This window comes from Kitasatospora sp. NRRL B-11411, assembly GCF_000721345.1.
GTDB lineage: Bacteria > Actinomycetota > Actinomycetes > Streptomycetales > Streptomycetaceae > Kitasatospora > Kitasatospora cineracea.
Genome location: NZ_JOGH01000028.1, coordinates 1 through 56,730, shown reverse-complemented (window position 1 = coordinate 56,730; position 56,730 = coordinate 1). Strand labels below are relative to the sequence as shown.

General features: G+C 75.5%; 50 protein-coding genes (1 of these 50 only partly in view). 19 read left to right on the top strand and 31 right to left on the bottom strand.

The features are described 5' to 3' along the window. On the top strand, positions 1-2,132 hold the 3' portion of the coding sequence (locus IH44_RS0115925; protein ID WP_030460212.1) for an acyltransferase family protein. 715 nt of this gene lie to the left of the window's left edge; 2,132 of the gene's 2,847 nt are visible here — the last part of the coding sequence; its start codon lies beyond the left edge, outside the window; its stop codon occupies positions 2,130-2,132. A 64-nt stretch (positions 2,133-2,196) separates the two neighbouring features. Here IH44_RS0115925 and IH44_RS0115920 read toward each other — a convergent pair whose 3' ends face one another. From IH44_RS0115920 to IH44_RS0115910, 3 genes are all read right to left on the bottom strand, one after another. Beyond that, positions 2,197-6,747: a hypothetical protein gene (locus IH44_RS0115920; RefSeq protein WP_030460211.1), complete on the bottom strand. Its 4,551-nt coding sequence runs from the start codon at positions 6,745-6,747 to the stop codon at positions 2,197-2,199. Between the two features lie 45 nt (positions 6,748-6,792). After that, complete coding sequence (locus IH44_RS0115915) at positions 6,793-7,671, bottom strand: hypothetical protein (RefSeq protein WP_030460210.1); 879 nt, start codon at positions 7,669-7,671, stop codon at positions 6,793-6,795. Between the two features lie 130 nt (positions 7,672-7,801). Beyond that, positions 7,802-9,328: a hypothetical protein gene (locus tag IH44_RS0115910; RefSeq protein ID WP_030460209.1), complete on the bottom strand. Its 1,527-nt coding sequence runs from the start codon at positions 9,326-9,328 to the stop codon at positions 7,802-7,804. A gap of 154 nt (positions 9,329-9,482) precedes the next feature. Between IH44_RS0115910 and IH44_RS0115905 the strand changes: the two genes are divergently transcribed. Beyond that, entirely contained in the window at positions 9,483-10,082 is a 600-nt protein-coding gene (locus tag IH44_RS0115905) for a hypothetical protein (protein WP_030460208.1), read from the top strand. Positions 10,083-10,210: 128 nt separating this feature from the next. Here the strand turns inward: IH44_RS0115905 and IH44_RS0115900 are convergent, their stop codons facing one another. The 5 genes from IH44_RS0115900 to IH44_RS0115880 all read right to left on the bottom strand — a co-directional run bounded on the left by IH44_RS0115900 (position 10,211) and on the right by IH44_RS0115880 (position 14,778). Next, the gene (locus tag IH44_RS0115900) at positions 10,211-10,657 is read right to left on the bottom strand and encodes an SUKH-4 family immunity protein (protein WP_030460207.1); all 447 of its coding nucleotides are present in this window, start codon (positions 10,655-10,657) and stop codon (positions 10,211-10,213) included. A gap of 43 nt (positions 10,658-10,700) precedes the next feature. Beyond that, positions 10,701-11,426, bottom strand: coding sequence for a hypothetical protein (locus IH44_RS0115895; RefSeq protein ID WP_051816944.1), 726 nt, complete (start codon positions 11,424-11,426; stop codon positions 10,701-10,703). Next, complete coding sequence (locus tag IH44_RS0115890; protein WP_232794957.1) at positions 11,423-11,908, bottom strand: hypothetical protein; 486 nt, start codon at positions 11,906-11,908, stop codon at positions 11,423-11,425. Before IH44_RS0115890 ends, IH44_RS0115895 begins: the two co-directional genes overlap by 4 nt. Beyond that, positions 11,905-12,969: a DUF2804 domain-containing protein gene (locus IH44_RS0115885; RefSeq protein ID WP_030460204.1), complete on the bottom strand. Its 1,065-nt coding sequence runs from the start codon at positions 12,967-12,969 to the stop codon at positions 11,905-11,907. Before IH44_RS0115885 ends, IH44_RS0115890 begins: the two co-directional genes overlap by 4 nt. A 342-nt stretch (positions 12,970-13,311) precedes the next feature. Further along, the gene (locus IH44_RS0115880; protein WP_051816943.1) at positions 13,312-14,778 is read right to left on the bottom strand and encodes an MFS transporter; all 1,467 of its coding nucleotides are present in this window, start codon (positions 14,776-14,778) and stop codon (positions 13,312-13,314) included. 111 nt (positions 14,779-14,889) lie between these two features. Between IH44_RS0115880 and IH44_RS0115875 the strand changes: the two genes are divergently transcribed. The 3 genes from IH44_RS0115875 (at position 14,890) to IH44_RS41070 (ending at position 17,674) form a co-directional block, all read left to right on the top strand. After that, positions 14,890-15,351, top strand: a complete 462-nt coding sequence (locus tag IH44_RS0115875) for a MarR family winged helix-turn-helix transcriptional regulator (protein ID WP_030460202.1) — start codon at positions 14,890-14,892, stop codon at positions 15,349-15,351. Positions 15,352-15,607: 256 nt separating this feature from the next. Next, positions 15,608-16,384, top strand: a complete 777-nt coding sequence (locus IH44_RS0115870; protein ID WP_232794956.1) for a LamB/YcsF family protein — start codon at positions 15,608-15,610, stop codon at positions 16,382-16,384. 291 nt (positions 16,385-16,675) lie between these two features. Continuing rightward, positions 16,676-17,674 carry a hypothetical protein gene (locus IH44_RS41070; protein WP_051816942.1) on the top strand — a complete coding sequence of 333 codons (999 nt, stop codon included), beginning with the start codon at positions 16,676-16,678 and terminating at the stop codon, positions 17,672-17,674. 7 nt (positions 17,675-17,681) lie between these two features. On the opposite strand, the gene IH44_RS0115860 is transcribed toward IH44_RS41070, so the two are convergent. Together IH44_RS0115860 and IH44_RS0115855 are read right to left on the bottom strand one after the other, a co-directional pair. After that, on the bottom strand, positions 17,682-18,353 hold the full coding sequence (locus IH44_RS0115860) for a B3/4 domain-containing protein (RefSeq protein ID WP_030460199.1): 672 nt from the start codon (positions 18,351-18,353) through the stop codon (positions 17,682-17,684). 24 nt (positions 18,354-18,377) lie between these two features. Then, positions 18,378-19,214, bottom strand: a complete 837-nt coding sequence (locus IH44_RS0115855; protein WP_030460198.1) for an EamA family transporter — start codon at positions 19,212-19,214, stop codon at positions 18,378-18,380. Positions 19,215-19,410: 196 nt separating this feature from the next. Here IH44_RS0115855 and IH44_RS0115850 point away from each other — a divergent pair, with 196 nt between their 5' ends. From IH44_RS0115850 to IH44_RS0115840, 3 genes are all read left to right on the top strand, one after another. Next, complete coding sequence (locus IH44_RS0115850) at positions 19,411-20,013, top strand: GNAT family N-acetyltransferase (RefSeq protein WP_030460197.1); 603 nt, start codon at positions 19,411-19,413, stop codon at positions 20,011-20,013. 211 nt (positions 20,014-20,224) lie between these two features. Then, positions 20,225-21,067, top strand: coding sequence for an undecaprenyl-diphosphate phosphatase (locus IH44_RS0115845; protein ID WP_030460196.1), 843 nt, complete (start codon positions 20,225-20,227; stop codon positions 21,065-21,067). Between the two features lie 142 nt (positions 21,068-21,209). After that, entirely contained in the window at positions 21,210-21,659 is a 450-nt protein-coding gene (locus tag IH44_RS0115840) for a VOC family protein (RefSeq protein WP_030460195.1), read from the top strand. A gap of 125 nt (positions 21,660-21,784) precedes the next feature. Here IH44_RS0115840 and IH44_RS0115835 read toward each other — a convergent pair whose 3' ends face one another. Further along, entirely contained in the window at positions 21,785-22,768 is a 984-nt protein-coding gene (locus tag IH44_RS0115835; RefSeq protein ID WP_030460194.1) for a helix-turn-helix transcriptional regulator, read from the bottom strand. 80 nt (positions 22,769-22,848) lie between these two features. Here IH44_RS0115835 and IH44_RS0115830 point away from each other — a divergent pair, with 80 nt between their 5' ends. Further along, positions 22,849-24,072 (top strand): MFS transporter, encoded by a 1,224-nt coding sequence (locus tag IH44_RS0115830; RefSeq protein ID WP_030460193.1) that lies wholly within the window; start codon positions 22,849-22,851, stop codon positions 24,070-24,072. 91 nt (positions 24,073-24,163) lie between these two features. Here IH44_RS0115830 and IH44_RS0115825 read toward each other — a convergent pair whose 3' ends face one another. From IH44_RS0115825 to IH44_RS0115815, 3 genes are all read right to left on the bottom strand, one after another. Then, positions 24,164-24,892: a DUF1775 domain-containing protein gene (locus IH44_RS0115825; protein ID WP_030460192.1), complete on the bottom strand. Its 729-nt coding sequence runs from the start codon at positions 24,890-24,892 to the stop codon at positions 24,164-24,166. Positions 24,893-24,902: 10 nt separating this feature from the next. Continuing rightward, positions 24,903-26,330: a hypothetical protein gene (locus tag IH44_RS0115820; protein WP_030460191.1), complete on the bottom strand. Its 1,428-nt coding sequence runs from the start codon at positions 26,328-26,330 to the stop codon at positions 24,903-24,905. Positions 26,331-26,676: 346 nt separating this feature from the next. Next, the gene (locus tag IH44_RS0115815) at positions 26,677-28,164 is read right to left on the bottom strand and encodes a hypothetical protein (protein ID WP_030460190.1); all 1,488 of its coding nucleotides are present in this window, start codon (positions 28,162-28,164) and stop codon (positions 26,677-26,679) included. A 419-nt stretch (positions 28,165-28,583) separates the two neighbouring features. On the opposite strand from IH44_RS0115815, the gene IH44_RS0115810 reads away from it, so the two are divergent. Beyond that, positions 28,584-29,744, top strand: a complete 1,161-nt coding sequence (locus IH44_RS0115810) for an aminoglycoside phosphotransferase family protein (RefSeq protein WP_051816941.1) — start codon at positions 28,584-28,586, stop codon at positions 29,742-29,744. 44 nt (positions 29,745-29,788) lie between these two features. On the opposite strand, the gene IH44_RS0115805 is transcribed toward IH44_RS0115810, so the two are convergent. The 4 genes from IH44_RS0115805 to IH44_RS0115790 all read right to left on the bottom strand — a co-directional run bounded on the left by IH44_RS0115805 (position 29,789) and on the right by IH44_RS0115790 (position 32,651). Continuing rightward, positions 29,789-30,943: an acyl-CoA dehydrogenase family protein gene (locus IH44_RS0115805; RefSeq protein WP_051816940.1), complete on the bottom strand. Its 1,155-nt coding sequence runs from the start codon at positions 30,941-30,943 to the stop codon at positions 29,789-29,791. A gap of 55 nt (positions 30,944-30,998) precedes the next feature. Next, the gene (locus tag IH44_RS49715; protein ID WP_341869173.1) at positions 30,999-31,079 is read right to left on the bottom strand and encodes a putative leader peptide; all 81 of its coding nucleotides are present in this window, start codon (positions 31,077-31,079) and stop codon (positions 30,999-31,001) included. A 6-nt stretch (positions 31,080-31,085) separates the two neighbouring features. Next, on the bottom strand, positions 31,086-31,580 hold the full coding sequence (locus IH44_RS0115795) for a hypothetical protein (RefSeq protein ID WP_030460187.1): 495 nt from the start codon (positions 31,578-31,580) through the stop codon (positions 31,086-31,088). Positions 31,581-32,402: 822 nt separating this feature from the next. Further along, the gene (locus tag IH44_RS0115790) at positions 32,403-32,651 is read right to left on the bottom strand and encodes a DUF397 domain-containing protein (protein WP_030460186.1); all 249 of its coding nucleotides are present in this window, start codon (positions 32,649-32,651) and stop codon (positions 32,403-32,405) included. Between the two features lie 217 nt (positions 32,652-32,868). Here IH44_RS0115790 and IH44_RS0115785 point away from each other — a divergent pair, with 217 nt between their 5' ends. Both IH44_RS0115785 and IH44_RS0115780 read left to right on the top strand, forming a co-directional pair. Beyond that, positions 32,869-33,411 carry a PTS-dependent dihydroxyacetone kinase phosphotransferase subunit DhaM gene (locus IH44_RS0115785; RefSeq protein ID WP_081966911.1) on the top strand — a complete coding sequence of 181 codons (543 nt, stop codon included), beginning with the start codon at positions 32,869-32,871 and terminating at the stop codon, positions 33,409-33,411. 171 nt (positions 33,412-33,582) lie between these two features. After that, on the top strand, positions 33,583-34,512 hold the full coding sequence (locus IH44_RS0115780) for an NAD-dependent epimerase/dehydratase family protein (RefSeq protein WP_030460184.1): 930 nt from the start codon (positions 33,583-33,585) through the stop codon (positions 34,510-34,512). 42 nt (positions 34,513-34,554) lie between these two features. Here the strand turns inward: IH44_RS0115780 and IH44_RS0115775 are convergent, their stop codons facing one another. From IH44_RS0115775 to IH44_RS0115750, 6 genes are all read right to left on the bottom strand, one after another. Next, positions 34,555-35,034, bottom strand: coding sequence for an NUDIX domain-containing protein (locus IH44_RS0115775; protein ID WP_030460183.1), 480 nt, complete (start codon positions 35,032-35,034; stop codon positions 34,555-34,557). 37 nt (positions 35,035-35,071) lie between these two features. Next, entirely contained in the window at positions 35,072-35,671 is a 600-nt protein-coding gene (locus tag IH44_RS0115770; RefSeq protein WP_030460182.1) for a NeuD/PglB/VioB family sugar acetyltransferase, read from the bottom strand. Positions 35,672-35,721: 50 nt separating this feature from the next. Next, on the bottom strand, positions 35,722-36,405 hold the full coding sequence (locus tag IH44_RS0115765) for a sugar transferase (RefSeq protein WP_030460181.1): 684 nt from the start codon (positions 36,403-36,405) through the stop codon (positions 35,722-35,724). 138 nt (positions 36,406-36,543) lie between these two features. Beyond that, positions 36,544-37,731, bottom strand: coding sequence for a glycosyltransferase (locus tag IH44_RS0115760; RefSeq protein WP_030460180.1), 1,188 nt, complete (start codon positions 37,729-37,731; stop codon positions 36,544-36,546). Then, on the bottom strand, positions 37,724-38,551 hold the full coding sequence (locus tag IH44_RS0115755) for a polysaccharide deacetylase family protein (protein WP_030460179.1): 828 nt from the start codon (positions 38,549-38,551) through the stop codon (positions 37,724-37,726). The genes IH44_RS0115760 and IH44_RS0115755 overlap by 8 nt, the downstream gene beginning before the upstream one ends. A gap of 218 nt (positions 38,552-38,769) precedes the next feature. After that, positions 38,770-39,030: a hypothetical protein gene (locus tag IH44_RS0115750; protein WP_030460178.1), complete on the bottom strand. Its 261-nt coding sequence runs from the start codon at positions 39,028-39,030 to the stop codon at positions 38,770-38,772. Between the two features lie 434 nt (positions 39,031-39,464). Between IH44_RS0115750 and IH44_RS0115745 the strand changes: the two genes are divergently transcribed. Continuing rightward, positions 39,465-40,469 (top strand): polysaccharide deacetylase family protein, encoded by a 1,005-nt coding sequence (locus IH44_RS0115745; protein WP_030460177.1) that lies wholly within the window; start codon positions 39,465-39,467, stop codon positions 40,467-40,469. A 72-nt stretch (positions 40,470-40,541) separates the two neighbouring features. Here the strand turns inward: IH44_RS0115745 and IH44_RS0115740 are convergent, their stop codons facing one another. Then, a complete protein-coding gene (locus IH44_RS0115740) occupies positions 40,542-41,765 on the bottom strand; it encodes an MFS transporter (protein ID WP_030460176.1) in 1,224 nt (407 codons plus the stop codon). A 186-nt stretch (positions 41,766-41,951) separates the two neighbouring features. Here IH44_RS0115740 and IH44_RS0115735 point away from each other — a divergent pair, with 186 nt between their 5' ends. The 6 genes from IH44_RS0115735 (at position 41,952) to IH44_RS0115710 (ending at position 49,881) form a co-directional block, all read left to right on the top strand. Then, positions 41,952-42,713: a glutamate racemase gene (locus IH44_RS0115735; protein WP_030460175.1), complete on the top strand. Its 762-nt coding sequence runs from the start codon at positions 41,952-41,954 to the stop codon at positions 42,711-42,713. 44 nt (positions 42,714-42,757) lie between these two features. Continuing rightward, a complete protein-coding gene (locus IH44_RS42825; RefSeq protein WP_051816939.1) occupies positions 42,758-43,501 on the top strand; it encodes a DUF6193 family natural product biosynthesis protein in 744 nt (247 codons plus the stop codon). A 64-nt stretch (positions 43,502-43,565) separates the two neighbouring features. Further along, a complete protein-coding gene (locus IH44_RS0115725; protein ID WP_030460173.1) occupies positions 43,566-44,750 on the top strand; it encodes a glycosyltransferase in 1,185 nt (394 codons plus the stop codon). 33 nt (positions 44,751-44,783) lie between these two features. After that, positions 44,784-45,524: a cyclopropane-fatty-acyl-phospholipid synthase family protein gene (locus IH44_RS0115720; protein WP_030460172.1), complete on the top strand. Its 741-nt coding sequence runs from the start codon at positions 44,784-44,786 to the stop codon at positions 45,522-45,524. Positions 45,525-45,552: 28 nt separating this feature from the next. Next, entirely contained in the window at positions 45,553-46,110 is a 558-nt protein-coding gene (locus IH44_RS0115715) for a hypothetical protein (RefSeq protein WP_030460171.1), read from the top strand. Between the two features lie 36 nt (positions 46,111-46,146). Continuing rightward, positions 46,147-49,881, top strand: coding sequence for a hypothetical protein (locus IH44_RS0115710; RefSeq protein WP_030460170.1), 3,735 nt, complete (start codon positions 46,147-46,149; stop codon positions 49,879-49,881). A gap of 7 nt (positions 49,882-49,888) precedes the next feature. On the opposite strand, the gene IH44_RS0115705 is transcribed toward IH44_RS0115710, so the two are convergent. The 6 genes from IH44_RS0115705 to IH44_RS42815 all read right to left on the bottom strand — a co-directional run bounded on the left by IH44_RS0115705 (position 49,889) and on the right by IH44_RS42815 (position 56,563). Continuing rightward, entirely contained in the window at positions 49,889-51,088 is a 1,200-nt protein-coding gene (locus IH44_RS0115705) for a glycosyltransferase family 4 protein (RefSeq protein ID WP_030460169.1), read from the bottom strand. Positions 51,089-51,090: 2 nt separating this feature from the next. Beyond that, complete coding sequence (locus IH44_RS0115700) at positions 51,091-52,290, bottom strand: ABC transporter ATP-binding protein (RefSeq protein WP_035955251.1); 1,200 nt, start codon at positions 52,288-52,290, stop codon at positions 51,091-51,093. Continuing rightward, on the bottom strand, positions 52,280-53,179 hold the full coding sequence (locus tag IH44_RS0115695; RefSeq protein WP_030460167.1) for an ABC transporter permease: 900 nt from the start codon (positions 53,177-53,179) through the stop codon (positions 52,280-52,282). The genes IH44_RS0115700 and IH44_RS0115695 overlap by 11 nt, the downstream gene beginning before the upstream one ends. A 326-nt stretch (positions 53,180-53,505) precedes the next feature. After that, entirely contained in the window at positions 53,506-54,255 is a 750-nt protein-coding gene (locus tag IH44_RS0115690; RefSeq protein ID WP_030460166.1) for a thiol:disulfide interchange protein DsbA/DsbL, read from the bottom strand. A 279-nt stretch (positions 54,256-54,534) separates the two neighbouring features. Continuing rightward, positions 54,535-55,257: a hypothetical protein gene (locus tag IH44_RS42820; RefSeq protein ID WP_030460165.1), complete on the bottom strand. Its 723-nt coding sequence runs from the start codon at positions 55,255-55,257 to the stop codon at positions 54,535-54,537. A 238-nt stretch (positions 55,258-55,495) separates the two neighbouring features. Beyond that, positions 55,496-56,563 carry a glycosyltransferase gene (locus IH44_RS42815; RefSeq protein ID WP_051816938.1) on the bottom strand — a complete coding sequence of 356 codons (1,068 nt, stop codon included), beginning with the start codon at positions 56,561-56,563 and terminating at the stop codon, positions 55,496-55,498. Positions 56,564-56,730: the final 167 nt, after the last annotated feature.

The window sequence follows — 56,730 nt, the reverse complement described above, 5'->3', positions numbered from 1 at the left end:
TTGCACGGGAGTTGATGGGCCTCGGCGGCCTGGCCGGGGTGCTCGCCGCGGTGCTGCTGTTCGACGCCCGCACCCCCTACCCCGGCTACGCCGCGCTGCTGCCGACCGCCGCCACCGCCGCGATCGTCCTGGCCGGCTCCGGCGGCACCCACCTGGTCGGGCGGGCGCTGTCGCTCGGCGCGCCGCGCGCGATCGGCCGGCTCTCCTACAACCTGTACCTGTGGCACTGGCCGGTGCTAGTGCTCGCCGAGGCCCACTGGGGCGCCCTGCACTGGGGCGTCAAGGCCGCGCTCACCGCCGCCGCCGCGCTGCCCGCGTACGCCGCGCTGCGCTGGCTGGAGCAGCCACTGCGCCGCAGCGCGGTGCTCGGCGAGATCCCGCGCCGCGGGCTGTCGCTGGGCCTGACCGCGGTGGTCTTCCCGGTGCTGCTGGCGCTGGTCGTCGGCTCCGGCACCATCCGCAACCTGGGCCCGGCCACTCCCCCGGACCCGTCCGGCCTGCCGCCGGGCGCCCGCACCGGCAGCAGCCTGCTGGCCGCCGCGCCGCCCCCGCACGCGCCGACCGTGCCCAACCCCGTCCAGGCCCGGCAGGACTTCCCGCCGGACGGCGCCTGCGAGGTGGACCCGGCCGACACCACCAGCCCGCCGTGCCGCTTCGGCACCGGCGACGACCGGATCGTGCTGCTCGGCGACTCGCACGCCGGCCAGTGGTTCTCCTCGCTGCTCGGCATCGCCGCCCAGCACCGCCTGTCGGTCGAGGAGCTGGTCAAGCAGGGCTGCCCGCTGCCCGAACTCACCGTCACCAACCCGCAGTTGGGACGCACCTACCACGAGTGCGACACCTGGCGGGCGAACGCCCTGACCCGGCTCAAGGACGGCCCGAAGCCCAAGCTGATCGTGGTCTCCACGCTCAACCGCTACACCGCCGACCGGGCCGCCCTGCTGCACGGCTGGGAGCAGACCCTCACCCCGCTGCGGGAACTGGGTGTCCCGATCGTCTACCTGCAGGACACCCCGAACCCCGGCCTGGACGTCCCGGCCTGCGTCTCCGGGCACCCCGACACCACCTCCGCCTGCGACTTCCCGCGCACCGAGGGCCTGTACGCCGACCCGCTGGCCGAGGAGATCGCCGCCGGGAGGTTCCCAGGCGTCAAAACCGTCGAGGTCAACTCGGTGCTCTGCCCGGGCAGTGGGCGCAGCTGCCCGGCCGTCCTGGAGCACGTGCTGCTGTACCGCGACGACTCGCACCTGACCAACGCCGCGGCCGTGGTCCTCACCCCGCGACTGGACCAACTCCTCACCGACGCGGGCGCGTTCGGCACCGGGTGGACCACCCTGCTGCACGACGGGTTCGACGGCCCGGCCGGCGCCAAGCCCGACCCCGCCACCTGGCAGTACGACCTGGGCACCTGCTACCCCGGCTGCCCGGCCGCCCAGTGGGGCACCGGCGAGGTCGAGACCATGACCGACTCCGCCGAGAACGTCCGCCTGGACGGCAAGGGCGCGCTGGAGATCACCCCGACCCGGGACCCGGCCGGCCGCTGGTCCTCCGGGCGGATCGAGTCCAGGCGGGCCGACCTCGCGGCCCCCGCGGGCGGAATCCTGCGGGTGGAGGCCGAGTTGGCGCTCCCCGCCGTCAACGGCAAGGCCGCGGCCGGGTACTGGCCCGCGTTCTGGGCGCTCGGCGGCAAGCTCCGCGACGGGTACACCGGCTGGCCCGGCGTCGGCGAGCTGGACGTGCTCGAATCCGTCGGCGGGCGCGGCGTGTTCGGCACCCTGCACTGCGGCACCACCCCCGGCGGGCCGTGCAAGGAACCGAACGGCCTGGGCTCGGGCGAGCAGCCCTGCGCGGACTGCTGGGGCGCCTTCCACACCTACACCGTCGAGGTCGACCGCTCCACCAGCCCCGAACGGGTCCGCTGGCTGCGCGACGGCCGGGAGTACTTCGAGGTCACCGCCGACCAGGTCGACCCGGCCGCCTGGGACCAGGCCGTCCACCACGGGATCTTCCTGATCCTGAACGTCGCCATCGGCGGCAACCTCCCGGCCGCGTACGGCAGTTCGCCCACGGAGGCGACGGAACCCGGCCACCCGATGAAGGTCGCCTCGGTCACCGTCTCGACGAAGGGCTGACGAACCCGCGGGGCCGCGGTACCGGACGGATCCGTCCGGTACCGCGGCCCCGGCGCGTGTCCGGCTACTCCGGCTTGCGGAACACCCTGGTCGCGGTGATCTCGCCGTGGACGGTCGGCCCGTCCGGGCCCTGCGGGGCCGGGAGGCCGGGGCGCAGGTGCTCCTCGACCGAGATGTACTTGAGGCCGGCCCGCAGGTCGGCGTCGTTGCGCAGCCGGATGACGAGCGGGAACTCGGCGAGTGCGGTGGTGTCGAACAGGCCGGTGGTGTAGATGAGTTGGACGCCGAGCGCGTCGGCCACGGCGCGCTGCAGCTCCAGCAGGTAGGTGGCGTTGGCACGGCCGATCGGGTTGTCCAGGAACAGCGTGCCGGCGTGCCGCAGCTGGGACTGGCCGCGGTCGTTGGCGCGCAGCGCGGCCATCGTGCAGTACAGGGCGATGGCCGCGGTGAGCAGCTGGCCGCCGGAGAAGACGTCCGACATCTGGCCGACCGAGACGCGTTCGGCGCGCAGCACCGCGTCCGGCTTGAGGATCTCGACCGAGACGCCCTTGGGGCCGATCGCGGCGGCGACGCCGCGCAGCAGCAGGGACATGCCGTCGCGGCGCAGGTCGGAGTTCTTCCTGACGGCGGAGCGGGTGGCCTCGTCGATGACCTCGCCGAGGCGTTCGACCAGGACGGCGTGGTCCGGGTCCTCGAAGCGGATCCGGAGGAACTCCTGGCCCGACCACTCGCCGAGGCCCTCGGGGAGCCGGGAGAGGCGCTGGGCGGCGCGCAGGGTGCCGAGCGAGGTCTCGACCAGGCCGCGCAGCCGGTCGACGATGGAGGAGCGGTTGCGCTCCAGCTGGGCGAGTTCGTCGGTGAGGACGCGCAGCCGGGGCGCGAACGCGGCGGCCCAGGCGGCGGCGTGGTCGGGCAGGGCGGCGGCGGGCAGTTCGCGGATCTGCTGCCGGGCGGGGGTGCGGACGGCCTCGTAGCGGGCGGCGTTGGCGTGCCGGACGAGGGCGTCGGCGGCGTCCCGGACGGCGAGTTCGGCGCCGGTGAGTTCGGTGGCGGCGGTGCGCATGGCGCGCCGGGTGTCGGTGACGGCGGAGCGGGCGGCGGCCAGCGAGCCGAGGTAGGCGTCGGCCTCGGGGTCGGTCTCCTCGCCGTTGTCGCGCAGCGCGTCGCGGAGCTGTCCGGCGAGTTCCTCGAAGTCGCCCGCGGCGGCCTGCGCCTGGTCGGACGTCCGTTGCAGGTCGCCGTGTTCGGTGCGGGCGGCCTCGACGCGTTCGCGGCGTTCGGCGAGCAGGGCGGTGGCGGTGCGCAGCAGGGCCTGGGCGTGTTCGGGGTCGGCGGGGAGCAGGTCCTCGGGGAGTTCGGTGTGCGCCTCGCCGCCCGCGGGGGCGGAGCGTTCGGCGTCGCCGCGCAGGCGGCCGACCTCCTCGGAGGCGGCGCCGGAGCGGGCCTCGATCAGGGTGACGAGTTCCTCGGCGCGGGCGGCGGCGGCCTGCCGGGCGGGGCCGTCGGCGCCGTCGGGGCTGGCGAGGAGTTCCTCGGCGCGGGCCTTGACCTTGTTGCTGAGGCGGTCGAGTTCGGCGGCGGAGGCGGTCTCGTCGCTCTCGGCGCGGGCCTGTTCGGCGCGCAGGTCGGCGCCGACGCCGACCTTCTCGTAGAGCTGGGCGGCGGCCCGGTACGCCTCGCGCAGGGCGGGCAGCGAGGCGGGGGCGACGGCGGTGTCGGGTTCGGCACCGGCGCCGACGGCGGCGATCTCGGCGCGTTCGCCGCGCAGGGTGCGGGCGGTGCGGCGGGCGTCGTCGGCGGCGCGCTGGGCGGCGCGGCGGTCCTCGTCGCAGGTGCGGGCGCGTTCGGCGCACTGGGTCTGGCGGCGTTCGCACTCGGCGACGTCGTCGGCGAGTTCGCGCAGCCGGCGGGTCCAGTTGGGGCGTTCGCGCAGCCGGAAGGCGAGTCCTTCGAGGGCGTCGGCGCGGCGGCGGGCGCGCTGGGCGGCGTCCCGGCACTCCTCGTGGCGGGCGGCGGCGGCCTGGTGCTCGGTGTCGGCGTCGGCGCGCTCCGCGCGCAGGGTGGCGAGTTCGGCGGCGGTGGTCTCGGCGTGCAGGGCGGCCGCGGCGGCGTTCTCGGCGAGTTCGGCGAGGGTGCCGGGCGGGCAGCTGGCGTGCCAGGAGGCGAGCCGGGCGGCGAGGGCGCGGTCGCCGCCGAGGCGGGCGGCGAGTTCGCGGATGTGCTCCTCGCGGGCGGTGGCGCGGGTGCGCAGTTCGCGGCGTTCGTCGTCGGCGGCGGTCTCGTTGTGCATGGCCGGGTTCGGCGGCACCAGGAAGTACGCGGGCTCGCCCTCGATCGGGGCGATCAGGGCGGCGGCGGTGCCGACGGCGACGGTGGAGCGGGGCAGCAGGGCGGCGGCGGCGAGCGCTTCGCGGGCCCGGTCGAGCGAGGCGGGGTCGGTGACGACGACGCCGTCGACGAGTTCGGGGCGGGCGGCGAGGATGGCCTCGTGGTCGGCGGGGTCGACGGACTGGGCGAGGTAGCGCCAGCCGGGGAGGGCGGGAATGCCCTGCTCGCCGAGGTGTTCGACGGTGGCGAGGACGTCGGGGCCGGGCGGCAGCAGGCCGCCGTCGCCGAGGGCGGCGAGGATCCGGGAGTCGTCGGCGGCGGCGGTGCGCAGGTCGAACAGGGTGCGTTCGGCGGTGGCCACCGACTGGTCGAGCAGTTCGCGCAGGTCCTCGGCGGAGGCGTCGAGCTGACGGGGCGTCAGGAAGCCTTCGGACTCCTGGGCGCCGTCCTGGTAGGGCGTCAGGGAGAGCAGTTCGGCGAGCCGGGGTTCGGCGGCGAGCTGGGCGGCGGTGCGCTGTTCGGCGGCCAGGGCGCGGTCGGCGGCGGCGCGGGCGTCGCTGGCGCGGGCGGCGGCGAGGTCGGCGCGGGCTTCGGCGGCGGCGGCTTCGCGGGCCCGGGCGGCGGCCTGGTCGGCGGCGGTGCGGGCCCGGTCGAGGGCTTCGGTGGCGGTGGCTCCGGCGTCGGCGGCCTGGAGGGCGGCGCGGGCCGGGTCGGCTTCGGCGCCGGGGTCGTCGATCCAGCCGGCCGCGACGGCGGCGGCGGTCTCCTGCTCGACCTCGCCGAGGCGCTGGCGCAGGTGCTCGGCCTCGGAGCGGGCCTTCTGGGCGGCGGTGGCGGCGGCGGTGGCCTCGGACTGGGCGGCGGCGCCGTCCTCCTGGAGTTCGCCGGCCCGCAGCTCCTCCTGGTCGGCGCGGGTCTCGGCGGAGGCGGCGGCGGCTTCCAGGGCGCGGGCGAGGGCGCCGGCGGCGCGGTCGCGGGCGGCGAGGGCGGGGGCGGCGTCGAGTTCGGCCTCCCGGATGGCGGCGGCGACCCGGGCCGCCCGGTCGGCGGCGGCGCGGTGCCGCAGGACCGCCTCGGCGGCCTGCCAGGCGGCGAACTGGGCGCGGGCGTCGGTGAGTTCGCGGCGCAGCCGGGCGGCGCCCGCGGTGGCCGCCTCCAGGCCCAACGTGGCGTGCCGGTAGGTCAGTTCGGAGACGATCAGCGAGTGCCGGGTGCGGTCGGTCTCGGCGGCGGTGACGGCGCTCGCGGCGGCGGCGACCTCGACGGCCAGGTCGTGGACCCGGTCGCGTTCGACGGCGGAGCGGGCGGCGAGCGACAGCGCGAGCTTGCGGGTGCGGCGTTCGGCGGCGCGGTGGCCCTCGCGGACGGTCTCGCGGGCGGCGGTGGCGTCGACGATGCGCTGCAGCAGGTCGACCGAGCCGGCGGTGAAGTCGCGTTCGGCGGCGAGTTCGGAGCGGCGGCCGAGCTTGGCGGCGAAGCCGTGGACGAGGTCGGCGAGGCCGTCGGTGTCCCGGGTGTCGGTGACGGCGCGCAGCAGCAGGTCGGTGAAGTCGGCGTCGTTGCGGACCGCGAACAGGCCGGCCGCCTCGCCCTCGTCGGCGTTCATCTCGCGCTGGTAGCGGAAGAGTTCGGGGTCGAGGCCGAGGGCGCCGAGGTGTTCGATCCAGCGGTCGTGGATCTCCTCGAAGGTGACGTCGAGGTGCGGCTGGGCCTTGCCGGCCTCGGTGAGGGCGTCGCGGAAGCCCTTCATGGTGCGGCGGCGGCCGCGGGTCTGCTGGTCGCCGGTGAGGGCAGGGCGTTCGGCGACCGGCAGGCCGTCCAGGGTGAGGCCGGGGCCGGGCCGGAAGGAGTACCAGAGTTCGGCGAACTTCCGCGGGTCGGAGGAGACCTGGCGGCCGCGCCACTCGCTGACCTTGCCGACCACGATGAGTTCGCCGGTGACGGTGTGCTGCCACTCCAGGGCGACGTGGCCGCAGTCGTCGGCGAGCAGGAACTTGCGCAGCACGCCGGAGGAGGCGCCGCCCAGGGTGTTGCGGTGGCCGGGCAGCATCACCGAGAAGATCAGCTTGAGCAGCACGGACTTGCCGCCGCCGTTCTCCAGGAACAGCACGCCGGCGGGCGCGGGGCGGCGCTGCGGGCCCTCGGGCTCCTCGCCGAACAGGCCGATCTGCTGCGGCTGCGGCTCGGGGACCGGCTCGCCGACTCCGCGCAGGTCGAGCACCGTGTCGGCGTAGCGGGCACCGGCCGGTCCGATCGAGTACAGGCGGACCCGGTTCAGCTCGTACATGTGCGGTGGTTCTCCTGGAGCGGTTGCGGCGGTGCCGTGGGTGGGTCAGAGGGCGTGGAACGGGAGGCCGGCGTCGGCCACCAGTTCGTCGCTCTCGTCGGGCGGGGCGAGGGTGGGGGTGCCGTCGCTGACCGGGACGACGCCCAGGTCGAGGAGTTCGGCCATCGCGGCGCCGCCGGCCAGGTCGCGGACCTGCAACTGGTAGCGGGCGGTGGTGCGGTAGGTGCCGCCGGAGTCGTCGGAGGTCTTCTGCAGGAAGCCGGAGTCGACCAGGAAGGACACCGCCTTGGAGACGATGCCGGTGGTGGAGCCGGCCAGCCGGCGGGCGTCCTTGGTGGCGCCGGTCGCGGAGCGGCGGGCCCAGACCCGCCAGGCGGCCTCCAGGCCGGGGGCGTCGCTGGCCGGGTCGGTGTTGGCGCCCTCGGCCTCGGCGCGCTCCTCCAGGCGGCGGCAGGCCTGCCGGACGAACGCGTCCACGCCGTTGACGGTGACCCGGCCGAGGTAGCCGTCGTCGGCCAGGTCCTCGGGGCGGGGGAAGGCGAGCGCGGCGACCGCGAGGTGCGCCAGGCCGTGCAGGAAGCGGTCGGTGGACTCGGAGGCGGCGCGCCGCGAGTAGTCGCCCATCCGGACGGCGAACACCGAGTCCTCGGCGGCGGCCACCGCCATCCCGGCCCGGGCGGAGACCTCCAGCACGACCAGGCCCATGCCGGTGGCGACGGCGTCGGCGAGCCGGCCGAACGGCGGGTCCTCCCGGTAGCGGCGCACCAGTTCGCCGTACTCGGCGTCCCGGCCGGGCAGCAGCTTGGCCTGCAGGCCGAAGGAGACCAGCCGGGCGGCCTCGGCGACGTCCGCCGGACTGATCGGCGCGGGGGCGGCGGCCGGTTCGCTCTCGGGCGGTGTCCACGCCTCGCTGGTGGTGGTCATCCGAGGGCTCCTTCGGTGCGGGCGGTACGGGTGGTGCACGTGCTACGAGTGGTGCGGGTGGTGCAGGCGGTATGGGCGGTGCACGTGCTACGAGTGGTGCGGGTGGTGCGAGCAGGAGGGGGGTTGCCGGTCACACGGCGTCCTTGCGGTCGGCGGCCATGCCCACCGCGTCCAGCAGCGCGCTGCCGACGATCAGGTCGGCGCCGCCGAAGCCGGGGTCGTCCAGCCGGGTGCCGTCGTCGACCGCGAACAGCAGCCGCTCCTCGCCCTGCCGGTACGCGGTGCCGACCGGCGGGCTGGCCGCGTGCACGGCCAGCAGGGCGACCAGGTAGGCGAGTTCCTCGCCGTCGCCGTCCCCGCCGGGGCCGGTGCCGCGGGCACGGGCGTCGGCGAGCAGGCCGGAGAGCCGACGGGGGGCGTCGGCGGGCAGGTCGAGCAGGTCGAGGGCGGCCTCCAGCTGGGCCTCGGAGAACCGGCTGTCGTCGGGGGTGGCGACCAGGTCGGGTTCGGGGAGCTCGGCGCCGAGGTGCTCGCGTTCGACGGGCGGGGTGAGCAGCAGGTCGACCAGGTCGGCGACCCGGACCGAGACGGGCGTGCGCAGGCCGGTGGCGCGGGCGAAGAACGCGTCGGTGGGCCGGGTGGCATCGCCGAGCGGCAGGGTGAGCACGGGGGCGAGCAGCTGGCCGTACAGGTCGATGCCGCTGCGGGCGGTGGGCGCGGCGAACGCCTGCCGGTCCTGTTCGGCGCGGAACAGCGGGCCGGCCTCCAGCAGGCGGGTCTGGAGCTGGGTGTGGCGGCGGATGCAATCCTTGACGATGTCGACGAGTTCGGCGGCGCGGCGCTTGTGCTCGCCGTCGGTGCTCTCGTCGCGGGCCTTGCGGATGTTGGTGAGGATCGCGTTCTCGTGCCGGTAGCGGTCGGCGATGTGGTCGAGCGCCTCGTCGATCAGGTCGGGGACGGTCTCCATCCAGTCGACCGCGCGGACGTTGCGCCGGGTGGCCTCCAGGGCGCGGCGCAGCGTCTCGGCGTACTGGACGGTGCGGTAGCGGGCCTGTTCGGCGGCGAGCTGGGCGTCGGCGAGGCGGCCGCGCCGGATCAGCACCTCCAGCTTGACCTCGGCGGCGATCTGGGCGCTGGTCACGTCGGTGTCGAGGGCGCCGACCAGCACGTTGACGGCCTCGTCGGTGGTGCGCAGGTAGACCCCGCCGTCCTGGCCGGGGACCTCCTCGATCAGCTTGAAGTCGTAGTCGCGGCGGGTGTACTCGCCGTCCGGGCCGAAGGTGCCGTAGACGGCGCGGAAGCCGCGGTCGACGCTGCCGACGTTGATCAGCGACTCCAGCACCCAGCGGGCGACCCGCTCGTGCTCGGCGGCGGTGCGCCGCGGGTTCTGGGCGGCGATCCGGGGCAGCAGGCGGGCGAGCACTATGTCCCGGTCGGCGCCGGTGTCGAAGTCCATGTTGAGGGTGACCAGGTCGATCGCGGCGAGGCCGACCTCGGCCATGGCGTACGAGGCGTACTCGCCGGCCAGGTTGACCTTCCGGCTGTCCAGGTCGTGCAGCGGGGCGGTGCACGCCAGCGCCTTGAGCCGGCGGGCGAGTCCCTCGTCGGCGGCCGGGCCGGGGGCGGGCCGGGTGGGCTGGTCTGCGATGGCGGTCACGGTGGACAAGATTAGGGCTTTCCGCGGACAGGTCCGAAAAGCCCCTTTCGGGCGGCCTGTCCCGGCGTGTTGAACACGTTCAAATTCAGGTCTAGAGTCCAAGGCGCGACACCGCGTGCCGTCTCCGGCACCCGCGCCATGAGGGGGGTTCCCCATGTCCGACATCGCCACCGTCCCCGCCGGTTCCACCACCGCCGGCCCGGATTCCGCACCCACCGCCGACACCGCGCTCGTCCGCCGCCGGATCAGGCGCTGGCTCTGGCTGTTCATCACCTGCCTGGTGCTCAGCGGCCTGACCGCCTTCCCGCTCCAGAGCGAGACCTCGCTGCTGGCCCACCTGGTCGACGCCACCGGCCTGGACTCCCTGCTCCCCGCCCTCGACGCCTGGGTCCACCGGGTCCGCGAGGGCGTCGCCGACGGCTACGGCGACCACCCGTTCCTCGCCTACGGCACCGACTGGCTGGCCTTCGCCCACCTGGTGATCGCCGCCGCCTTCTGGGGCCCGCTGCGCGACCCGGTCCGCAACGTCTGGGTGATCCGCTGGGCGATGCTCGCCTGCGGCGGCGTCATCCCGCTCGCCCTGATCTGCGGCCCGCTGCGCGACATCCCGCTGTTCTGGCGATTCATCGACATGTCGTTCGGCGTGCTCGGCGTCGTCCCGCTGCTGATCGTCCACCGCCTGATCCGCACCCTGGAGTGGCAGCAGGCCCTGCGCACCCACCACGACTTCGCCCGCGTCGTCCCCTCCCCCTGACCCACCGGGAGCCGGGAGCCGGGCAGCCGGGCCGGGCATCCGGGCCGGGCCGGATCCCGGCCGGGGCCACCGGCCGGGGAACCGGGCCTCCGGCCCGGAACGGGAGTGCTGAGCCTTCGGGGGGAGGCTCAGCACTCCATGCCGTAGCCCAACTCCTCCGCGGCGATGCACCAGTACGCGTTCTCGTCCGCCACCGCCGCCGGGTCCACCGCCGCGAACCGGGCCAGCAGCGCGTCCGTCAGCTCCTCCGCCGCGGCCAGCGACTCGTCCGGCTCCTCGCCCGCCTCGTACCGCTCGGCCTCCGCCGCCGCCTCCCGGTACAGCTCCAGGAACGCGAGCAGTTGCCCCGGACCGGAGTTCAGCAGCCCGGGCTCGCCCTCCTCCTCCGGCAGCACCATCACCGGCCCGCCGTCGACCCGCACCCCGAGCGCGCTCACCCCCGGATCGACGGCGACCAGGTGGTAACGCGCCCCGTCCACCTCCCACTCCTCGTACGGCGCCCGCCGCCACTCCCCCGGGTAGGGCAGCACGTCGGCACAGGCCAGGGTCAGCGCGTCGAGCTGGGTGTCGTCCATGCGGGGCACGCTACCGCCGGTGGCGGACAGCCCGGCCGGACGGTCAGAACGGCGGCTCCGCGAAGCACCCGCCGCTGGCGGTCCGCTCGTCGTCGCGCCGCTCCCGCTCGGCCCGCAGCCGGGCGTAGCGTTCCTCGGCCGCGCGGTCCTCGACGTTCTCCAGCACGGCGGTGTCCCGGCCCCACGCCCGGAGGTAGTCGAGGGCCCGGTCCCGGCGGAAGCGGTCGGTGGAGGTGGCGAGCAGGCGCTCGGCGTGCCCGGCCAGCTCGAGGCGCAGGTCGGCCAGGTCGGGGTGCTCGGACAGCGGGAGCGCCGCGATCAGGGCGGCCTCCCGGACGTCCTGGTCCGCGTCGGTGAGGAACGGGCGGACGGCGGCGAACAGGTCGGGCCGCAGGGCGCGGAACTCCCGCAGGGGCGGGTGGGGGCCCTGGCCCAGCCATCGCCGCATGGCTGCCACGCGGGCGTCGTCCGCGTCGTACGCCATCGCCTCCAGCCACGTCAGCAACCGCAACCGCAGCCGTGGCGCGTCCGCGAACTCGCCGAGGATCGCGGCCAGGTAGCGGGCCACCGGCGGCGTCGCGCCGTAGATGGTGTTCTGGTGGTCGACCAGGTGGAACACCCGGTCGAGGGCCCGGGCCCGCTCCGCCGGATCGGGGTCCGTCATCCGGGCCAGCAGCGCCGCGTCCAGCCGCTCCGTCGGGTGCGGGACCTCCAGCGACGGCCAGTCCACGGCCGCCAGCAGGGCCCGGTGGTGCGGGAGTTCGGTCATCGCGGGTCTCCGGTCGCGGTCAGTCGCAGGTCGCCGTCCCAGGACTCGCAGCGGACGGTGCCGCCCGGGAAGTCGAGTTCGAGGGCGGTGCGGCCGGTGCCCGGGGTGTGCTCCTCGCGGGCGGCCAGGACGGGGTGGCCCAGGTGCGGGGCGAAGGGGGTGTCGTGCGGGGCGTCGCGGACGTCGAGGCGGCCCCACTCGCCCAGGTCGACGTCGGCGTGCGGCCAGTCCTCGGCGACGATCAGGCACCAGTCGCTGCCGGTGCCGACGAAGGTGCAGCCGCCGCGGTCGTCGCGCAGCCAGACCACCACGGGGTCGGCCGCGCGTTCGCCCTCGTGGCTGTACCAGGACGCGACCACGCCGGTCAGCCGGCGGCCGACCAGCGCGGCGAGGTCGGGGCCGGGGCCGTGCGCGGGGCACATCGCGGGCGTGGCGGGCGCGGCGGGACCGGTGGGCGCGGCGGGACCGGTGGGCGTGGTCACCAGCGCATCCGGACGTCCTCGGCCCAGCCGAGCAGGCCGTCCACCGCGACGCGCAGGCCGTCGTCGGTGCGGATGGTGCCGCGGTAGTGGCCGAAGCACTGGTCGGTGCGGTTGGCGATCAGGCCCGCCTCGGTGCGGGTGCGGCGGTCGTGGAAGGGGTGGAAGGCGAGGTCGACCTGATCGCTGCCGGGGGTGGTGATCCGCCAGGGGGCGAGCGGGTCGGCGGGGTCGTAGTGCCAGGCCAGTTCGGTGCCGATCTTGCTGAGCCGGCCGTCCACGCACAGCGCGTTCTCGGTGCTGCCGGTGCCGACCGTCCACTGCCCGCCGAACTGCAGGCCCACGGTGTGCCCGTCGGTGCGGCCGGACGCGGCGCCCCAGTTCCAGCCGAGCGAGCGCGGCCAGCGCCCGCGCCCGTGGTCGAGCACGCCCCAGGCGTCGTCCCCGAATTCGTACGTGCGGTCGCCGAGCCGGACGGTGCCGGTGGCGGGGCGGGCGGTGTGCTTGGAGGTGTACTGGAAGCGCTTGTCGTCCCAGGGGACGACCACCGACAGGGTCTCGTGGCCGTCGGGCAGCGCGACCAGCAGGTCGGCCTCCAGCGGGCGCAGGTCGGCGGTGAGGGCGCGGGCGCGCAGCCGGGTACCGCCGGGCTCGTGGGTGATCGAGATCCGGACCCGGCGGCGGCCGGGGCGCTCCGGCCCGACGGTGAGGTCGGCGCCGTGCGGGCCGCCGGAGCCCGCGATGCCCGCGGGGAAGGCGGTGGGGCGCAGCGGCAGGCCGGGGGCGATCGCGGTGCGCTCGTGGTCCTCGAGGACGCCGTGCTCGTCCCAGGAGAGGAAGTACACGGTGTCGAGGGTGAGGAAGTCCAGGTCGCTGACGGTGAGCGCGAGCAGGTGGGTGGGCGTGGTGACGCACCAGTACTCCCACCGCTTGGTGCGCCCCCAGCCGCGCAGGTTGCCGCGGTGCAGCGGAGTGCGCGACCAGCCGACGGCCCCGCGGTGCAGCCGCCCGTCGGGGCCGCACAGGTCGACGGGGCCGGTGATCTCTCGCTCGTGGGTCGCCATCCGCGCACCCTACTGCCGTGACCTGCGCGAAAGCCATGGCCCGACGACGCCCGGCCGCCGTTCCTCCGCGCAGGGACGAACCCTCCGCCCGGGAACGCCGCCGGGCATTCGTCTACGCGTAGAGGAACTGCCCACCCGGGGACCCCGCGGGGAGTTCGTCTACGCGTAGAGGAACTGCCCACCCGGGGACCCGCGGGGCGTTCGTCTGCGCACGGATGAACCGCCGACCCGGAGGACCCCGCGGGGCGTTCGTCCGTGCGCAGACCAATCCCTCCGCCCGGAAACGGCGGTGGGCCGTTCCTCCCCGCGGGGACGAACGGCCCACCCGGGCGGGTGCGGGGGCTACTTGGCCGTCGCGCCGTCGGTGACGCCTTCGGTGACGACGGACAGCTGCGGTCCGTCCTTCGGACCGGTCGCGCCGCCCGCCACCGCGCGGCGGATGCCGGGGATGGCGAGGGTGACCAGCGCGGCAGCGACGGCCGCGCCGGCGCCGATCATGAAGGCGGTGCGGAAGCCGCCCTCCGAGGGCAGGGTGTGCCCGTGGAAGTCGGTGGTCATGTGGGCCAGCACCACGCCGATGACGGCGGAGGAGCTGGAGGTGCCGATGGAGCGCATCAGGGTGTTGAGGCCGTTGGCGGCGGCGGTCTCGGAGACCGGGACGGCGCCCATGATCAGGGCGGGCATGGCCGCGTAGGCGAACGCGATGCCGCCGCTGATCAGGCAGGAGAAGAGCAGCACGCCCCAGGCGTGGCCCATCAGGGCGAGCGCGGAGAGGTAGCCCGCGGTGATGATGACGGCGCCGACCAGCAGCGAGACCTTGGGGCCCTTGGCCCGGGAGAGCTTGGCGGAGATCGGCGAGAGCAGCATCATGACCAGGCCGGCGGGGGCCATCCAGAGGCCGGCGGCGACCATCGACTGGCCGAGGCCGTAGCCGGTGGCGGTGGGCATCTGGAGCAGCTGCGGGGAGACCAGGCTCATCGCGTACATCGCGAAGCCGATCACCACGGAGGCCAGGTTGGTCATCAGCACCTGGCGGCGGACGCTGGTGCGCAGGTCGACCAGCGGCTGCTGGGTGCGCAGCTCCCACCAGCCCCAGACCGGGAGCACCACGACGGCGGCGGCGAGCATGCCCAGGGTGGTGCCGGAGCCCCAACCCCAGTCGCTGCCCTTGGAGATGGCGAGCAGCAGGGCGACGAGTCCGATGGTGAGTCCGATCGCGCCGACCACGTCGAAGCGGCCGCCGGAGCGGACCGGGGACTCGGGGACGAGGAAGAACACGGCGACGGCGACCAGCAGGCCGAGCGCGGCGGAGATCCAGAACAGCGCGTGCCAGCTGGCGTTCTGGGCGATGACGGCGGACAGCGGCAGGCCGAACGCGCCGCCGATGCCGAGCGAGGAGCTCATCAGCGCCATCGAGGAGCCGAGCTTCTGCGGCGGGAGTTCGTCGCGCATGATGCTGATGCCGAGCGGGATGACGCCGGCGCCGACGCCCTGGAGCGCGCGGCCGATCACCATCGGGGCGAGCGAGCTGCTGAAGCCGCAGATCAGCGAGCCGATGACGAGCATGGTGAGGCTGGCGAGCAGGATGCGGCGCTTGCCGTACATGTCGCCGAGTCGGCCGAGCACCGGGGTGGCGACGGCACCGGCCAGCAGGGTGGCGGTGATCGCCCAGGACGCGTTGGCGGCCGTGGTGTGGAGCAGGTTCGGCAGGTCCGGGATCAGCGGGACGACCAGGGTCTGCATCAGCGAGACCACGATGCCCGCGCCGGCGAGCACTCCGACGATGGGGCCGGTGCGTGCCTGACTCATGGGGTACTTCCATCTCTTCAGCTAGATATGCATGATGCACACAATGTGTACCATACATATAGCCCCCTCGCGGGATATGCTGCCGAAAAGTGACGCAAGGGACGGAGGAGCATGCGGCGCGACAAGGAACTCGCCCTGATCGAACGGGAAATGATGCTGCTCGCCCGCCATCAGGTGCTCGCCACCGCCCGCACCAACGGCGGCCCCGACGCCCTGGAGCGCAGCGCCTACACCCTGCTCAGCCGGATCGAGACCGAGGGCCCGCTCACCATCGGCCAACTCGCCGAGGCGTTCGGGCTGGACACCTCCACCGTCAACCGGCAGAGCGCCGCGATGCTCCGGGCCGGACTGGTCGACCGCATCCCCGACCCGGACGGCGGGGTGGCCCGCAAGCTGCGGATCACCGAGGAGGGCCTGCGCCGCCTGCGCCAGGACCGCGACTGGTCGATCCAGGGCCTGTCCCGGGTGGTCACCGACTGGACCGCCGCGGACCTGGCCGACTTCGCCGAGGTGCTCGAACGCTTCAACCGCGACATCGAACGCATCCAGGGCCGCCCCTGGCCGCGCGGCTGACCGCAGACCCGCAGGCCCCTGGCCGCGCGGCTGACCGCAGGCACCCGGCCACCAACTCGCCGGCCACCGCCCCGCCGACCACCGGCGTTGCGCCGAGCGGGTGGCCGTCCGGACGCCCCCGCGCGACCTGGCGGGTAAAACCTGCCGCCCGGACCGCGACCCCCGCCCCGGCCGAAACGATCAGGCCCTACGATCACCCCCAGGAGCGGACCCCGGGCCCGGATCGGCCCGCGCGGAAGGGCGGACGAGGAAAAAAGTGGCCGACGCGGTGATCGACCTCAATGCGGACCTCGGCGAGGGCTTCGGACGCTGGAGCCTGACCGACGACGACGCCCTGCTCTCGGTGGTCACCAGCGCCAACGTCGCCTGCGGCTTCCACGCCGGCGACCCGTCCACGATGCGCCGGGTCTGCTCGCTGGCGGCCGAGCGCGGGGTGCGGATCGGCGCCCAGGTCTCCTACCGCGACCTCGCCGGGTTCGGCCGCCGCGCCATGGACGTCCCGCCGGAGGAACTCGCCGACGAGATCGCCTACCAGATCGGCGCGCTCCAGGTGTTCGCCCGGGCGGCCGGCTCCCGGGTCTCCTACGTCAAGCCGCACGGCGCGCTCTACAACCGGGTGGTGCAGGACAACGAGCAGGCGGAGGCGGTGGTCTCGGGCGTGCTGCGGGCCGGCGCGGTCTGCGACGGCCCGCTGCCGCTGCTCGGCCTGCCCGGCTCCCGGCTGCTCGCGGTGGCCGAGGGCGTCGGACTGCCCGTGGTCACCGAGGCGTTCGCCGACCGCGCCTACACCTGGGCCGGCACCCTCGTCCCGCGCCGCGAACCGAACGCCGTCGTGCACGACCCCGAGGCGGTCATCGCCCGCGCCGTCGGCATCGCCCGGGACGGCGCCGCCACCGCCGTCGGCGGCGAGCCCATCAGCGTCCGGGCCCGCTCCCTCTGCGTCCACGGCGACACCCCCGGCGCCGCCCAACTCGCCTGGCGGATCCGCGGCGCCCTCGCCTCCGCGGGCGTCCGCGTCGAAGCCTTCACCTGAGCCCGCCCGACGCCCCGTCACGCCCCCGCCCCGCCTCCGTCCCGTCTCCGTCCCGTCTCCGGAAAATTCCCGGAATTCCCGCTCCTCCAGCCGCCCGGAACGGCCCCTTCCCGGCCCTCCGCCGCCCCGCCGCGCCCCTTCCCCCCGCCCCGGAACCCTCGGCGGCCACCCCCGCCCGAAACCCCCCGCCGCGAGCCGCACACGGCTTCACCAAAGTGCCTCTGACCTGGTGCTTTCCTGATTTTCCCCTAGGGTTGGCGACACCACAGGAGACCGTCGGAGGGGACCGCCGTGAGCGAGTACGACGCTGCACACATCCAGGTGTTGGAGTGGCCGGAAGCCGTCCGGGAGCGGCCCGGGATGTACATCGGCTCGACCGGGGAGCGCGGCCTGCACCACATGGCGCAGGAGGTGCTGGAGGGCGCCGCGAACGAGGTGCTGTCCGGCCGCGCGAGCCGCGTCGAGGTCGTGCTGACGGCAGACGGCGGTGTGCGGGTGAGCCACGACGGCGTCCAGCAGGCCGATCTGGCCCGCGCGTTGACCGTCCTGCCGACCTGCTGGGACGACCCCGCCGGGCGGAAGCTCCTGGCCTGGGCCGCCTCCTGCCCGGCCGTGGTCAACGCGCTCTCCGTCCGGCTGGTCGCGGAGGAGCACCGGGACGGCGTGACGCACCGTCAGGAGTACGCTCGCGGCCGGCTGCTCACCCCGCCCACCGTGACCGGCCCCAGCGATCGCACCGGCACCACGGTCGTTTTCCACCCGGACCCGGAGGTTTTCGGGACGACGGCGCTCGACGCCGGTGCGCTGGTCGACCACCTGCGCGAACTCGCCCTGCTGAACCGCACCCTGGACTTCACCCTCACCGACGAGCGCACCACCCCGCACCGCACCGAGCGCCTGCACCACCCCGCCGGACTGGTCGACTTCACCACCCGCCTCGGCGGTGACCCCGCCGCCACCCTCACCGTCGAGGCCACCGACGAGCGGATGGGCGGCACCCTCGACCTCGCCCTCAGCTGGACCGGTGGCGGCGGCCTCCACGGCTACGCCAACAGCCGCCGCACGGACGAGCAGCACAGCACCCATCTCCTGGGCTTCCGGGACGGTCTGGCCGCCGCCCTGGGCCGGTCCGAGCTGCCCGCCGGGCTGACGGCCGTCGTCTCGGTGAAGCTCGACGACCCGGAGTTCAACGGCGCCACCCGCCGCCGGCTCGACAACGGCGCCGTCCGCCCCTGTGTCGCAGCAGCCGTCCGGCACGCGGTGGAGGGCTGGCACACCGGGCGGGACTGACCCCGGCTCAGCCCAGGTACCGCACCGTCACCCCGGCGCTGTGCGGTGCCAGCAGGGCCTGCAACTCGTCCGCCGCTTCGGTGAGTTCGGCGCCGTCCATGGTCTCCAGCACGAACAGCACGTCGGTGGCGTGCTCGGTGACGCGGGTGCGGTGGGCGTCGCGGTGGTTCCAGTGGCGGGTGAGGACGCCGGACGCGTCCGCGTAGACGACCTCGCCGGGCTCGGGGTGCTCGGTGGTGTCGGGTTCGCCGAGCGGGGTGAAGTGCTCGCTGCCGTCGGCGAACCGGATCTCGACGGGGCCGTCGACCGCCGCCAGGTCGAACGCCCCGGCGGGGAGGGCGTGCCGGACGGAGACCGCGTTGTAGGAGTCGACGGCGGGGTTGATCCGGGGCAGCGCGCCCCGCTTGGCGAGGCGGCGGCCGAGCGCGTCCACGCTGGGGCGGATCCGGCGCGGGTTGGTGCCGAAGGCGCGGTAGGCGGCGTGCCAGGCGGCGATCCGCGGGTCGTGCTCGTCGGCGGGGCGCCACTCGCCCTCGGCGGTGCGGGCCTCCAGCCGGGCCAGCGCGGCGGCGGTGGCGGGCCACGGTTCGGTGCCGCGGACGCCGCGGGCGGTGAGGACGGCGATCCGGGCGGCGGGGAAGGCCGCGGCGACGTCGGGGTGCAGGTGCGGGACGGTCAACGGGGGTCCTTTCGAACGGGAGGGTCAGGTCAGGGCCAGCAGGCCGACCGCGAGGGCGGCCGTGCCGAGGCCGGCGAGCTGGCCGCGGTGGATGCGTTCGGCCAGGACGGCGCGGGCCAGCAGCACCGTGCCGGCCGGGTAGAGCGCGGTGATCACCGCGACCACCGCCAGGTCGCCGCTGCGGGCGGCCAGCAGGAAGAGCACCCCGGCGGCCGAGTCGAGCACCCCGGCGGCGGCCGCCAGGCCGTACGCGGGGCGCTCGGGGCCGAGGCGGCGGCGCCACAGGGCGGTGGCGGTGAGGGTGAGCGCGGAGGTGACGGCCCGGCCGACGATCAGCGGGGCGACGCCGCTGCCGGACGGGGCCTGGTGCAGGCAGACCAGCTGGACGGCGATCGCGGCGCCCGCGCCGAACGCCAGCAGCAGCGCGGGCCGCGTCACCCGGGCCCGGCCGTCGGCCGTCCCGGCGCTCACCAGCACCACCGCGACCAGTGCCAGCGGCAGGCCCAACAGCCCGGCGGCGCCCAGGTGTTCGCCCTGCAGCAGGCCGACGGCCACCGGCAGCATCGCGGAGATCAGCGCCGTCACGGGCGACAGCACGTTCATCGGGCCGATCGCCAGCGTCCGGTACAGCAGCGCGAACGCCGCCGCCGAGGCCACCCCGGAGGCCGCGCCCCAGCCGACCGCCCCGGCCTCGAACCGCGCGCCGAGCAGCGGCCAGAGCAGCAGCTCGACGGCCAGGCTGGCGGGCGCGGCGACCAGCACGGTGCGCAGCACGTGCGCGCGGCGGGCGCCGAGGCCGCCGAGGAAGTCGGCGCAGCCGTAGGCGAGGGAGCTGCCGAGGGCGAGCAGCAGGGCGATCATGGCACTTCCCCATCAGTAGGCCGGAACAACCACAACGGTACAACAGAGTGAATCGACCAGAGCAACACAGTGATCTGGCGGGGCATTCCCGTCACCGCCCACCGCTCCCCGCCGCCCGCTCCTCCCCCGCCCACCGCTCTCCGGCCGCCCCGAAACCCGCTTGCCGCACCGCCGCACCCGGTGCTCTGCTCGCCCGATGAACACCCCTCCCCCGACGAGCACCCCTCCCCCGCACGTCCGCCTGCGCACCGAACGGCTCGCCCTGCGCCGTCTCACCCCCGCCGACCTGCCCGCCGTCACCGCCCTGTGCGGCGACCCCGAGGTGATGCGGTACATCGACGACGGCCGCCCCGTCCCGCCCGCCCGGGTCGCGGACGAGCTGCTGCCCGGCCTGCTGCGCGAGTACGCCGAACTGCCGGACGGGCTGGGCTGCTGGGCGCTGGAGGCGGACGGGCGCTTCCTCGGCTGGGCGGCGCTGCGCCCGCCGGCCTCGGTCGGCCTGGACCCGGCGGACGGCCTGGAGTTGGGCTACCGCCTGCTGCCCGCCGCCCGGGGCCTCGGGTACGCGACCGAGGCGGCGGCCGCCCTGGTCCGCGCCGCGTTCGAGGAGCTGCGGGCCGAGCGGGTGGCGGCCACCACCATGACGGTGAACACGGCCTCCCGGCGCGTCCTGGAGCGGGCCGGACTGCGCCACGTCCGGACGTTCTCCGCCGACTGGCCGGACCCGATCCCGGGCAGCGAGCACGGCGACGTGGTGTACGCGCTGACCCGCGCCGAGTGGGCCGCCGCCGCGCCCTGACGCCCGCCGGGGCGAACGGCCTGACGCCCGCCGGTGCGAACGGTCCGGGTGGTCCGGTTCGTCCCCATCCGCCCCATTGCGATCTTCAGTACATCCGGAGCCCCTATCATCTGCCCGCACCGGACCGCTCCCCAGCCGCCGGACCACCCACGAGCGAACAGGAAACCGCCATGCCGAACCTCCGAGAGATATCCGCGGCGGGTGTCCGGTGATCAACTGGTTCCACGCGGCCGTGCTCGGCCTGGTGCAGGGGCTGACCGAGTTCCTGCCGGTCTCCTCCAGCGCCCACCTGTGGGTCTTCTCCGCCCTGGCCGGCTGGGACGACCCGGGCGCGGCGTTCACCGCGGTGACGCAGCTGGGCACCGAGTCCGCGGTGCTGATCTACTTCCGCAAGGACATCGGCGCGATCATCAAGGCGTGGACGCTCTCGCTGTTCCGGGCCGAGTGGCGGCACGACCAGAACGCCAGGCTCGGCTGGTACGTGATCATCGGCACGCTGCCGATCGGCATCCTCGGCAAGCTGTTCCAGGACACCATCGAGACCACCCTGCGCGACCTGCGGCTGATCGGCACCACGCTGATCCTGTTCGGCGTGGTCCTGGCCGTCGCCGACCGCTCCCGCGCCGTCCGCAACGCCCGCAGCATCGAGTCGCTGAACTTCAGGCACGCCCTGATCTACGGCGCCGCCCAGTCGCTCGCCCTGATCCCGGGCGTCTCCCGCTCCGGCGGCACGATCAGCGCGGGCCTGTTCCTCGGCTACAGCCGGGAGGCGGCCGCCCGCTACTCCTTCCTGCTCGCCATCCCCGCCGTACTGGCCTCCGGCGGTCTCGAGCTGCTCAAGATCGGCGAGGGCCCGGCGCCCGCCTGGGGGCCGACGATCCTGGCCACCCTGATCGCCTTCGCGGTCGGCTACGCGGCGATCGCCTGGTTCCTGAAGTACATCTCGCACAACAGCTTCACGCCGTTCGTGGTCTACCGGATCCTGCTCGGCATCACCATCATCGCCCTGGTCACCGCGGGCACCCTGGCCCCGGACGCGGGCGCCGTGCACTGACGCCGCCGACGTCCCGCGGGGACGGTCCGCCAGAGCCCCCGGCCGACCGTCCCCGCCCCCATTCCCCGCCCCTCGTCGGGCGACGCACCGACCCCCCGGAGATCGTTGCCGCTCGATCTGACGTGCGATTGAATCCCTTGGCATGACGCTCACTTGGAAACTGGTCGTGGACAGCCGGGACGCCGCCGCACTCGCCGAGTTCTGGGCCGCCGCCCTCGGGTACGAGGTCGAGGACCCGACCGCGCTGATCGACGGCCTGCTCGCCGCCGGTCGGCTCCCCGCCGCCGCGGTCCTGGAACGCGGGGGCCGCAAGCTGTTCCGCGGCTACTCGGCCGTCCGCCACCCCGAGGACCCGTACGACCCGGTGAGCGGCATCGGCCAGGGCCGCCGGATCCTCTTCCAGGACGTCCCCGAGGCCAAGCAGGGCAAGAACCGGCTGCACCTCGACGTCCACTCCGGCGGCGAACTCGACGCCGTGGTCGCCCGGTTGGAGGGGCTCGGCGCCACCCGGATCGAGGAGCAGCAGCAGGGCCCGGCCGGCCACTGGTGGGTGATGCGCGACCCCGAGGGCAACGAGTTCTGCGTCGCCTGACCGGCGGCCGGACCCAACCGGAGCCGGACCCAACCGGTGCCGGGCTCAGCCGGTGCCCGGCCCAACCGGTTCCGGGCCCAACCGGTGCCGGGCTCAGCCGGTGCCCGGCCCAACCGGGGCCGGGCTCAGCCGGTGCCCGGCCCCGCCGCCAACCGGTCGCCCAGCTCGGTGCGGTGGTAGAGCACCCGGCGGCCCACCCTGGTCCGGTCGACCAGGCCGGTGTCCCGGAGGATCGCCAGGTGGCCGCCGACCGTGCCCACCGACTGCCCCAGCAGCAGGGCGAGTTCGCTGGTGGTGGCGGGCGTCTCCAACTGGCCCAGGATCTGCGCCCGCCCGCCGCCGAGCAGCCGGGCCAGCGCCCGCCCGTCACCGTTCCCGCCCGTCCCGCCGCCGGAGCCGCGCGCCGCGTACACCATCGCGAACGGGCGGCCCGGCGCCTCGCACAGCCAGGAACTGCGCTGCGCCGTGACCGGGACGAACAGCAGGCCGTCCGACCCGACCAGCCGGTCCGGGCCCGGGCGGTCGCTGAACCGGATCGCGTCCGTGCCGACCCAGGCGCTGGTCCGGTTCATCAGGTGCAGCGCCCGCGGCCAGCCGTGCGCGGCCAGCAGCCCGGCCCGGTAGGTGACGTCGCGCTGGAGGCCCGCCCGCCGGGCCGGCCAGTCCGCGGCCAGGTGCGCGTCCCAGACCTCGCGGAACAGCGCGGCCGCCCGCGCCCCGTGGCCGCGGCCGCCCAGCCAGTCCAGCCGCTGGCCCGCCCAGGCGTGCTCCTGCGCGGTGCGCAGCCCCGCCACCGCGACCTCGTCCGGCACCCGGGCCACCTCGGCGAGCTCCGCCTCCAGCGCGGTCTCCATCCCGCCGCCCGGCGGCAGCGTCAGGTGCCCCGGCAGGTACTTGGTCGCCGAGATCAGCTCCACCAGCCCGCGCGCGTACCCGTCCTCCGCCAGCCGCGCCAGGAACGCCGGCCGGTGCCGCTCCCGCCAGGGCACCGCCCACGGTTCGCTGTACGGGCGGGCCAGTTGGACGATCGCCGCCAGCGTCTCGGCGAACGGCGACAGCGCGAACCGGGACCGCGACAGCGCGAGCGAATCCAGACGCAGCACGACCACGCGCCGCCCTCCCTCCGGTGACCTTTCGGTGGAACCCGAAACGATAGAGGCCCCGGCACGACCGCTCGCACACTCTGCGGGTGCTTCCACCACTCCTTCACCACTCCGGCTTCCGCCGCTTCTTCACCGGCCGGGCGATCTCCCTGCTCGGCAGCTCGATGGCCCCCGTCGCGCTCGCCTTCGCCGTCCTCGACGCCGCCCACGGCCGGACCGCCGACCTGGGCACCGTCCTCGCCGTCCGGATGCTCCCGCTGCTCGCCCTGCTGCTGCTCGGCGGCGCGGTCGCCGACCGGCTGCCCCGGCGCACCGTCCTGCTCACCACCCACCTCGGCGCGGGCCTCAGCCAGGGCGCCGCCGCCACCCTGCTGCTCACCGGCCACTACGCGCTCGGCCCGTTCGCCGCCCTGGAGTTCCTCAACGGGGCACTCACCGCGTTCACCTCGCCCGCCCTGCGCGGCGTGCTCCCCGAACTCGTCCCGAACGACCGGCTCCGGCCCGCCAACGCCCTGCTGGGCATGGCCGCGAACGGCAGCAAGCTGTTCGGCCCGCCGCTGGCCGGCCTGCTGGTGGCCGGCGTCGGCCCCGGCTGGGCGGTCGCCCTCGACGCCCTCAGCTACCTGCCCGCCGCGTACCTGCTCGCCCGGCTGCCCGCCGGACCGGCCCGCAGCCGCCCGACCGCCCTCCGCGCCGCCCTCCGCACCGACCTGCGCGAGGGCTGGACGGTGTTCCGCCGCACCCGCTGGGTCTGGTGGACCACCTGGTCGTTCTGCGCCACCAACCTGCTGCTGGTCGGCCCCTGGCAGATCCTCGGCCCGCAACTCGCCGGGCCCGCCCTCTGGGGCACCCTGCTCGCCGCCCGCGGCGCCGGCCTGCTGCTCGCCGACACCGCCGCCTACCGGCTGGCCCCCCGCCGCCTGCTCGCCACCGGCCAACTCGCCGGCCTGCTCCTGCCGCTCCCGCTGCTCGCCCTCGGCCTCCGCGCCCCCGTCCCCTGGCTGTTCGCCGCCGCCCTCGCCTCCGGCCTGGGCCTCGCCCTCTCCGCCACCGCCTGGAACACCTCCGTCCAGGAACACCTCCCGCACGACGTCCTCTCCCGGGTCTCCGCCAACGCCGACGCCCTCTCCTACCTCGCCATCCCCCTCGGCCAGTTGGCCTGCGCCCCGCTCACCACCCGCCTCGGCGCCCCCGCCCTCGCCGCCACCGCCGCCCTCGCCCAGGCCGCGCTCACCCTGCTCCCCCTGCTCTCCCCCGCCGTCCGCCACCTCCCCCACCGGCCCGAGACCCCGGCCCCCGTCCCGGCCTGACCCGGACGCCCCCGGCACGACGAAGCCCCCGCGCCCGCCCCGGCCGGGCCGGGCCGGGCCGGAACGAGCGCGGGGGCGACGAACTACCGCGCTAGGAGGCCGACTTGCGGCGGCGCAGCACCAGCACGACCAGCGCGGCGAGGACCGCGACGCCCGCGACGCCGCCGAGCACCACCGCGGTGGTGCCGCCGCCGTCCTCGCCGCCCCCGGCAGCGACCGTGGGAGCGGACGCGGACCCTGACGGGGACGCGGACGGAGACCCGGACGCGGACGCAGGCGGGGACGCGGACGCGGAGGCGAACAGCGTCACGCCGTCGGTCGGCAGCGCTCTCGCGCCCGGGGCGGCCGGGGTGAGGGCGAGCACCGGCGCGGGGTGCTGCGGCTTGGTGTCGCCCTGCGGGAGTTCGATCCAGCGGTCGGTGTGGCCGTCGGAGTAGTCGACCAGGGTCTTGAACACCAGCGAGGCGGCGTCCGGGAGTTGGAGCACCCGGACGGTCCACTCGGCGGCCGTGCCGGGCGCCAGCGCGGGGCCGGCCACGGTGAAGCCGTCGGCGGTGGGGGTGAACGTCCAGCCGGCGGGGGCCTTGGCCAGGGTGAGGTCGGCCGGGGCCAGCCCGGCGGGCAGCACGACCTTGACGTCGGTGATGCCCGCGGTGGAGGACTCGCCCTCGGCGGAGAAGGCGACCTCGGCGTCGACGGCGAGCGCCTGCGCGGTCGGCGACCCGACCTCGACGTGCGCCGCGGCGGTGCCGGCCGCGCCGAGCACCAGGCCCAGCGCGAGGAGGGGCGCGGCGGAGCGGTGGCGGAGTCGTGGGCGCATGGCGGGAACCCTACCGGTCGCGGGCCGTCAGCCGGCCGCGGACCGCCGCGTGCACCTCGGCCTCCTCGGCCGGGTCGGCGGCGAGCCGGCGCAGGCGTTCGAGGACCCGGACGTCGCCGGTGGTGGTGACGTGGGTGGCGGCGAGCTCGCGGGTGGACTCCTCACAGTCCCACAGGCACTCGACGGCGGGGCCGGCCCCGAAGTTGGGGTCGGTGACGGCGAGCGCCTGGGCGGCGCGGCCGCGCAGCTCGGAGGAGGCGGCCTCGCCGTAGACGTGCCGCAGGGCGGGGACGGCGGCGGTGGCGTGCAGCCGGCCGACGCCGTCGACCAGGCTGCCGAGGGCGGCGCCGGCCACGCCGTTCAGTGAGATCCACTGGTGCAGGGCGGCGACGACCAGCGGGGCGTCGCAGGGTTCGCCGGCGTCCGCGAGCAGGCGGACGGCGGCCTGGGCGAGGGCGCTGTCCGCGCCGCCGGTCGCCGGGTCGGCCCAGCGGCGGGCGTGCGCGAGCGCCTCGGGACCTCGCATCCGGCCGAGCAGTTCCAGCGAGGCGCGGACCACCCGGTGGTCCAGGTCCGCCGCGGCGGTCTCGATGAATCCGGCGGCGGCCGGGTCGCGCTGTTCGACGAGGTGGCGCAGCGCGGCGCAGCGGGCGCCGGCCGGGCCGTGCGCGGCGGCGTCGTGCAGCAGCGGGACGTCCTCGGGGCGGACCACGGCGGTGAGGCAGCGGGCGGCCGCGGCGGCGCGGCGGGCGAGGGCGTCGGGCGCGGTGCCCTCGCCCTGGTCGGCCCAGGCGAGCACGTCGGCGGTGGACCAGCCGGGGGTGACGCCGGGGCGGTTGAGCTGCCGTTGCCACAGGTCGAACGGTGACTGCTCGGTGGCGGCGGCCACCCTGGGGTGGTGCGGGGCCCACAGCCGCCACACCCGCGGCTCGTAGGCGGCGCGGATGGTCTCGCGCAGGTCGGCGTCGCCCTCCGGGTCGGCCGGGAAGCGGTCGAGGACGGCGGGGGCGAGGGCGAGCAGGGCCTCGTCGGTGTCGCGCAGGGCGAGTTCGTCGAGGGCCCAGGCCCAGTTGGTTCCGGTGGTGGTGTAGGCGCGCAGCAGGTCGAGGGCGTCGCGGCGGCCGTAGCCGGCGAGGTGGCCCAGGACGGCGAGGGCGAGGCCGGTGCGGGCCTCGTCGGTGTCGAGGCTGTCCTCGGGCGAGTGCAGGTGGAGCTCGATGCCGGTGAGGGGGGCTTCGAGCTCCATGTAGAGGCGGGCGTAGTACAAGGAGCGGTTCTCGACCTGCCAGTCGGCGCGGGGGTCGTTGGTGACGCAGGTCTCGACGGCGGCGATCGCCTCGTCGCGGTCTGCGGCCAACGCATGCAGCTGCCCGTCTCCGCGGCCTCTCTGGAGGAGGCCGAGGAGGCTGGCGCTGGGCGCTATCACTGGCTCGAACATGAGGTCAGCATCCGTTGCGGCGGTCGTCGTGGCAACGGGATTTCCGTCGCCGGGGTCGGTTGGCACAGCTCAGGCGCCCGGGCGCCGGAATCACCGAAGGTTACCGCCTGGGTGGCCGATCCGCACACAGGGCAACGGATTTCCGCCCGGTGACCGCGCCAAACCGGGTCCGTCCGTACCGGATCGACCCCTTCCGGAATGTGCGGTGCGTTCGGGCGCGAATCAGCCCGTTGTTCGGCATTCGGACACCCCCGGCCGGAGGTGTCCGGAGCCGGTGCGGACGGAGCCGGTGCGAACCGGGTCGGACCGGGCAGGGTCGGACCGGGCAGGGTCGGATCGGACCGGGTCAGATCGGGCGGGGTCCGCGGGGTGCGGGCAGCACGGCGTGGATCCGGTCGCGGAGTTCGGCCACCTCGGGCAGTCCGCGGTAGCGGGTGGAGAGCCGGTACATCTCGCGCAGCCGGTCCCAGGTGCGCTTGGAGGAGGTGTCGTTGATCGAGGCGAGGGCGAGTTTGGCCTGCACCTGGGCCTCGTCGGGTTCGCCGGAGATCCAGTGGACGGAGGCCAGGGTGATCCGGTCGAGCAGCGCGGAGCGCTCCCGGCCGGTCGTCTGGCGCAGCCGGATCGCCTCCCGGGCGTGCCGGAGGGCGAGCGGGACGGCGCCGGGGTCGTGCTCGGCGAGGGTGCGGTAGACCAGGGCCTGCATGCCGTGCAGTTCGGCCTCGTTGAACAGCTGCATCCAGCTGGGCGGGGGTTCGGGACTGTCCTGGACGAACAGCTCCTCGGCCTCGCCGAGCACCCGGTGGGTGGCCTCGGAGCGGCCGAGCGAGGCCTGCGCCCAGGCTTCGACGGTGTGCAGCATGGCCCGGGTCCGCGGCTGGCTGCCGTCGCGGGGGCCGGCGCTGGCGTTGGCGAGCTGCATGAGTTCGAGGGCGTCGTCGGCCCGGCCGAGGTGGAGCATCTGGCGGGCGGCGCGGGAGATCGCCTCGCCGGCCCGGGGGCGGTCGTCGGCCTCCCGGGCGGCCTGCGCGGCGATCACGAAGTAGCGCTGGGCGGTGGGTTCGAGGCCGACGTCGTGGGACATCCAGCCGGCCAGCACGGCGAGGTTGGCGGCGACCGTCCACAACCGGCGCTCCAGCGCGGGCGGGTGGCCGTGGGTGAGCAGGCCGCCGACCTCGTTGAGCTGGCCGACCACGGCCTTGCGCTGGAGTCCGCCGCCGCGCGAGGCGTCCCAGGCCCGGAACACGTCGACGGCGCGTTCGAGGGCGGCGACCTCGTCGTTGCCGACCGGTCCGGGTTCGTAGACGTCCAGGACGGGGTGCGCCCCGCCCTGCACCAGGACGGGGCGGGGGCCCGGGCGGGCGGCCGCCTCGGCGACCGCGCCGCCGGTGAGCCAGTCGTGCAGGTTGTCGGCGATGACCGCGCCCGCCGCGAGGGCGGCCGAGGCGCCGACCAGTCCGCGTCTGTTCAGCATGAGGTCCATTCCCGTGAACTCGGTGAGGACCGCGGCCGTCCGATCCGGTGCCCAGGGCTCCTTCGGCGGTGCTGCGCTGCTGCTGCCGTGCCTGGTGGGCCGGTGTCGTTCGAGACCGAGGTCCTCGGTGGTGACGACACGGCCGAGCCGCTCCGTGAACACGGCGGCCAGCACCCTCGGCACCGGGTCGCGCGGGATCTCGCCGTGCTCGATCCAGCGCCGCACCCGGGAGGTGTCGGTGGACAGCTGCTGCTCGCCCAGCGCGGCACCCCGCCGGTTGACCAGCCGGGCCAGCTCGCCCTTGGACCATCCGGTCAGGGCGAAGTGGTCGGCCAGTCTGGTGTTCGGCCCCTTGCTCAACTGAAGCCCCCAGGATCCTCGGCTGGTTCCCGACCCTAGTGGCTCTGTCACATGCCAAGCGACCATTCGCCAGGGTTCGCCAGGGTGCGCTACGTGGTGTGCCAGTGCCGTCCGGGTGTCAGGTAGGTATGCGCCACCCCGGCTCCGCGCCGGAACGGCCCCCGACCGGCCCGGATCCCGATCCGACGGCGCGTCGGGCGGCCTTCCGGGAGCGGTGCAGCGGGGGGTGGCGCGACCGGGTGGCGCGAGGGCGCCGGGCAGGGCGCGGTGGTCGGGACGGACGTACTTCCCCAGGGTGCGGACGGTTCCGGCGGGCCGCGGGCCGTGCCCGGCGCCCGCGCCCCACCCGGCGGGCCCGACCCCAGTCGACGGGCCACCCTCAGCTTTGCCGCCGGTCAAGGAAGGACCCTCACCAGCCCATGTACTCCACAGCCAGCACCGGTACCCGCTCGTCGTCCCCGAACGGGGTGGACGCCGCGGCCGCACGCCCGTCACGCTCCCCCCTGCGCCCCCCGACCGCCGGTGCGGGCCGGCCCGCGCCGCGCGGCGCGGAGCTGCGCGACCCGCGCGGGCGCACCACCCTGGTGACCCGTCCGGTGGCGGACCAGGCCGGTCGGCTGGGCCGGCCGGCCGCGGGCCGGGCCCCGGAGGCGTTCGTGGACCGGGTGGACCCGGCCGCGCTGCAGACCCCGGCGGTGCGGGCGGTGCTCGCCAACGTCGCGCGGATATGTCCGGCGTTCCTGCCGCGCCAGGTGCTGCGGGAGGGCAGTCGGCACATCCTGATCGCGGGCACCATCGGCCGGGCCCCGGTGGTGGCGAAGTGCCTGGCGCCGGCGGCGCTGCGCGGGGAGCGGGCGGAGCAGCTGATCGGGCGCTTCCACCACGAGGTGGCGGTGTACCGGGCGTTCGTCCGGCACCGTCCGCCGGTGCGGCTGCCGCGGCTGGTGGCGGCCGACCACGACCGCTGCGTGCTGGTGCTGGAGCGGGTGCCGGGCCGGCCGGCGGCCCGCGAGCGGCACCCGGTGAACGCGCCGACGCCGGGCGAGGTGCGCGCGGTGCTGGGCGCGGTGCGCACGCTGAACCTGTGGCGGCCGCCGACCGACGTGTTCGGCAAGCCGATGGACTACCAGACCGAGATCGCCCGGTACCACTCGCTGGGCCTGCTGACCGACCGGGACGCGGGCGACCTGCGCGGCCTGCTGCACGGCCTGTCCTCGGTGCCGTGGCAGCTGAACCACGGCGACGCGCTGCTCGGCAACATCCTGCTGGCCCCATCCGGCCCGGTCCTGCTGGACTGGGAGCAGGCCGGCTGGTACCTGCCGGGCTACGACCTGGCGGTGCTGTGGAGCGTGCTGTCGGGCGACACCGCGGCCCGCCGCCAGATCAGCCAACTCGCCCAGTCCGGCGGCACGCTGGCCCGGGACGCGTTCCTGGTGAACCTGGTGCTGGTGCTGATGCGCGAGCTGCGGCTGCACGACGTCCCGGGCGCGGGCGAGGAGCAGCGGATCATGATCCGCCGGCTGTACGACGACTCGGCGCTGGCCCGCCGCGCGGTCCGCGCGGCGGTCGGCACCCGCTAGTCCGGCACCCGCCAGTCCGGCGCCGGAGACCCGACCGGCGGGTTTCAGCCACCCAGCAGGGCTTCGCCGAGGGCGTCCAGCACGGTGTCCTCGGCGGGCAGTTGGGTGCGCAGGCTGAGGGTGTCGCGCAGGTGGCGCTCCAGCGGGTGGCGGCGGTCGAGGCCGGTGCTGCCGGTGAGGGTGAGGGTCCGCTGCACGGTGTCCGCGGCGGTGCGGGCGGCGAGCAGTTGGACGGCGGGCGCCCGGGTGGCGGCGGCCGGATCGGCGTCGGTGCGGGCGGCCAGGCCGTGGACGAGCTCCTCGGCGCCGGTGAGCGCGGCGTCGAGTTCGCCGAGCGGGCGGCGGTGGACGGCGGCGGTGCCGCGCAGCCGCCCGGCGGACCAGTCCAGGGCGGCCCGGGCGGTGCCCAGCAGGACGGCGGTCAGGGCGAGTTGGCGCCAGGCCGCGGCGAGCGGGTCGGCGGGGAAGGCCGGCCCCTTGGGCAGGTGGGCGGCGTCGGTGCCGATCCGGGTGTCCTCCAGCAGGACGTCGTGGCCGGCCGCGGCGCGCAGGCCTAGCTGGTCGGCGGCGGGGTCGATCTCCAGTCCGGGGCTGTCGGCGCGGACCAGGAACAGGCCGGTGCGTGGCCGGTTCCGATCGGTCCGGTCCTCGGCGGTGCGGGCCTCGACGACCAGCCAGGCGAGCGCCTCGGCGCCGGGGCAGTGCGGGGCGCGGCCGACGAGCCGCCAGGCGTCGCCCTGCCAGTGCGCGGTGACGGCGGGCGGGCGTCCGGAGGGGGCCCGGAGGGTGCCGACCAGGGCGGGGCCGCGGCGGGACTCGGTGAGCAGCCGCCGGTAGAGCGCGGCGGGCCAGGGCGCGGTGCGGGCCTGTTCGGCGTGGTGCAGCAGGGTGTGCGCGGCGAGCAGGGCGACCGAGGCGTCGCCGCGGCCGAGCCGGGCCAGCACCCGGACGGTGTCGGCCAGTCCGGCGCCGGGCCCGCCGTGCCGTCGGCCGACGGTGAGGGTGAGCAGTCCGGCCTCGTGCACGGTTTCGACGCCCTGGTAGGGGAAGGTGCCGTCGCGGTCGTGCTCGGCGGCCCGGGCGGCCAGCAGGTCGACGACCCGGGGCAGCCGGGCGAGCGCCCGTTCGACGGCGCCGTCGGCGGCGGGGTCCGCGGGGGCGGGGGTGGGGACGGTCGGCTGCGCTGCGGTGCGGGTCATGGCGGGGCCTCCGGGCGGGCGGCGTGGGGGTGTCGGGCGTCCGTGACTGGGTGGTTCAGGACGCCGGACAGGCCGCGCCGGCGGTGCGCCGGAGGTCCACGTGCAGGCGGCGGGTGAGCAGCAGCGGCCGGGGCATCGCGCGTCAGCCCTGCTGGAACATCTCCGCCGGAAGCGGCTTGAGGAGCTGGTAGAGGTCGTCCGAAATCGGTCGGTCCCAGGAGGCGATGGTGACCTGGACGCCGTCGCTGCGGCCGAACTGCGAGCAGTAGAGCCGTTCCTCGGTGACCTTGACCTTGCGGACGATCAGCAGGTCGTCGCCGAGCATGACCGGGAAGTCCTCGGCCGAGACGAAGTCGACCTGCTCCTCGTTCTCCAGCGAGGCGAGCAGCTGGCGGGCCTCGATCGGCACGCCGTCCTCGCTCTCGCGGGCGGGCGACTCCTGCGGGACGTTGCCGATCAGCATGGCCGGGCCGCGGCCGCCGAGCAGGTCGTACTGCAGGAAGATGCCTTGGCAGGAACCGTCCTGACCGGCCAGGATCATGGCGCCGAAGTCGCCGGGCCAGTCGCCCGGATCCATGGCCAGTACGTCGAAGTCCGGGCCGGCGGGCTGTCCGGAGCGACGGCGGAGAAATGACATGGGCCCATCGTACGTGTCCGGTGGGCGGGGGCCGGTGCGCGGGTCCGCGATCAGGCCGAGATCTACGCTCAGGGACCAATGTTGACTCTGAGCAACCGTCCGGGCTACGTTCGGTTCAGCACGACGGCCGCTCCGGGGCGAGATCCACAGGGGGCGGCTTGTCGCAGCGTGCCTTGCGCGCATTCCCTCACTGCGCACGCGGTCGTGTGAACTCCAAGCACCATTTGCTGATTCAATGGTCCTTAGACGGTTCCTTGAGCCTGCGGGTGATTCCGGCGGGCTCCGGGCGGTCGAGGTGCCATCAGGTCGGCGCCACAACAGCCACACACATAAAACAAACCCAGAGCCAGGTTCGCGGGGCCCTCGTGCCGTCGCGTCCGCGAACCTTGCCCGGATCACCGCCGCGTGGGGGCGTGCGGAATCCGGGCTCCGGCCCACCCCGGGGAGTCGCTCTTCCCGGTCGGGCCAACTCCCGCTGCGACGGCTGCCGCACCCTGTGCGGCACAGGGACTGGGAGAGCCCGTCAGCGGCGCCGTTGACGGGCAGCACAAGCGGGCGCCGTGCCTATACCGCGTGGGGGCGGTAGGCACGGCGTCTGCCTGCTCTTACTGTGCTGGCAGGCTTGTCGACCAGTCAACAAGATTCGGTCCATCAGAACTCTTTTGTAACCTCGGCGTATGCCCAGTCGTCACCTGCGCGCGGGTTCCGGCCCGCTCCGCCGCACCCCGGAACTCCTGGTCCGGGGCGTGGCGGGCCGGTGAACGCCGGGCCAACCGGCGGGCCGGAGTTGGCCGGTTCCGGGCCCGGCCGGTGGCCCTTCGGCTACTGCTGCCGGTGCGGGTCGAACTCGCCGTCCCGGGCGCCCAGGACGAAGGCCCGCCACTCGGCGGGGGTGAAGATCAGCGCCGGGCCGTCCGGCTCCGCGCCGTTGCGCATGGCGATGTACCCGTCGACGAAGGCGATCTGCACGCCCTGTTCGTCGCCCGCCGCGTTCTGCCACTCGGCCCCGCTCACGTCGAGCTCGATCTTGCGCCGCTCGTTCGCCGCCTGGGCCGCCTCTGCCGGCGTCATCCGCTCACCCTCCCGCTGGGTCCTGCTGTGGTCGAGCGGCCAGCCTAGCCACCCGGGCCGCCCGGGCGGGCCGATCGGGGCCCGGGCCGCCCGCGGGGCGGTGCAGATGGGCCGATCCGGCCGTCCGGCGGCGACACCTGTGCTAAGAGGACGTCCCGGCCGCCGCCTCGGGGTGAGGATGGGGTCGAGCAGTCCGCCACCGACCCGGGAGCAGCCGATGGACCAGCGGGACCGCAGCCGCGCCGACGTCATCCCGATCTCCACCGCGCCGTCGGCCCCGCCGGTGGGCGCCGCGACCGGCACGGTGACCGCGCCGGTGCCCTCGGTGCCGCGCCCGGCCCGGCCGGCCGGGCACGGGCGGGTGGGCCTGGTGCTGGTGTCGCACAGCCAGGAACTCGCCGACGCGGTGCGGGCGGTGGCCCTGGCGGTGACGGAGGCGGACGATCCGGCTCCGGTCGCGGCGACCGGCGGCGCGCTGGCCGACGGGCCGGGCAGCAGCGCGGTGCTGGTGGCCGCGGCGGCCCGCCGGGTCGACCAGGGCCACGGCGTGGCGGTGCTGTGCGACCTGGACGGCCCGGTGCGCACCGTGCTGACGGTGCTGGCCGCGGCCGACGAGCACGGCCTGCCGTTCCCGACCCGGTTCGCCGACGCCCCGTTCGTGGAGGGCGCGGTGGCGGCGGTGGCGACCGCGACCGCGGGCGGCGACCTGGCGGCGGTGCTGGACGCGGCGGAGGAGACCGCCCGCCGCCCCAAGCGCTGACCCGGACCCTCCGCTTCCGGACCGCCCGCTTCCGGACCGCCGCACCGGATGCGGCGGTTCGGTTGCGCATGTGGGGATTTCGCGCACGGCGGGCACGGGGCCGCCGCTAGAGTCGGGCGATGGCCCGGCGGGGGGATTCCCCGGGCCCGAGCAGAGGGGTGGTGCGCGGCCGTGCGTGTGGTGATCACCGGTGGGGCAGGGTTCATCGGGGCCAATCTGGCCCGGGAGTTGACGTCGCGTCAGGAGGTGGCGGAGGTCCGGGTGGTGGACGACCTGTCCACCGGCAGCAAGGCCAACCTGGCGGGGGTGGACGTCTCCTTCTTCGAGGGCAGCATCCTCGACCCGGCCCTGCTGGACGCGGCGTTCACCGGCGCCGACGCGGTGGTGCACCTGGCGGCGCTGCCGTCGGTGCCGCGTTCGGTCGCCGCCCCGCTGGCCAGCCACCGGGTGAACGCCACCGGCACCCTGGAGGTGCTGGAGGCGGCCCGCCGCGCGGGCGGCCTGTACGTCGCGGCGGCGTCCTCGTCCTCGGTGTACGGCGCCAACCGGGAGCTGCCCAAGCGCGAGACGATGCGCACCGCCCCGATGAGCCCGTACGCGGTCTCCAAGCTGGCCACCGAGTCCTACCTCGGCGCGTACCACCACTGCTACGGCCTGGGCGTGCTGCCGCTGCGCTTCTTCAACGTGTTCGGGCCGCTGCAGGCCGCCGGGCACGCGTACGCGGCGGTGGTCCCGGCGTTCCTGGACGCGGCGCTGGCGGGCCGGCCGGTGACGGTGCACGGGGACGGGCGGCAGAGCCGCGACTTCACCTACGTCGGCACGGTCGCCCAGGTGCTGGCCGAGGCGGTGCTGCGCCGGGTGGTCAGCGCGGACCCGGTGAACCTGGCCTTCGGGACGCGGACCTCGCTGCTGGAGCTGATCGACCTGATGGGCACCGTGCTGGGCGCGCCGGTCGCCGCCGCGCACGTCGACCCGCGGCCGGGGGACGTGCGGGACTCGCAGGCCGACAACGCGCGGCTGCGCGGGCTGTTCCCGGACGTGGTGCCCGTCCCGCTGGAGGAGGGGCTGCGGCGCACCGCGGACTGGTTCCGGACGCTCTGACCCGCGGGCGGGGGCGCGCGCCGGGCGCCCCCCCCCGCCTCGCTAACGACCCGTCAGCTCGAAGTGCGCCTCGTCCTTTCCGGCCAGGGCGCGGGCGATGTGGTCGCGGGCCCGGTCCCCGATGTCGGGGAGCGCGTCCGGGTGGAACCAGCCGACCTGGAGCGACTCGTCGTCGTTCACCCGGGCCTCGCCGGACAGCGGGCGGCAGCGGAAGACCAGGTCCAGGTACTGGGAGCGGTCGCCGTTCGGGTACTCGATCATCGGGGAGACCGACACCGAGACCAGCTGTTCGGGCAGCACCGTCACGCCGGTCTCCTCCAGGCACTCGCGCACCACGGTGTCCGCGGGCTGCTCCCCCGGGTCGATGATGCCGCCGATCAGCGCCCACCTCCCGTTGTCCACCCGCTGCCCGAGCAGCACCCGCCCGTCCTCGTCGACCACCACGGCCGACACCCCGGACAACCAGAGCGGCCGGTGCCCGACCACTTCGCGCAGCTCCGCCAGAAACGCAGGAATTCCCATGCGGGGAAGCCTAGGCGACGCCCTCCGGCACCGGTGCTCAGCGGGTGAGCGGGCGGGCCGGGGTGCCGACGACGGTGGTGGCGGGCGGGACGTCGCGGGTGACGGTGGCGGCGGCGCCGACGAAGGCGGCGCGGCCGACGGTGCGGCCCTGGAGGACGACGGCGCCGGAGCCGACGGTGCTGTCGTCCTCCAGGTGGACGGCGCCGGAGACGTTGGCGCCGGGGTAGACGGTGACCCGGGCGCCGAGGCGGGTGTCGTGGCCGACGGTCGCGTTGTAGTGGACCTGGCTGTGCGGGCCGAGGCGGACGCTGCTGGAGACGTGCGCGCCGCCCATCACCAGGCAGCCGGGGGCGAGTTCGGTCTCGGGGGCGATGATCGCCCGGGGGTGCACCAGGGTGACGGGGTGGCCGCCGGCCGCATCCAGCAGGGCGGCCAGCCGGGCCCGGACCGCCGGATCGGCGATGCCGATCAAGTACGGTGCGCCGGAAGGCAGTTCGGCGGGTTTCTGGACCGGCAGGCCGCGCACCGGGCCCCCGGCGAGCCGGTCGTCCAGGAACCCGGAGACCTCGACGCCCGCGGCGAGCGCCACGTCCAGCGCCTCCCGGCCGACGCCGCCCGCGCCCGCGATCCACACCATGTGCCGTGCTCCGTCCGTCGTGTCGGCTCCTCCTTCCGGAAGGTACCGGTTCAGCCGCGCAGTTCCTCCCGGGCCAGCCGGGGTGCGGTCGCGGTGGCCTGCCGGGGCAGCACGATCCGGGCGGCGGCCGGTTCGGCGGGGGCCGGGGCCGGGGGCTGGGCGGGGGCCGGGAAACCGGGGTTGACGCCGCCGGCGGCGGTGATGCCGGCGGGGCGCAGCAGCACCTTCACGGTGAGGGCGAGGATGCGCAGGTCGAGGGCGAGGCTGTGGTGCTCGATGTACCAGAGGTCGAGTTCGATGCGTTCGGGCCAGGTGATGGAGTTGCGGCCGCGGACCTGGGCCCAGCCGGTGAGGCCGGGGCGGACGGCGAGCCGGCCGCGCTGGCGGTCGGAGTAGTGGACGACCTGCTCGGGCAGGGTGGGACGGGGGCCGATGACGCCCATGTCGCCGCGCAGGACGTTCCACAGCTGCGGGAGTTCGTCCAGGCTGGTCTTGCGCAGCAGCGCGCCGAGGCGGGTGATGCGCGGGGCGTCGGGTTCGTCCTCGTGCCGTTTGTCGCGCATGGTGCGGAACTTGAGGATGGCGAATTCCCGGCCGTGCCGGCCGGTGCGGGTCTGACGGAAGATCACCGGTCCGCCCGTGGTGGCGCGGATCAGGAGGGCGATCAGCAGGCCGAGCGGGACGGCGATGATCCCGGCCAGCACGGTGACCGCGAGGTCCCCCCCTCGCTTCATTTCTCCCCCAACTGGGTCGGTGCGTCGTGGTGTGGTGGGCGCGCCCGGGGCTGCCCGGCGCGCGGCGGTGGTGACGGTGCGGGCGGCCGTGGTGCTGCGCGGTGCGCAGTCGGTGCGCAGTCGGCGGTCGGTCGGTGGTCAGTCGGTGGTCCAGCGCAGCCCGCGGCGGCGGGCGACGGCGGCGTAGGTCTCCAGCGAGACCCGGGCGACCGCGCGCTGGTCGAACCGGTCGAGGGCGCGGCGGCGGGCCGCCGCGCCCAGGCGTATCCGCAGGGCGGGCTCGGTGAGGAGCCGGTCGAGGGCGGTGGTGAGGGCGGCGGCGTCGGCCGCCGGGGCGAGCAGCAGGTGTTCGTCGTGGGTGCCGATCTCGCGGCAGCCGCGGATGTCGCTGAGCAGCAGGGGCAGGCCGCTGGCGGCGGCCTCCATGCCGGAGCGGGAGAAGCCCTCCCGGTGGGAGGGGAGGACGAAGACGTCGAGGGCGGCGTACACGGCGGGCATGTCGTCGCGGGGGCCGAGGAACTCGACGCCGGCCTCGGCGGCGCGCAGCGCGTCGGGCTTGTCGGGGTCGTCGGGGCCGATCCACACGAAGCGGGCCTTGCCGGCCAGGGCCCGGGCGGCCTCGGCGTACTCCCGGATGCCCTTCTCGGCGACCCGCCGGCCGACCCCGCCGACCAGCAACTCGTCCTCGGCGACGCCGAGTTCGGCGCGCAGCCGGGCGCGCAGGGCGTCCCGGGCCGGGCCGGGGGCGGGGAAGCGGTCGAGGTCGATGCCGTTGCCGACCACCCGGGAGCGCCGCGCGGGGACGCCCCACTTGGCGAGCGCGGCCCGGTCCTCGGCGTTCTGGTAGAGCTCGGCGTGCGAGAAGCGGGCGGCGAGCGCCTCGGCGCCGAGCACGGCGAGCCGTTTGGCGAGCGGGTCGTGGGCCTGCGCCCACAGGCCGTGGCAGGTGTTGACGACGACGGGGACGCGGGCGAGCCGGCCGAGGATCCGGCCGAGCACGCCGGTCTTCGGGTTGTGGGTGTGCAGCACGTCGGGGCGGATCCGGCGCAGTTCGGCGAGCAGTTCGCGGGCGGCGGCGAGGTCGGCGCCGGGCTGCCAGGCGCGGGTGAGCGAGGGCAGCGGCCGGTGCCGGACGCCGAGCTGCTCGATCCGCTCCAGGTGGGGGCCGGGGGCGCTGATGCCGTAGGTGTGCAGGCCGTGCTGGACGTCGACGGCGAGTTCGGTGGCGAGCAGCAGGTGCAGCGACATGTCGACGGTGGTGAGGTGGGCGACCCGCAGCGGCCGCCCGCCCTCGCCGCGCAGGCGGAGCGGGAGCTGGTCAGGCACCGGCGCCCACCGCCTTCGCGGTGGCGACGATCCGGGCGTAGGCGCGTTCGGGGACGAGCCGGCCGTACAGCTTGGCCCGGAAGAAGTCGATCGGGTCGGTGCGCCGGACCGGGACGCGGTGGAAGCGGACCGGGTCGTAGCCGGGCAGGTTGCGGCCGACCTGTCCGGTGGCGCAGGTGCGGAAGCGGGCCCGCAGCGCGGCGTCCAGGTGCGGGACGGGGCGGCCCCAGGTGTAGGCGAAGTGCGCGGGGCGGGTGCCGAGGTGTTCCTCGACGTCGTCGCCGCAGGCGTCGAGTTCGGCGGTGGTGAGCAGTTCGGGGCGGGCGTGGCTGCGGGTGTGGTTGGCGACGGTGCACAGCCCGGAGGCGGTCATCTCGCGCAGCTGCTCCCAGCTGAGGCCGGTGGCGGGGGCGCCCTTGGCGGTGGAGCCCTCCCAGCGCATCGGGGCGCCGACCAGGCCGCTGGCCAGGTAGACCGTGAACGGCAGGCCGCGTTCCCTGAGCAGCGGCCAGGCCGTCTCGTAGGTGTCGGCGAAGCCGTCGTCGAAGGTGAGGACGGTGCTGGGGGTGCGCAGGCCGGCGGCGAGGCGGTCGGCGGCGGTGTCCAGCGGGACGACCCGGCCGGGCGGGAGCTCGGCGAGCAGGTCGGCCTGGGCGGTGAAGTCGGCGGTGGCGAGGTCGAGCTCGTCGGCGGTGCCGCCGCCCACCCGGTGGTAGATCAGCAGGGTGGCGCCCTCACCGGGCACCCGGCCGGCCGCGCGGGCCAGCTGCTGTTTGACCTTGGTCCGGACGCCTCCGGCCCCGGCGGCGCTGCTCGGCATGGATCCCCCTCGCGGTGCCCCCGCACCGGACTGTGACTCCCCCGGCCCGCGGCTGCCGCGGGCGATGCGAATCACAGTAGGGGGAAGTGTGAGGCTGGTGCCCCGGAAACGTGAAAGAAGTGCGTAGGTAGGCCGAAAATCAGCCGGTCCGACCGGTCCTGTCCCATTGGTGGACGTTTTCCGGTCGACAGTCGGTCAACCCGACCGGTCCGGGCGGTTCAGGACGTGGCGCCGCCGCTCGGGCGCAGCAGCGCGACGCCGATCCGGACCAGCACCAGCACCCCGGCGGCCAGGCAGCCGGCCACCGCCATCACCCAGGCCGGGCCGTCGGTCTGCGGGACCAGCACGGCCACCGCGATGCCCATGCCGACGCAGACCAGGCCGAGCAGGGCCAGCAGCGGCTGGTGGCGGCGCAGCGCGCAGCCGCTGAACAGGGCGGAGCGGCGGGTAGCGGCACGGTCACTTCGGGTGTCTGCCATGCCCTCAACGGTAACCCGGTGCGGGGGCGCGGGCCATGGTCCTCCTCCCCCGCCGGAACGCCGCCGGAACGCCGCCGGACGGTGCCGGGCAGTGCCGGACGGGTACCCGGCGGATGCCGGACGGGTACCCGGCGGATGCCGGACGGGGCGCCCGGCGGGGGCCGTTGCAAGGGCTTCCGGCGGCTGCCGGGCCGCCTTGCGGAGCGTTTCCGGACCGCCCGCGAAATCTCGCCGTCCGGCGTACAACCATCCCGGGGCGTCGTGGGTCTCCACTACATTGAGCGATCCAGGAGCCGCCTGACGAGCGGGGTCGGGAGTACCCCCGCCGCGGGCTAGATCACTCGGGTGCGGAGCCGCCGCGCCCGGGGTCGGAGGCCGGGCTCCGCCTGCCGACGGTACCGCCACGCCGCTTGCCGGCGACCGAGGGGGGAACCGTGTCGTACGCCACCACCGCCGCTGCCGTCTGCGCCCCGCCCCAGCCCGTCGTCCCGTCCGCCGCGCCCGCCCCGCGCCGGCCCCGGGAGCAGGGGCGGGACCGGAGCAGCTGGCTGCGGTTCAGCCCCGCCCAGCCGCTGTTCCGGGCCCGGGCCGCGCAGCGGCTCGCCGTGCTCGCCTACCACGGGATCACCGACCCGGCCTCGTTCGGCGCCCAGCTGGACCGGCTGCGGCGGCTGGCCACGCCGGTGTCCGTGCAGGACGTGGAACGGGCGCTGGCCGAGGGCCGGCCGCTGCCGCCGCGCTCGGTGCTGGTGACCTTCGACGACCCGGACCGCACCGTGCTGCGGCACGCGCTGCCGGAGCTGGTGGCCCGGCGGATCCCGGCGGCCGCGTTCGTGATCGCCGAGCTGGTCGGCACCGAGAAGCCGTTCTGGTGGCACGAGGCGGCGTTCCTGTCCCGGCACGGCGGCCGGGCCCGGCTGCTGTCCCGCGGCGCCGACCCGGCCCGGGTGCTGGCCCTGCTCAAGGCGATGCCCGACCCGGACCGGCGGCGCAGCCTGGCCGAGCTGCGGGTCTCGGCGAACCGCCGCCCGCCGTCCCAGGAGCAGCTGCGCCCGGAGGACCTGCGCACCCTGCGGGAGGCGGACGTCACGGTCGGCAACCACACCCTGGGGCACCCCTCGCTGCGGCGCTGCGACGAGGCGACGGTGCACGCGGAGATCACCGGCGCGCACCGGGCGCTGACCCGCTGGCTGGGCGAGGCCCCGTCGGCGTTCGCCTACCCGGACGGCGGCTTCGACGAGCGGGCGGACGCGGTGCTGCGCCAGCTCGGCTACCGGCTCGGTTTCCTCTCCGACCACCGGCTCGGGCCCCGGCTGCCCGCGCACCCGCTGCGGATCAGCCGCCTCCAGGTCGACTCGACCACCTCGACCCGCCGGTTCGACACCATCCTGTCCGGCCTGGAGCCGGCGGTGCAGCGGCTGCTGGGCGCGCAGTCCTGACCCCGTCCGGCAGGCGAGCGGCCCGCACCCCTCCGGAGGGGTGCGGGCCGCTCGCGCACGGGCCGGGCCGGGTCAGTCGGTGGCGGTGGGGCGGATGCCGCGCATCCGGCCGATCGCGTAGACGGCGCCGGCCAGGGCCAGGTCGGAGAGCAGCATGAAGCCGATCGAGTAGCTGCTCTTGGCGCTGTAGATGGCGCCCATCACCAGCGGCGGGACGAACCCGCCGAGGCCGCCGATCGCGCCGACGATGCCGGTCACCGAGCCGACCTGGGCGACCGGGGTGACCTGGGCGACCAGCGCGAACACCGAGCCGCTGGTGGTGCCCAGGCCGGCCGCCATCACCATGAAGGCGATGGTGCCGACCGGGCTGAGGGCCGGGTCGAAGGCCTGGACGACGGCGAACAGTGCGGTGACCGCCAGCGCCCAGCAGGTCACCACGGCCGGGTGGATCCGGTCCGACAGCCAGCCGCCGAACGGCCGGAAGACCACCGTGACCAGCGCGAACCCGGCGGCCTTGGTGCCCGCGTCGGTGGCGGACAGCTCGTACCAGGTCTTCAGGTAGGTGGGCAGGTAGACGCCGAACGCGACGATGCCGCCGAAGCCGATCGCGTACAGCGCGGACAGCTCCCACGTCACCCGCAGCCGCCCGGCCCGCCCGAGCCGGGAGGCCAGCGAGGCGGTCGGGACCACCCGGTCGGGGCGGTCGCGCAGCAGGAAGAAGGAGACCACCGTGTAGGCGGCCAGGGCGATCGCCATCACCCAGAACGGCAGGTCGTGGCTGTGCTTCCACAGCCGCGGGGTGAAGTAGCCGGACAGCGCGACGCCGCCCATGCCCATGCCGAACACGCCGATGCCCAGGCCGCGCTTGCTGGCCGGGAACCAGGAGTTCACCAGCGGCACGCCGATGGCGAAGGTGGTGCCGCCGAGCCCGAGGAAGAACCCGACCGCGAGCAGCGCCCCGTACGACTCGCGGGCCGGGATCAGCAGCAGCACCGGGACGATGGTCAGCGCCGACATCAGCGGGAACATCAGCCGGGCCCCGAACCGGTCGGTCAGCGCGCCGACCGGGACGCGGCCCAGCGAGCCGACGATGACCGGCACCGCGACCAGGAACGACTGGGCGAACGACGACATGTGCAGGGTCTTGTCGAACTCGCCCGCCAGCGGGGCGATCAGGTTCCACGCCCAGAAGGTCAGCGCGAAGCCGATGGTGGCGACCACCAGGTTGGTGTAGGCCGTGCCCGACACCCTGTTGTCGGCCGGCACCCGTTCGTTCGATGCTGTCAGCTGTCCCATGGGACCCAAGCCTCGGAGGAGGCACCGCCACTGGCCGGGGACACGCCAAGATCGCGGTCATACTGTCAGTCAAACGGAGCAGACCCGGGCTCCCAGGGCCGTAGGACGGCGGCTCGCGCCGGGGCGCCCGGGGCGGGGACGGCGGCTCCGCGGGGGCCGCGGGGGCACGGGGTAGAGTCGGTGCTCGTGAAGATCGCCCTCGTGGACTCCGGACTCGGACTGCTCGCCGCCGCCGCCGCGATCCGGCGGCTGCGCCCCGACGCGGACCTGGTCGTCTCCTGCGACCCCGACGGCATGCCCTGGGGGCCGCGGACGCCCGAGGACATCACCGAGCACGCGCTGGCCTGCGCCCGGGCCGCGATGGCGCACCGCCCGGAGGCGCTGGTGGTGGCCTGCAACACGGCGACGGTGCACGCGCTGGACCGGCTGCGGGCCGAGTTCGAGCCGGGGCTGCCGGTGGTCGGGACGGTGCCCGCGATCAAGCCCGCGGCCGCGGCCGGCGGGGTGGTGGCGATCTGGGCGACCTCCCGGACCACCGGCAGCGCGTACCAGCGCGGGCTGATCGCCGAGTTCGGCGGGGCCGCCGAGGTCCACGAGGTGGCCTGCCCCGAACTGGCCGAAGCCGTCGAGCGGGCCGACCGGGCCGCGATCGCCGCCGCCGTCGCCTCGGCCGCCGCCCGCACCCCCGCCGGGACCACCGACGTGGTGCTGGGCTGCACCCACTACGAACTGATCGACGACCTGATCGCCGCCGCCCTCGCCCACCCGGTCCGCCTGCACGGCTCCGCGGACGCGATCGCCGCCCAGACCCTGCGCCGCCTCGGCCCCGGCACCCGCCCCGGCGACGGAACGCTGACCGTCCTGCACTCCGGCCGCCCGTCCGCCCTCCAGCCCGAGGCCCTCGCCTACCCGCAGGGCGCACTCCTGACGGCCCCCGCCCGGGTCTGAACCTGCCGCCGGGCCGTCGCGCCCCGGGCCCTACACTGCGCGCCGTGATCCTCCCCCCGCACGAGACCCAGGCCGAACGGGACGCCTCCGCGGCCCGGTTCGGCGCCGAACTGGCCCGGCTCACCGCCGCGGCGGGCCTCCCGCTGCCCCCGGCCCGCAGACTGACCTGGTGCACGGCCGAGTTCGAGGGGCCGCCGGCCACGCCTGCGCCGCACCACGGGGCCGAGCCTGGCCCGCCGGCGCCCGACCGGGCGAGGCTGCGCGGGGAGAGCGACCGCTACCCCCCGCACCTGACGCTGTACCGCGGCAGGCTGCCGCTGGCCGAGGGACGCCCGCCGGACCTGCTCCCGGCCCTCCGGGCGGTCTCGGCCTGGCTGGCCGGGGCGGACCTGGCGGCGATCCGGCGGACCGCCCCGTTCCTGCATGTCCAGGAGTGGGCGTTCACCCACGAGCGGACGCCGCTGGACCGGATCGAGCTGAACTGGCGGGTGCGCATGCAGGGCCTCGCACACGGCCCGTACCCCGTGGCCCGCGAGGACGTGAAGGCCCTGTGGGAGGCGGCGTTCGCGCAGCCCCGGCTGCGGCGGCTGCGGCCGGTCACCAGCCACTACACCCTGTGGTTCTCCAGCACGCCCGACTACCCGTTCGAGCGGGTCGGCGCGTCCGTCGAGCCGCTGCACCGCGGCGGGTACCTGGTCCGCGCGGGCGGCGGCGAACCCGCCACGGTCGCCACCGCCGCCGAGGCCGTCGCCCTGGCCGTGGCCGCGCTGCCGCCGGAACCCGTCTGACACCCCCGCCCTCGGGCCGTCGTGCCTCGGGGGTGGTTGGGGGCGGATCGGGCAGACTGCCCGGGTGACGGTGCTGTGGTGGGTCTCGGTGGTGTCGCTGCTGGCGTGGGTGTGGCTGGCGGTGTGCCACGGGGGGTTCTGGCGGACGGACCAGCGGTTGCCCCGGGGCGGTGGCGAGCCCGCGTCCTGGCCCTCGGTGGTGGTGCTGGTCCCGGCCCGGGACGAGGCGGGGGTGCTGCCGGTGTCGCTGCCGAGCCTGCTGGCGCAGGAGTACCCGGGGCGGGCCCGGGTGGTGCTGGTGGACGACCACAGCACCGACGGCACCGGTGGGCTGGCCCGGGAGCTGGCGGAGCGCACCGGGGGGCTGGAGCTGGCGGTGACCACTCCCCCTCCGCTGCCGGAGGGCTGGACCGGCAAGCTGTGGGCGCTGCGGCACGGCGTCGGGCAGGCCGGGGACGCCGAGTGGCTGCTGCTGACGGACGCCGACATCGCGCACCGCCCCGGCTCGCTGCGGGCGCTGGTCGCGGCCGGGGAGGGCCACCGGCTGGACCTGGTCTCGCAGATGGCCCGGCTGCGGGTGGCCGGCGGCTGGGAGCGGCTGATCGTCCCGGCGTTCGTGTACTTCTTCGCCCAGCTGTACCCGTTCCGGCGCGCCAACCGGCCCGGCGCCCGGACCGCCGCCGCGGCCGGCGGCTGCTCACTGGTGCGGCGCGCCGCGCTGGAGCGGGCGGGCGGGGTCGCGGCGATCCGCGGGGCGGTGATCGACGACGTCTCGCTGGCCCGGGCGGTCAAGCGCACCGGCGGCCGGACCTGGCTGGGCCTCGCGGACCTGGTCGACTCGGTCCGCCCCTACCCCGCGCTGGGCCCGCTGTGGCGGATGGTCTCGCGCAGCGCGTACGCCCAACTCCGGTACTCGCCGCTGCTGTTGGCGGGGACGGTGGCGGGCCTGGCGCTGGTCTACCTGGTGCCGCCGGTGGCCGCCGTCGCCGGGGCCGCCGCCGGGGCGTGGTGGACGGCCGGGGCGGGCCTGGCCGGGTGGGCGGTGATGGCCGGGACGTACGCGCCGATGCTCCGCTACTACGGGCAGCCCGCGGCCGCCGCGCCGCTGCTGCCGTTCACCGCGCTGCTGTACCTGCTGATGACGGTCGACTCCGCCGTCCAGCACTGGCGCGGCCGGGGCGCCGCCTGGAAGGGCCGCACCTACCCGCGGCCGCAGCGCGCCGAGCAGCCGGGCGGCGCGGCGGACTGAATAGCCGGGCGGCGCGACGGGAAGGATCCGACGATGGAGCGTCAGGAGATCTCACGGATCGCGCACCGCGACCACCCGGTCGCCGCGCCGCTGTCGGACGAGGCGGTGCGGGAACTGCTGGAGCGGCTGCTGCGCGGCCGGGCGGACGGGCGGCTGCTCGACCTCGGCTGCGGCGAAGCCCCCTGGCTGGTACGGGCGTTGGCCGCGCACCCGGCCCTGCGGGCGGTCGGTGTCGACACCGACCCGGCCGCGCTGCGCACCGCCCGGCGCACCGCGGAGCGGCTCGGCGTGGCCCGGCGGATCGGCCTGCACCACTGCGACGCCCGGGAGTTCACCGCAGCCGAGCCCTTCGACGCGGTGCTGTGCGTGGGCGCGACCCACGCCTTCGGCGGGCTCGGCCCGGCCCTCGCCGCGATCGGCCCGCTGCTCGCGCCGGGTGGCGCGGTGCTGCTCGGCGAGTCCTACTGGGAGCGCGAACCGGCGCCCCGCGCCAGGGAGTTGTTCGGTGACGGCCTCACCGACCTGGCCGGGACGGTGGCCGCGGTCCGGGACGCCGGCTGGCTTCCCGTCGCCGGGCACACCTCCAGCCGGGCCGAACTCGACGCCTACGAGTGGGCCTGGACCGGCTCCCTCGCCGACTGGGCCCTCGACCGGCCGCCGGGGCCCGAGCGCGAGGCCGCGCTGCGCGCGGCGGACACCCACCGGGAGGAGTGGCTGACCGGGTACCGCGACGGCTTCGGCTTCGTCACACTGGTGCTCCGGCCGGGGAGTTGAGCCCCGGCAGTGTTCCGAGGGGGAACCCGTGGGCTTCACCGGCCACCTGATCGTCTTCCGCGCCGGGAGCGCGGAACTGCCCGAGGTGCCCGACCCGGCCGAGGTCCTCTCCTGCCCCGGTGGCTGGCACGTCCTGACCGGCTCCGGCACCGCCGCCCCCGGCTCTCCCGGCGACCTCGCCGCCCGCCTCGCCGAACGGACCGCCGCCCCCGCGCTGGTGGCCCGGGTCTTCCACAGCGACTGGTCCGAGATCCACGGCTGCCTGCCCGGCGGCCCGGCCTGGATGTTCGAGCAGGCCGTCCACCTGGTCGTGGAGCAGGCCGTGCGGGAGCGGTTCGGCTGCGAGCAGGACGACGAGGGGCTGAGCGCCGAGGAGTGGCAGGAGTGCGTCGACGAGGTGACCGCCGAGTGGGAGCAGCAGCGCGCCGAGGCCCTCGGGCACGCCCTCGCCTGGGCCGGCGCCGCCGGGCTGCCCTTCGACCCCCGACAGGTCGAACTGGCCGTCGAATCGGATGAGTTGTACGCCGAACACGCCGCCTGGGACCTGCTCCGCGCCCTCGGCGTCCCCGTCCCGCCGGACCGGTAGGCTCGTCCTCCCAGTCCGGAGGGGAGCCAGGCGCGGGTGGAGCGGAACAGCGACGTGTTCGACGGCCGGAACGCCTTCGACGGCGGGACGGCGGGGAGCCTCGACGGCGGGAACGTGTTCAGCGGCGGGACGGCGGGGAGTGTCGTCCAGGCCGGGCGGATCGGCACCGTCCACGTGCACGCCGCCCCGGCGGAGCCGTCCGCGCCCGGGGAGGAGTGGGCCCGGCTGGTCGCCGAGTCGGCCGTGTGGTCGCGGCTGCGGCCCGGCAGCGAGGCGGAGCCGTGGAAGCGGCAGGCCGTCCGGGCGGCGACCGAACTGGCTTGCTTCCGGGACGGGTTGGCGCCGCTGCTGGCGGACGATCCGTGGCAGGACCCGGACGTGGTGCGGCGCTTCGTCCGCGCGGTGGGCCGGCTGCTGGGCGAACCGGGAGACGGGTTCCTGTACCCGGCGGAGGCCGCCGTGCTGGTCCTGCTGCCCATGGTCTACCGGGTCCGCGCCCTCCAACTCGCCTGCGGCGAACGGCCCGAACGGTACGGCGAGGAGCACCGGCAGCTCGCCGACCGGGCCCGCACCGAGCCCGCCCTCGCCCACTGGCTGTGGCACCGCCACCTGGCCCGGCACGCCGACCTCGCGGAACCGGCCGCCGTCACCGCGCTGCTCGCCGCCCTGCCCGGGGCCGAACTGAGGGCCGCACTCACCCCGTTGACGGTGCGGACCGCACTCGGCGGGCTGCGGCGCGGCGCCGGGGTGGCCAACCGGGAGTTCCTGCACGACCTGACGGAGCGGGAGTTGATCGACTGCGAGGGCCACCAGACCGTACGGCCGCCCCGGCTGGTGCTGCTGACCGCGCTGGCGTACGCGCTCGCCGTCGAGGCCACCGCGCTGCCCGAGATCGTCGCCGACCACCTCGGCATCCAGGATCCGGTGCTGCTGCCGCAACTCCTGTCCACGCTGCGGGAGATGCACTGGGGCGGCGCCCCCGGGCTGCCCGTGCTGCGGGCCGAGTGCCACCACGAGGCGGTGGCCGAGGCGCTGCGCGAGTACGTCGCCCACGCGGACGAGTTGCTGCACGCCGTCCAGCGCACCCTGGGGTCCGAGGCGGTGACGGGCCTGCCGCTGCGACTGTCCTCCGCGAACGTCGCACCGGCGCCCGGCACGTTCAAGGAGTCGGCCCGGTTCCGGCTCAACGAGCGGCAGATGCGCTCGCTGCTGATGGGCGAACAGCTCTACCACGACCGGGACCTGGCCGTCCGCGAGCTGTACCAGAACGCGCTGGACGCCTGCCGCTACCGCAAGGCCCGGGCCGACTACCTGGTGCGGAAGGCGGGCGGCGAGAGCTCGGGCTACCGGGGGCTGATCACCCTCGAACAGGGCGTCGACGAGCAGGGCCGCCCGTACCTGGAGTGCCGCGACAACGGCATCGGCATGGGCGAGGCCGAACTGCGCGGCGTCTTCTCCAAGGCCGGCGAACGCTTCGCCGAACAGCAGGAGTTGCTGGAGGAACGGGCCCTGTGGCAGGGCGTCGACCCGCCCGTCGAGCTGTATCCCAACAGCCGGTTCGGCATCGGCGTGCTCAGCTACTTCATGCTGGCCGAACGGATGACCGTCACCACCTGCCGGATGGGCCGCGACAGCGGCCTCGGCCCGGAGCTGGCGGCCTCCATCCACGGCCCCGGGCACCTGTTCCGCATCACCCCGCAGGCCACCGCCCGCACCGAGCCCGGCACGGCCGTCCGCCTGTACCTGGACGAGGGCGTGCTGCCGGACGACTGGTCGGCGGTGGGAGTCCTCGAACGGCTGCTGGGCATCGCCGAGTTCGAGACCACGGCCACCCACCGGGGCTACGCGGCACGCTGGGAGCCGGGGGTGCTGCGGCCCCGGGACCCGCGCAGCACCGACCAGTACGGCCTGACCGCGTACGGGCGGTTCGTGCCGTGGGACGGGGCACCGGCGGGTGTGCAGGTGGTCTGGTGCGAGGAGGGCGGCGGCCTGCTGGTCGACGGCCTGGTCGTCTCGCTGGGGCGGGGGAGCGCCGGCGGCCCCACCGAGAACGCTCTGCGCGGCGTTGTGGTGAACCTCTCCGGCCCCGCCACGCCCGAACGGCTGTCCGTCGACCGGCGGGAGGTCCTCGACGACCTGTCCGCGACCATGGACGGACTGCTCCGCTCCGCCGCCCACGCGCTGGTCCACGACGACCGGGGGCTGCTCCGCGACCGGTGGCTGCTCGACCTCGGACAGGACAACCGTTACCTCTGCGACCTGATCACCGAGGCGGTCCGGGGCTCGGCACCACAGGACCGGCCGGGCTCGCTCCCGGAGCTGATCCGCCGCCAGGGGTTCTTCCCCGAGGACCACGGCGGCCGGTTGCACGAGGGCGGCCGACTACGACCGCCCCTCACCTGGCTGTTCTCCCTGAACGACCTGCCCGCCCCCTGGTTCCTGTGGCGGGTGCTGGCGCACCGACCCCACCCGCTGGCGGACCTCCTGACCTCGCTCGTCCCCGAACTGGCGGAAATCGGCCGGCTGCTCACCGCGTTCCCCTCCGATCTGACGATCCTCAACCAGCTGGAGCACTCGGGGTTCCACTACCGGGCGGACCCCCTCAATCGGGCCGGCGGGCTCACCCGCATGTTGAATGGGCAGTCCGTTCTCCGCGACTCGCGCCACAGCACCCTTCCCCGGATCAAGGCCCTGCGGGTGCTCGACTGGTGGGGCCTGGGTCCCGCCAGCGTCGGCGAACTGGGCAGATCCCCGTGGAACGCTGCCGCGACCGCCCGGCTGCTGCACGAGCTCGGAATCCCGGTGCCCGTTCCGGTCCTCACCCTCGCGTCCACGTACGACCGGGGCGACCGGGACCAGCTCCTCCTCCCGTGGCCGGACCGCACGCGTTCCCCCCACAGGCTGGAACCCGGCGAACCGGTGCCGCTGGGCCATCTCGCGCTGGCCGCCCAGCGGACCGGGCTTCCGCTGGCGGAGGTCGCGGACCAGCTGGCAGAGCTGGGGCTGCCGGCCGCCCCGGCGCTTCCCCGATCGGTCCCGGAACACCTGGTACCGCTGCTGAGCCGGGACTTCGGCGGGCTGCCGCCGTGGATCGGCCCGGACGTTCCGCTGGACCACCTGCTCAGGGCCTCGGCACTCACCGGGCAGTCCCCCGCCGCCATGGCCCGCGCGTTCGAGGACATCGGCCTGCGCTGCAGTCTCCCCGAAGACCTGCCGGATGCCGAACTGCTTTCCCTGGCCGTCCGGTTCCTCGCCCCCGACGACCATCCGCTCCCGTTCCGGTTCGGCCCCGGGTTCGACAGCCCGCTGTTCCGGGGCATCATGCGCTGGATCGCCCGGAGGAGCTCCGCGGTCGCAGCCTTCCCGGGTGACGACCCGTTCGACCTGGCCGTGACGGAGCTCATCAACAACCTCGGCCAGAACCCGTATCCCCCGGTCACCGATGCCGTTCCGTTCGTCCTGCTCGTCCCCATCGCGGGCAACCTGCGGATCACCCCGTCGCAGCTCGCCCGGCGACTGCGGGCCCTGGGGATTCCCACCTCGAACGACGAACTGCCGCCCGGGCTCCCGGAGCACGCCGCGCTCCGCCTGCAGGGCCTGCTGTACAGCCACCGGCGCACCAATGTCTGGAGCCTGCTCCAGGCCGCCCAGGATTTCGGCACCACGCTGCCCCAGGTCGCCGAGTGGGCGCGCCTGCTCGGTTACGACACCCCCGACCCGGCCGTCATGATCCGCGAGGCGATCCCGTTCATTCCGCTCGCGGAGGGCTGACGTCGCGTCAACGGCCGATCAGGCGGCGGGCGGTGGGCTTCACGAACTCGTAGCGGGACATCTGTTCGAGGTCGCGGAGCCAGGCGGTGCGGCCGGGGGGCTGGTGGAGGAGTTCGCGGTAGATCTCCTCGAAGGCGGTGGTGACGTGGGCGAGGGAGAAGCGGTCGACGACCCAGTCGCGGCCCCAGCTGCCGAGTTCGGCGCGGCGGGTGGGGCTGTCGGCGAGGGTGCGGATCTGGGCGGCCAGTGCCTTGGCGTCGGCGGGGTGGTCGCCGTGGCCGTACATGCAGCGGGAGGCGTGGGGTTCGACCAGGGGGCCGGGTTCGTGGACGGCGGTGTAGCCGCTCGCGCCGTGGACGATGACGGGTTTGGCGAAGGCGAGGCCGCGGAGGGCGGAGCCGCCCATGCCGAGGACGAGGTCGGCGGCCTGGTAGGCGGGGCGGGGGTCGGGGCGCTGGCCGGTGAGGACGACGGCCCGGCGGCCGAGTTCCTCGTTGGCGGCGGCGGCTTCGGCGCGCAGGCGTTCCTCGCTGGGGCCGCCGCCGACGACGGCGAGGACGAGGTTCGGGTCGTCGAGGAGGCGGAGGGCGGCGATGGTGCGGGAGACGCCGGCGTCCTTCTCCAGGCCGGAGACCAGGCGGGTGACGATGCAGAGCAGGAGCTGGTCGGGAGAGGCCCCCACTTCGGCGCGGAAGGCGTCCCCGGAGACCGCGCCCGGCGCGTCGGAGTCGGTGTTGACGGGGGGTTCGATCAGGCGCAGGTCGCGGTGGCCGAAGGCGCGGCCGTCGGGGAGCAGCGCGCCGAGGCCGAGGACCAGGGGCTGGTGGCGGGGCATGCCGCGGAGCATCCGGATGCCGTAGAAGGTGGTGACGACGGGGAGGCGGCCCTGGCGGCCGGGGCCGAAGTAGGCGTTGCGGGCGGCCCGGACCTCCCAGGCGTGGACGAGTTGGGAGCCGTGTTCGTCGGCGAGCCGGGTGAGGCGGGCGCGGATGACGGCGTGCGGGGTGGCGGGGTCGCCGGCGACGACCAGGTCGAGGCCGTGTCCGGCGGCGAGGTCGACCAGCGGGGCGGGGCCGTCGACGCCCTGGGCGAACAGGACGGGCTGGTGGCCGCGGTCGCGCAGGGTGCGGGCGATGTCGACGGCGTTGAGCTGGGCGCCGCCGAGGGCGAGGTTGTTGAGGTGGACCAGGACCCGGACGGAGCGCATGATCAGTCCTCCCACTGGTGCGGGACGAAGACGGGGGCGGCCATCACGACGGCGCGCGGCGGGGTGTCGAGCATCGGGCCGAAGACGTCGAACTGCCCGGCGGAGTGCCAGCTCATCAGCGTCCCGCCGTCGGTCTTGCCGATCGAGTAGACGCCCGTCCACAGGGTGTAGCGGCCGCGGGGAAGGGGGAGCCGGGGGATGACGCAGGCGACCTTGTGGTCGCCGCCGGTGAGCCGGATCTCGTGGCTGATCTGGAAGATCGGGCTGGAGGTGCCCTCGCTGACGCCCAGGTGCAGGGTGGCGTCGCCGCGGTAGTCGCCGCCGAGGGTGAGTTCGACGGTGACGGGCTCGTCGGTGTGCAGGGTGGTGTCGTCGGCGTCCTCGCCGCGCACCTCGTACGTGAGCAGTTGCAGGGGTTCGCCGACCCGGGCGCTCGCCTCGGACTGGGCCTCGATGGAGTCGCGGTAGCCGGCCAGCGCGTCGGTGATCCCGGCGTCCACCCGGACGGTGCCCTGTTCGAGCCAGATGCCGCGGCGGCAGATGGACTGCACGGCGGGCAGGTCGTGCGAGACGAAGACGATGGTGGTGCCCTGTTCGGCGACCTCGCGCATCCGGTCCAGGCAGCGCTGCTGGAAGACGGCGTCGCCGACCGCGAGGACCTCGTCGACCAGCAGGACGTGCGGCTCCAGGTAGGCGGCGACCGCGAAGCCCAGGCGCATCTGCATGCCGGAGGAGTAGAACTTGACCTGCCGGTCGATCGCGCCGCCGAGGCGGGCGAACTCGACGATGTCGTCGAAGCGTCCGGCGACCTCGCGGCGCTTGAGGCCGAGCAGCGCGCCGAACAGGTAGATGTTCTCCCGACCGGTCAGGTCGGGGTGGATGCCGGCCCGGATCTCGATCAGGGCGCCGATCCGGCCGCGCACGTCGATGACGCCCGCGTACGGGTACATGACCCGGGTGAGCATCTTCAGCAGCGTCGACTTGCCGGAGCCGTTGGAGCCGATCAGGCCGACCGACTCGCCGGGCTCGACGTGCAGGTTGATGTCGCGCAGGGCCCAGCGCCAGTCCTCGCCGCGGTCGCCGCGCAGGCGGCGGGCGGCCTGGTCGACCCGGTCGCGCAGCAGCATGCGCTGCTGGTCGGCGCGGAACCGCTTCCAGACCTGCTCGGTGCGGATGGTGCCCGGCGGGTAGTCACGCGACATCGGCGATCCCCGTTTCCAGCTTCTTGAAGACCAGGTAGCCGCCGACCAGGAAGACCAGCGAGCTGGCCGCGGCGATCAGGGTGAGCTGGGCGTTCGGCGCCTCGCCGTACAGCAGCGCCTTGCGGTAGCCCTCGATGACGGCGCCGAGCGGGTTGACGCCGACGTAGACCTCCTGCAACCGGTGCGGGATCTTGGCCAGCGGGTAGGCGACGGGGGTGGCGAAGACGCCCATCTGGGTGATGATCGGCAGCAGGTGGCGGACGTCGCGCAGGTAGACCACGGCGACCGAGAGGACCAGCGCGATGCCGTAGGTGAAGGCGAACTGGACGGCCAGCAGCGGCAGTACCCACAGGAAGGTCGCGGCGGGGGCCGTCCAGAACACCAGGAACATCAGGCCCAGCACGCCGACGCCGATCGCCATGTCGACGGTGGCGACCAGCATGGTGGCGAGCGGGAACACCTCGCGCGGGCAGTACACCTTGTTCAGCAGGCTGAGGTTGTTGGCCAGGCTGAGCGCGCCCTGGTTCATCGTGTTGGAGAAGAACTGCCAGACGATCAGGCCGAGGTAGGCGAACAGCGTGTACGGGACGGCGCCGGTCTCGATCTTGACCGCCCGGTGGAACACCAGGGTGAAGATCGCGCACAGCGCGAGCGGGGTGAGCACCGCCCAGGCGAAGCCGAGCACCGCCTGCTTGTACCGGGCGCGCAGGTCGCGTTCGGCCAGGGCCCGCACCAACTCCCGTGCGGCCCACAGCTCGTGGGCGACCCGGACGGGGCGAAGCCGGCGTTTGAAGACCAGTTCGGGCGGCGGCCCGGTCGGGGTGGCGGCACCCGGTGGGGCGACCCGGCCCGGCTGCTCGTCGATGACCTGCGCGCGCTGTCCCCCCACGGACTCCCGCCCTCCCCGGGGCGGTGGCCTCCCCCGGTGCCTGTGCCGTCCGGCTGCGCCCGCTGGCCGCGCCGTCCGCCTGTCCTCTGCCTGTCGTCCGCCGCGCGGACGGTGCGGGCGGCCGATCCCCCCGGCCGGGCCGACCCGCCGACCACAATGACACAGAGTGTGCGGGCGGGGGGCGGGTTCGGTGAAGATTGCGGCGACTCGGCCGGGTACGGGACGGTTCCGGACCGAACCGCCCTTTCCGGCCAGGGAGTTCGGGCGACGAGGGACGGCCGGGGTCAGGCGGCCGGGGTCAGTCGGCCGGGGTCAGTCGGCCGGGGTCAGTCGGCGACCAGCTGGTCGAGGGCGGAGGGCATGCCGTCGACGCCCCCGGCCCTGGTGGGCGAGGTGCGGCCGTTGCCGTCGACGACCACGGTGGGCAGTTCGGTGATCCGGTTCTGGGTGAACAGCTTCGGGGCGTCCTCGACGGCCCGGTCGACCTCGGCGGAGCGGTACGCGGCCCGGAACTTCGCCGCGTCGACGCCCTGGGTGGCGGCCCAGTCGGCGGCGGACCGCTCGGTGGTCAGGTCGGTGTGCTGCTCGCGGACCGCGCGGAACACCGCGGCCTGCATCCGGTCGACCTCGCCGAGCCGGTCCAGGGCGTAGAACAGCCGTGCGTGGGCCCGCTGTTCGGCCTCGTCGGGGCTGCCGACCCAGATCGCGGGGACGCGGCGCAGCGTGACGTCCGCCTGGTGCTCGGCGGCCCAGCGGGTGAGCGGCTGTTCGAGCAGCGCCGAGTGCGAGCAGTCGTACCAGAAGAACTCGACCGCCTCGTGGGCCCGTTGGGCCTTCGGCGCGGCCGGCAGCGGGGCCGCCGCGTCCAGCGGGCGGGTCGCGGGCACCGGCGCGTGCTGCTGGGTGGGCCCGGTCGGCCGGACGGCGGGAAGCTGGTGACCGGGCGTCAGCAACTGCTGGCCGTTCGGGCCGGACGGCAGCCCGGGGAGGGCCGGCGCGGCCTCGGCGACGGCCGGGGCGGTCAGCAGGCCCCCGGCGACGGCGAGCAGGACAGTGGTTCTGAGCAGCGACTTCACCCCGGCAGACTGGCAGGCCGGGATGCGGCGTTCCAGGCGATCGGGCCCCGGACGGCGGAATTCGCCGGATGTTCGCCGGATCGGAGCAGCACGGCGGCACGGCGGTTCGAACGGGCGTCGGGCGTTCGAAGTCCCGACTGCCCCGGCCGTCCTGGCTGTTGCAGCTGCCGCGGCTGTTATGGCTGCCGCGGCCGTCGCGGCTGCGGTGCTCGGCCCCCTCGGCTCCGGTGGGCGGGCGCGCCCCCGCTCCGGCGCCCACCTGCGTCGGGGGACGGCCGGTTACTTGCCGTCGTGCTTCCACTGGGCGCGGGCCTCGGCCTCGCTGGCCTTCGGGACGCCGATCTGGATCTGGTCGGAGCCCTCCTCGGCGATCGGGCAGTAGCGGCCGTCCTTGACCTGCATCTGCAGGGCGAGCACCTCGCCGTTGCGGACCATTTCCAGTACGTCGGCGGTGGCGCAGGTGGCGTTGGCGGCGACCGGCGGCGAGGCGAGCCAGCTGACGGCCTGGTAGACCGGGACGCCCGGGCGCAGCACGGTGCCGTGCGCCTTGTCGGTGGCGAAGCTGCCGGCGCCCAGGACGCCGCTCTTGAGCTTCATGAAGGTGGTGGGCACGTGGTTGATCCGCAGGTCGGGGGCGCCGTAGACGACGCAGTCGTGGCCGCTGGTGTTGGTCAGCTTGATGATGCCGTTCATCCGCGGGTTGGCGCTCTTGTCGAGCGTCAGCTCGGCCTTGACGTCGCTCTCCTTCTCGGAGTTGCCGCAGATCGGCATGTCGGCGGGGACCGTGCCGCCGGTGCCTCCGGTGTTCCCGGCGGGGGCGGCGGTGCTGCCGCCGGTGCCGCCGGACGGGGCGGTGGAGGCGGCCGGGGCGGCGCCGGGGGCGCTCGCCGCGGTGGAGGCGGCCGGGGCCGCGCTGCCGCTGTCCTCGGGGTCACAGGCCGTCAGCGCCAGGACGGCACAGGCGGCAAGGGCGGCCAGGGCGACGGGCTTGCGAACGTTCATCTCGGACTCCTGCGATGCGCTGCGGTGGCCGCCGGTCGGCGGCAAGCATCACCACGGCGTCCGGCTATCGGGCGGTTGCGGGCCGGAACGTCCGGTACAGCGCTGTTACACGGGCCGTTACACGGGAGACCGGACGCTCCGTCAGGCGTCCCTCCGGCAGCGGGTGGTTCGTACACCCGACGGGTTCCGGCTGTGACGCAACCGGGGGCGCCGGCAGGGGCACAGGCAGGGGCGCCGGTCAGCGCGGGCGGGCGACTTCGCGCAGCAGGTGCTGCCAGGCGGTGGCGACCGGGGCGAGGTCGAAGTGGGCCAGGGCGTGCGCCCGGGCGGCCGCCGCGTAGCGGGTGCGGTCGGCGGCGAGCAGGGTGCGCAGGGCGGCGGCCAGCGCGGCCGGGTCGCCGGGCGGGACCAGCAGGCCGCCCTCGCCGGGGCGCACCACGTCCGAGACCCAGCCGACGTCGGTGGCCACGGCCGGGACGGCGGCCAGCGCGGCCTCGATCAGCACGCCCGGGACGCCCTCGGAGTCGCTGGTCAGCAGCAGCAGGTCGGCGGCCCGGTAGAGCGGGGCCGGGTCGGCCAGCGGGCCGAGCAGGTGGGTGCGCGGGCCCGGGGCCAGCGCGGCCCGCAGCGGGCCCTCGCCGGCCAGCACGAGGTGCACGTCCGCCGGGAGCAGGGCGTGCGCGGCGAGCGCCAGGTCGGGGCGCTTCTCCGGGCTGAGCGCGCCGACCCAGGCGATCAGCGGGGCGTCGGCGGGCAGGCCGAGGGCCGTGCGGGCGGCGGCCCGGTCGGCGGGGTCGGCGGCGGGCCGGAAGCGGTCGGCGGGGCGGGCGTTGGGGAGGGTGCGCAGTCGGCGGGCGGGCAGCCGGAACCGGGTGCGCAGCACCTCGGCGGCGTGCGGGGAGATCGCGGCGACGGCCGCCGCCCGGTGCAGGAACGCACCCACCCGCAGGCGGCGCAGCGGGGTCGCGGTCCAGTGCCGGGGGTCGCCGATGTTCACGTACACGAAGGGGGTGCGGGCGGCGAACAGCCCCAGCGCGCACGCCTGGAGGGTGGAGGAGCCGTGCGCGACCACCACGTCGGCCCGGGCGGCGGCCCGCCGCAGCGCCCGCAGGGTGGCGGGGTGGTGGCGGGACGGACCGAGGACGGGGACGGCGGCGGCGGGGTCGGCGTCGGGGTGCGGGTGCAGGGCGGCCAGGGTGGAGGGCTGGCCGCGGCGCAGCAGTTCCCCGTGCAGGTCGTGGGCGAGGCGTTGGGCGCCGCGGGCCCTGGGGTCGGTGATGACGTGGAGTACCCGGGGGTCGGCCATGGCGCCGAGAGTAACGGTGCGGGAGTGGGAACAGAACCGGGAGCGGATGCGCGCAACGGCAGTGAACCGTCAGCAGACCCGGACTCGCCGTTCCCCGAGCCCCTGACGGGGCTCTCTGACGGGGCCCGGTGACGGAGCGGGGCTTTCCGGGGGTTCGGGGGACGGGG

Bases quoted from the DNA above. Each gene is read 5' to 3' on its own strand.
- IH44_RS0115720 (WP_030460172.1), top strand. From the start codon at position 44,784: ATGGAGCGTCAGGAGATCTCACGGATCGCGCACCGCGACCACCCGGTC.
- IH44_RS49715 (WP_341869173.1), bottom strand. From the start codon at position 31,079: ATGCCCCGGCCGCTGCTGCTCACCCGCCGCCTGCACGTGGACCTCCGG.
- IH44_RS0115770 (WP_030460182.1), bottom strand. From the start codon at position 35,671: ATGGTGTGGATCGCGGGCGCGGGCGGCGTCGGCCGGGAGGCGCTGGAC.
- IH44_RS0115705 (WP_030460169.1), bottom strand. From the start codon at position 51,088: ATGCGCTCCGTCCGGGTCCTGGTCCACCTCAACAACCTCGCCCTCGGC.
- IH44_RS0115920 (WP_030460211.1), bottom strand. From the start codon at position 6,747: ATGTACGAGCTGAACCGGGTCCGCCTGTACTCGATCGGACCGGCCGGT.
- IH44_RS0115915 (WP_030460210.1), bottom strand. From the start codon at position 7,671: ATGACCACCACCAGCGAGGCGTGGACACCGCCCGAGAGCGAACCGGCC.
- IH44_RS0115880 (WP_051816943.1), bottom strand. From the start codon at position 14,778: ATGAGTCAGGCACGCACCGGCCCCATCGTCGGAGTGCTCGCCGGCGCG.
- IH44_RS0115875 (WP_030460202.1), top strand. From the start codon at position 14,890: ATGCGGCGCGACAAGGAACTCGCCCTGATCGAACGGGAAATGATGCTG.
- IH44_RS0115700 (WP_035955251.1), bottom strand. From the start codon at position 52,290: ATGTCGCGTGACTACCCGCCGGGCACCATCCGCACCGAGCAGGTCTGG.
- IH44_RS0115750 (WP_030460178.1), bottom strand. From the start codon at position 39,030: ATGGCAGACACCCGAAGTGACCGTGCCGCTACCCGCCGCTCCGCCCTG.
- IH44_RS0115825 (WP_030460192.1), bottom strand. From the start codon at position 24,892: ATGCGCCCACGACTCCGCCACCGCTCCGCCGCGCCCCTCCTCGCGCTG.
- IH44_RS0115895 (WP_051816944.1), bottom strand. From the start codon at position 11,426: ATGACCGAACTCCCGCACCACCGGGCCCTGCTGGCGGCCGTGGACTGG.
- IH44_RS0115805 (WP_051816940.1), bottom strand. From the start codon at position 30,943: ATGACCCGCACCGCAGCGCAGCCGACCGTCCCCACCCCCGCCCCCGCG.
- IH44_RS0115820 (WP_030460191.1), bottom strand. From the start codon at position 26,330: ATGTTCGAGCCAGTGATAGCGCCCAGCGCCAGCCTCCTCGGCCTCCTC.
- IH44_RS0115810 (WP_051816941.1), top strand. From the start codon at position 28,584: ATGTACTCCACAGCCAGCACCGGTACCCGCTCGTCGTCCCCGAACGGG.
- IH44_RS42820 (WP_030460165.1), bottom strand. From the start codon at position 55,257: ATGAACGTTCGCAAGCCCGTCGCCCTGGCCGCCCTTGCCGCCTGTGCC.
- IH44_RS0115790 (WP_030460186.1), bottom strand. From the start codon at position 32,651: ATGACGCCGGCAGAGGCGGCCCAGGCGGCGAACGAGCGGCGCAAGATC.
- IH44_RS42815 (WP_051816938.1), bottom strand. From the start codon at position 56,563: ATGGCCGACCCCCGGGTACTCCACGTCATCACCGACCCCAGGGCCCGC.
- IH44_RS0115755 (WP_030460179.1), bottom strand. From the start codon at position 38,551: ATGCCGAGCAGCGCCGCCGGGGCCGGAGGCGTCCGGACCAAGGTCAAA.
- IH44_RS0115785 (WP_081966911.1), top strand. From the start codon at position 32,869: ATGGACCAGCGGGACCGCAGCCGCGCCGACGTCATCCCGATCTCCACC.
- IH44_RS0115840 (WP_030460195.1), top strand. From the start codon at position 21,210: ATGACGCTCACTTGGAAACTGGTCGTGGACAGCCGGGACGCCGCCGCA.
- IH44_RS0115900 (WP_030460207.1), bottom strand. From the start codon at position 10,657: ATGGACGACACCCAGCTCGACGCGCTGACCCTGGCCTGTGCCGACGTG.
- IH44_RS0115775 (WP_030460183.1), bottom strand. From the start codon at position 35,034: ATGGGAATTCCTGCGTTTCTGGCGGAGCTGCGCGAAGTGGTCGGGCAC.
- IH44_RS0115905 (WP_030460208.1), top strand. From the start codon at position 9,483: ATGTCCGACATCGCCACCGTCCCCGCCGGTTCCACCACCGCCGGCCCG.
- IH44_RS0115740 (WP_030460176.1), bottom strand. From the start codon at position 41,765: ATGGGACAGCTGACAGCATCGAACGAACGGGTGCCGGCCGACAACAGG.
- IH44_RS0115855 (WP_030460198.1), bottom strand. From the start codon at position 19,214: ATGATCGCCCTGCTGCTCGCCCTCGGCAGCTCCCTCGCCTACGGCTGC.
- IH44_RS0115765 (WP_030460181.1), bottom strand. From the start codon at position 36,405: ATGAAGCGAGGGGGGGACCTCGCGGTCACCGTGCTGGCCGGGATCATC.
- IH44_RS0115795 (WP_030460187.1), bottom strand. From the start codon at position 31,580: ATGTCATTTCTCCGCCGTCGCTCCGGACAGCCCGCCGGCCCGGACTTC.
- IH44_RS0115850 (WP_030460197.1), top strand. From the start codon at position 19,411: ATGAACACCCCTCCCCCGACGAGCACCCCTCCCCCGCACGTCCGCCTG.
- IH44_RS0115885 (WP_030460204.1), bottom strand. From the start codon at position 12,969: ATGGCGACCCACGAGCGAGAGATCACCGGCCCCGTCGACCTGTGCGGC.